The 57,671-nt window shown below is 27.2% G+C and carries 55 protein-coding genes (1 of these 55 only partly in view); 20 read left to right on the top strand and 35 right to left on the bottom strand.

The window, feature by feature from the left end; translation table 11 throughout:
* The 17 genes from KGF36_RS12070 to KGF36_RS11990 form a co-directional block, all read left to right on the top strand.
* Window positions 1-254: the final stretch of a DnaB-like helicase C-terminal domain-containing protein gene (locus KGF36_RS12070; protein WP_227828941.1), read on the top strand. 1,321 nt of this gene lie to the left of the window's left edge; only the last 254 of its 1,575 coding nucleotides appear in the window; its start codon lies off the left edge, out of view; its stop codon occupies window positions 252-254.
* Between the two features lie 9 nt (window positions 255-263).
* Entirely contained in the window at window positions 264-1,328 is a 1,065-nt protein-coding gene (locus tag KGF36_RS12065) for a CHC2 zinc finger domain-containing protein (protein ID WP_227825698.1), read from the top strand.
* On the top strand, window positions 1,325-2,095 hold the full coding sequence (locus KGF36_RS12060; protein ID WP_227850809.1) for a Rha family transcriptional regulator: 771 nt from the start codon (window positions 1,325-1,327) through the stop codon (window positions 2,093-2,095). The genes KGF36_RS12065 and KGF36_RS12060 overlap by 4 nt, the downstream gene beginning before the upstream one ends.
* A gap of 14 nt (window positions 2,096-2,109) precedes the next feature.
* Window positions 2,110-2,364 (top strand): hypothetical protein, encoded by a 255-nt coding sequence (locus KGF36_RS12055; RefSeq protein ID WP_227828943.1) that lies wholly within the window; start codon window positions 2,110-2,112, stop codon window positions 2,362-2,364.
* Window positions 2,348-2,614, top strand: coding sequence for a hypothetical protein (locus tag KGF36_RS12050; RefSeq protein ID WP_227828944.1), 267 nt, complete (start codon window positions 2,348-2,350; stop codon window positions 2,612-2,614). The genes KGF36_RS12055 and KGF36_RS12050 overlap by 17 nt, the downstream gene beginning before the upstream one ends.
* The gene (locus tag KGF36_RS12045; RefSeq protein ID WP_227854764.1) at window positions 2,614-3,456 is read left to right on the top strand and encodes a PD-(D/E)XK nuclease family protein; all 843 of its coding nucleotides are present in this window, start codon (window positions 2,614-2,616) and stop codon (window positions 3,454-3,456) included. The genes KGF36_RS12050 and KGF36_RS12045 overlap by 1 nt, the downstream gene beginning before the upstream one ends.
* A 34-nt stretch (window positions 3,457-3,490) precedes the next feature.
* Window positions 3,491-3,811, top strand: coding sequence for a hypothetical protein (locus KGF36_RS12040; protein ID WP_227828946.1), 321 nt, complete (start codon window positions 3,491-3,493; stop codon window positions 3,809-3,811).
* Entirely contained in the window at window positions 3,804-4,385 is a 582-nt protein-coding gene (locus KGF36_RS12035) for a guanylate kinase (RefSeq protein WP_227828947.1), read from the top strand. Before KGF36_RS12040 ends, KGF36_RS12035 begins: the two co-directional genes overlap by 8 nt.
* The gene (locus tag KGF36_RS12030) at window positions 4,376-4,870 is read left to right on the top strand and encodes a crossover junction endodeoxyribonuclease RuvC (RefSeq protein WP_227828948.1); all 495 of its coding nucleotides are present in this window, start codon (window positions 4,376-4,378) and stop codon (window positions 4,868-4,870) included. The genes KGF36_RS12035 and KGF36_RS12030 overlap by 10 nt, the downstream gene beginning before the upstream one ends.
* The gene (locus KGF36_RS12025) at window positions 4,871-6,094 is read left to right on the top strand and encodes a hypothetical protein (RefSeq protein WP_227828949.1); all 1,224 of its coding nucleotides are present in this window, start codon (window positions 4,871-4,873) and stop codon (window positions 6,092-6,094) included.
* Between the two features lie 212 nt (window positions 6,095-6,306).
* Window positions 6,307-6,816 carry a deoxyuridine 5'-triphosphate nucleotidohydrolase gene (locus KGF36_RS12020; RefSeq protein ID WP_227828950.1) on the top strand — a complete coding sequence of 170 codons (510 nt, stop codon included), beginning with the start codon at window positions 6,307-6,309 and terminating at the stop codon, window positions 6,814-6,816.
* A gap of 9 nt (window positions 6,817-6,825) precedes the next feature.
* Entirely contained in the window at window positions 6,826-7,482 is a 657-nt protein-coding gene (locus KGF36_RS12015; RefSeq protein ID WP_227854763.1) for a hypothetical protein, read from the top strand.
* Window positions 7,483-7,576: 94 nt separating this feature from the next.
* Window positions 7,577-8,992: a cell wall-binding repeat-containing protein gene (locus KGF36_RS20355; RefSeq protein ID WP_285892265.1), complete on the top strand. Its 1,416-nt coding sequence runs from the start codon at window positions 7,577-7,579 to the stop codon at window positions 8,990-8,992.
* A 132-nt stretch (window positions 8,993-9,124) separates the two neighbouring features.
* A complete protein-coding gene (locus KGF36_RS12005) occupies window positions 9,125-9,874 on the top strand; it encodes an NERD domain-containing protein (RefSeq protein ID WP_227854762.1) in 750 nt (249 codons plus the stop codon).
* A gap of 287 nt (window positions 9,875-10,161) precedes the next feature.
* Complete coding sequence (locus tag KGF36_RS12000; protein WP_227854761.1) at window positions 10,162-11,274, top strand: tyrosine-type recombinase/integrase; 1,113 nt, start codon at window positions 10,162-10,164, stop codon at window positions 11,272-11,274.
* Between the two features lie 26 nt (window positions 11,275-11,300).
* On the top strand, window positions 11,301-13,112 hold the full coding sequence (locus KGF36_RS11995) for a hypothetical protein (RefSeq protein ID WP_227828954.1): 1,812 nt from the start codon (window positions 11,301-11,303) through the stop codon (window positions 13,110-13,112).
* A 195-nt stretch (window positions 13,113-13,307) separates the two neighbouring features.
* Window positions 13,308-13,454: a hypothetical protein gene (locus KGF36_RS11990; RefSeq protein WP_155522588.1), complete on the top strand. Its 147-nt coding sequence runs from the start codon at window positions 13,308-13,310 to the stop codon at window positions 13,452-13,454.
* A 75-nt stretch (window positions 13,455-13,529) separates the two neighbouring features.
* Here KGF36_RS11990 and KGF36_RS11985 read toward each other — a convergent pair whose 3' ends face one another.
* Together KGF36_RS11985 and KGF36_RS11980 are read right to left on the bottom strand one after the other, a co-directional pair.
* The gene (locus KGF36_RS11985; protein ID WP_227828955.1) at window positions 13,530-14,015 is read right to left on the bottom strand and encodes a hypothetical protein; all 486 of its coding nucleotides are present in this window, start codon (window positions 14,013-14,015) and stop codon (window positions 13,530-13,532) included.
* 338 nt (window positions 14,016-14,353) lie between these two features.
* A complete protein-coding gene (locus tag KGF36_RS11980; RefSeq protein WP_227828956.1) occupies window positions 14,354-14,935 on the bottom strand; it encodes a hypothetical protein in 582 nt (193 codons plus the stop codon).
* Window positions 14,936-15,105: 170 nt separating this feature from the next.
* Between KGF36_RS11980 and KGF36_RS11975 the strand changes: the two genes are divergently transcribed.
* The gene (locus KGF36_RS11975) at window positions 15,106-15,246 is read left to right on the top strand and encodes a hypothetical protein (protein WP_021383152.1); all 141 of its coding nucleotides are present in this window, start codon (window positions 15,106-15,108) and stop codon (window positions 15,244-15,246) included.
* 102 nt (window positions 15,247-15,348) lie between these two features.
* Here KGF36_RS11975 and KGF36_RS11970 read toward each other — a convergent pair whose 3' ends face one another.
* The 16 genes from KGF36_RS11970 to KGF36_RS11895 all read right to left on the bottom strand — a co-directional run bounded on the left by KGF36_RS11970 (window position 15,349) and on the right by KGF36_RS11895 (window position 33,963).
* Window positions 15,349-15,570, bottom strand: coding sequence for a hypothetical protein (locus KGF36_RS11970; protein ID WP_227828957.1), 222 nt, complete (start codon window positions 15,568-15,570; stop codon window positions 15,349-15,351).
* A 267-nt stretch (window positions 15,571-15,837) separates the two neighbouring features.
* On the bottom strand, window positions 15,838-17,100 hold the full coding sequence (locus tag KGF36_RS11965) for a cell wall-binding repeat-containing protein (protein WP_227828958.1): 1,263 nt from the start codon (window positions 17,098-17,100) through the stop codon (window positions 15,838-15,840).
* A gap of 481 nt (window positions 17,101-17,581) precedes the next feature.
* The gene (locus tag KGF36_RS11960; protein WP_227854760.1) at window positions 17,582-18,526 is read right to left on the bottom strand and encodes a tyrosine-type recombinase/integrase; all 945 of its coding nucleotides are present in this window, start codon (window positions 18,524-18,526) and stop codon (window positions 17,582-17,584) included.
* Window positions 18,527-18,551: 25 nt separating this feature from the next.
* Window positions 18,552-18,863 carry a hypothetical protein gene (locus KGF36_RS11955; protein ID WP_227838739.1) on the bottom strand — a complete coding sequence of 104 codons (312 nt, stop codon included), beginning with the start codon at window positions 18,861-18,863 and terminating at the stop codon, window positions 18,552-18,554.
* Window positions 18,864-19,115: a phage holin family protein gene (locus KGF36_RS11950; RefSeq protein ID WP_009895116.1), complete on the bottom strand. Its 252-nt coding sequence runs from the start codon at window positions 19,113-19,115 to the stop codon at window positions 18,864-18,866. It lies immediately after the preceding gene.
* 11 nt (window positions 19,116-19,126) lie between these two features.
* Window positions 19,127-19,744, bottom strand: coding sequence for a glucosaminidase domain-containing protein (locus KGF36_RS11945; RefSeq protein ID WP_227854759.1), 618 nt, complete (start codon window positions 19,742-19,744; stop codon window positions 19,127-19,129).
* A gap of 10 nt (window positions 19,745-19,754) precedes the next feature.
* The gene (locus KGF36_RS11940) at window positions 19,755-20,579 is read right to left on the bottom strand and encodes an N-acetylmuramoyl-L-alanine amidase (protein WP_227854758.1); all 825 of its coding nucleotides are present in this window, start codon (window positions 20,577-20,579) and stop codon (window positions 19,755-19,757) included.
* A gap of 152 nt (window positions 20,580-20,731) precedes the next feature.
* The gene (locus tag KGF36_RS11935) at window positions 20,732-21,898 is read right to left on the bottom strand and encodes an InlB B-repeat-containing protein (protein WP_227854757.1); all 1,167 of its coding nucleotides are present in this window, start codon (window positions 21,896-21,898) and stop codon (window positions 20,732-20,734) included.
* A gap of 78 nt (window positions 21,899-21,976) precedes the next feature.
* Complete coding sequence (locus tag KGF36_RS11930; protein WP_227828964.1) at window positions 21,977-22,297, bottom strand: CD1375 family protein; 321 nt, start codon at window positions 22,295-22,297, stop codon at window positions 21,977-21,979.
* A gap of 11 nt (window positions 22,298-22,308) precedes the next feature.
* Window positions 22,309-27,090, bottom strand: a complete 4,782-nt coding sequence (locus KGF36_RS11925; protein ID WP_227828965.1) for a hypothetical protein — start codon at window positions 27,088-27,090, stop codon at window positions 22,309-22,311.
* A 14-nt stretch (window positions 27,091-27,104) separates the two neighbouring features.
* On the bottom strand, window positions 27,105-29,174 hold the full coding sequence (locus tag KGF36_RS11920; protein WP_227854756.1) for a BppU family phage baseplate upper protein: 2,070 nt from the start codon (window positions 29,172-29,174) through the stop codon (window positions 27,105-27,107).
* Window positions 29,175-29,185: 11 nt separating this feature from the next.
* The gene (locus KGF36_RS11915; RefSeq protein WP_227823297.1) at window positions 29,186-29,347 is read right to left on the bottom strand and encodes a hypothetical protein; all 162 of its coding nucleotides are present in this window, start codon (window positions 29,345-29,347) and stop codon (window positions 29,186-29,188) included.
* Between the two features lie 14 nt (window positions 29,348-29,361).
* Window positions 29,362-29,667: a hypothetical protein gene (locus KGF36_RS11910; RefSeq protein ID WP_227854755.1), complete on the bottom strand. Its 306-nt coding sequence runs from the start codon at window positions 29,665-29,667 to the stop codon at window positions 29,362-29,364.
* The gene (locus KGF36_RS11905; RefSeq protein ID WP_227854754.1) at window positions 29,648-31,573 is read right to left on the bottom strand and encodes a tail fiber domain-containing protein; all 1,926 of its coding nucleotides are present in this window, start codon (window positions 31,571-31,573) and stop codon (window positions 29,648-29,650) included. The genes KGF36_RS11910 and KGF36_RS11905 overlap by 20 nt, the downstream gene beginning before the upstream one ends.
* Window position 31,574: 1 nt before the next feature.
* Complete coding sequence (locus KGF36_RS11900; RefSeq protein ID WP_227854753.1) at window positions 31,575-33,290, bottom strand: hypothetical protein; 1,716 nt, start codon at window positions 33,288-33,290, stop codon at window positions 31,575-31,577.
* Window positions 33,291-33,807: 517 nt separating this feature from the next.
* Window positions 33,808-33,963, bottom strand: a complete 156-nt coding sequence (locus tag KGF36_RS11895; protein WP_227821730.1) for a hypothetical protein — start codon at window positions 33,961-33,963, stop codon at window positions 33,808-33,810.
* Window positions 33,964-34,221: 258 nt separating this feature from the next.
* On the opposite strand from KGF36_RS11895, the gene KGF36_RS11890 reads away from it, so the two are divergent.
* Window positions 34,222-34,383 (top strand): hypothetical protein, encoded by a 162-nt coding sequence (locus KGF36_RS11890; protein WP_018112694.1) that lies wholly within the window; start codon window positions 34,222-34,224, stop codon window positions 34,381-34,383.
* 220 nt (window positions 34,384-34,603) lie between these two features.
* On the opposite strand, the gene KGF36_RS11885 is transcribed toward KGF36_RS11890, so the two are convergent.
* The 11 genes from KGF36_RS11885 to KGF36_RS11835 form a co-directional block, all read right to left on the bottom strand.
* Window positions 34,604-35,599, bottom strand: a complete 996-nt coding sequence (locus tag KGF36_RS11885) for a type II toxin-antitoxin system antitoxin SocA domain-containing protein (RefSeq protein WP_227828969.1) — start codon at window positions 35,597-35,599, stop codon at window positions 34,604-34,606.
* Window positions 35,600-35,690: 91 nt separating this feature from the next.
* Window positions 35,691-36,107: a hypothetical protein gene (locus KGF36_RS11880; RefSeq protein WP_227850702.1), complete on the bottom strand. Its 417-nt coding sequence runs from the start codon at window positions 36,105-36,107 to the stop codon at window positions 35,691-35,693.
* Window positions 36,108-36,312: 205 nt separating this feature from the next.
* Window positions 36,313-41,925 (bottom strand): hypothetical protein, encoded by a 5,613-nt coding sequence (locus KGF36_RS11875; protein WP_227854752.1) that lies wholly within the window; start codon window positions 41,923-41,925, stop codon window positions 36,313-36,315.
* Between the two features lie 642 nt (window positions 41,926-42,567).
* On the bottom strand, window positions 42,568-42,801 hold the full coding sequence (locus tag KGF36_RS11870) for a hypothetical protein (protein ID WP_227854751.1): 234 nt from the start codon (window positions 42,799-42,801) through the stop codon (window positions 42,568-42,570).
* Window positions 42,802-43,862: 1,061 nt separating this feature from the next.
* Window positions 43,863-45,341, bottom strand: coding sequence for a hypothetical protein (locus tag KGF36_RS11865; RefSeq protein WP_227854750.1), 1,479 nt, complete (start codon window positions 45,339-45,341; stop codon window positions 43,863-43,865).
* A gap of 58 nt (window positions 45,342-45,399) precedes the next feature.
* Window positions 45,400-46,017 (bottom strand): hypothetical protein, encoded by a 618-nt coding sequence (locus KGF36_RS11860; RefSeq protein ID WP_022620739.1) that lies wholly within the window; start codon window positions 46,015-46,017, stop codon window positions 45,400-45,402.
* Between the two features lie 478 nt (window positions 46,018-46,495).
* On the bottom strand, window positions 46,496-47,269 hold the full coding sequence (locus KGF36_RS11855; RefSeq protein WP_227854749.1) for a hypothetical protein: 774 nt from the start codon (window positions 47,267-47,269) through the stop codon (window positions 46,496-46,498).
* Window positions 47,270-47,289: 20 nt separating this feature from the next.
* Window positions 47,290-48,477 carry an ATP-binding protein gene (locus tag KGF36_RS11850; protein WP_227854748.1) on the bottom strand — a complete coding sequence of 396 codons (1,188 nt, stop codon included), beginning with the start codon at window positions 48,475-48,477 and terminating at the stop codon, window positions 47,290-47,292.
* A 322-nt stretch (window positions 48,478-48,799) separates the two neighbouring features.
* Window positions 48,800-49,588, bottom strand: coding sequence for a BRO family protein (locus tag KGF36_RS11845; RefSeq protein WP_227854747.1), 789 nt, complete (start codon window positions 49,586-49,588; stop codon window positions 48,800-48,802).
* 123 nt (window positions 49,589-49,711) lie between these two features.
* A complete protein-coding gene (locus tag KGF36_RS11840) occupies window positions 49,712-49,882 on the bottom strand; it encodes a ribbon-helix-helix protein, CopG family (RefSeq protein ID WP_227854746.1) in 171 nt (56 codons plus the stop codon).
* A 208-nt stretch (window positions 49,883-50,090) separates the two neighbouring features.
* Window positions 50,091-50,921: a phage antirepressor KilAC domain-containing protein gene (locus KGF36_RS11835; RefSeq protein ID WP_227854745.1), complete on the bottom strand. Its 831-nt coding sequence runs from the start codon at window positions 50,919-50,921 to the stop codon at window positions 50,091-50,093.
* A 269-nt stretch (window positions 50,922-51,190) separates the two neighbouring features.
* Between KGF36_RS11835 and KGF36_RS11830 the strand changes: the two genes are divergently transcribed.
* Window positions 51,191-51,904 carry a helix-turn-helix transcriptional regulator gene (locus KGF36_RS11830; protein WP_227854744.1) on the top strand — a complete coding sequence of 238 codons (714 nt, stop codon included), beginning with the start codon at window positions 51,191-51,193 and terminating at the stop codon, window positions 51,902-51,904.
* A 238-nt stretch (window positions 51,905-52,142) separates the two neighbouring features.
* Here the strand turns inward: KGF36_RS11830 and KGF36_RS11825 are convergent, their stop codons facing one another.
* The 6 genes from KGF36_RS11825 to KGF36_RS11800 all read right to left on the bottom strand — a co-directional run bounded on the left by KGF36_RS11825 (window position 52,143) and on the right by KGF36_RS11800 (window position 57,590).
* Entirely contained in the window at window positions 52,143-52,382 is a 240-nt protein-coding gene (locus KGF36_RS11825; RefSeq protein WP_413926885.1) for a hypothetical protein, read from the bottom strand.
* A 159-nt stretch (window positions 52,383-52,541) separates the two neighbouring features.
* Window positions 52,542-54,284: a DUF2326 domain-containing protein gene (locus KGF36_RS11820; protein ID WP_227854743.1), complete on the bottom strand. Its 1,743-nt coding sequence runs from the start codon at window positions 54,282-54,284 to the stop codon at window positions 52,542-52,544.
* On the bottom strand, window positions 54,271-54,534 hold the full coding sequence (locus KGF36_RS11815; protein WP_227854742.1) for a hypothetical protein: 264 nt from the start codon (window positions 54,532-54,534) through the stop codon (window positions 54,271-54,273). Before KGF36_RS11815 ends, KGF36_RS11820 begins: the two co-directional genes overlap by 14 nt.
* Window positions 54,535-54,543: 9 nt before the next feature.
* Entirely contained in the window at window positions 54,544-55,923 is a 1,380-nt protein-coding gene (locus KGF36_RS11810) for a metallophosphoesterase (RefSeq protein ID WP_227854741.1), read from the bottom strand.
* Between the two features lie 747 nt (window positions 55,924-56,670).
* Window positions 56,671-56,832, bottom strand: coding sequence for a hypothetical protein (locus tag KGF36_RS11805; protein WP_227854740.1), 162 nt, complete (start codon window positions 56,830-56,832; stop codon window positions 56,671-56,673).
* Window positions 56,833-57,431: 599 nt separating this feature from the next.
* Window positions 57,432-57,590 (bottom strand): hypothetical protein, encoded by a 159-nt coding sequence (locus tag KGF36_RS11800; protein ID WP_227854739.1) that lies wholly within the window; start codon window positions 57,588-57,590, stop codon window positions 57,432-57,434.
* Window positions 57,591-57,671: the final 81 nt, after the last annotated feature.

The raw sequence follows: 57,671 nt of genomic DNA, 5'->3' as shown, positions 1-57,671 counted from the left end.
TAGATTCAACCAATAAAAAATTCTTTTTAAAACCATATAGGCTAAAATATAATAAGCTAAAAAAGACTACTGAAAGAGAGTATATCCAGTTTGATATAAAAGATTTACAAAAAGAATACAGATTATTATTTTTAAATAAGTCAAGAAGAGGTCAAGATGGAGATGTGATTCTACTAAGATTTTATGGTAAGACTGGTAGATTTGAAGAAATAGGAAGGTGTGAAAAAGTCTATAGAGGACAATTGTCATACTAGGTGATGACTATGGAAATAAAGGATTTAACTAATCAACAGGTGATAAATTTTATGGACTATTTAGGTTCGGACTTGTCTCCTAAAAGCAATGATAGACAGTTAATATTTAATACTTGTTTATGTCATAATGGAGATTCATATAAATTATTTTATTATACAGAAAGCAAAACATTTCATTGCTATAGTTCTTGTGGTCACATAGGGAGTTTAATAGATTTATTAATACATATAAATAAATATGAATTTAAAGATGCTGTTAATGAAATAAAAGATTTCTTTGGTATTTCAAATCAACCAATGCTAAGAAAAGGATTTAGAATAAAGAAAAAATTAAAACAAGATGATATTAAAGATATACAAATAGAATTACTTCCTACCCCTAAAAAGCCATATGTATATAAAACTTTTCAGCAAGTTCCAATTAAAGAGTGGGAAAAGGAAAACATCTCTTTTAAAGCTCTTAAAACATATCAAGTACATTATAATCCATATGAAAATCAAATAGTGATTCCACATTTCTGTTGGCATGACAAAGATAGACCTGTTGGTATTAGAGTGAGAAACTTAGATGAAGATAAAGCTAAAAGTTTTGGCAAATATATTCCATTATGGTATGACAATAGGTGTTATAATCATAGACTTAGTCTTAATTTATATGGATTAAATATCAATAAACAAGCCATAAAGAAATGCAAAAAAGTAATAGTATTTGAAGGTGAAAAATCAGTCTTACAAATGGCTACTATGTATAAAAATAATCCTTCTGTAGCTATATGTGGAAGCAATTTTAGTAGAGAGCAAAAGAAAATATTGATAGATTTAGGTATTGAAGAGTTAATTATAGCTTTTGATAGACAATTTAAAGTTAAAGCTGATGAAGAATATGTTGCATGGAAAAATAAAATATGTAAGCTAGTTCAAGATATTAGAGAAATAGTAAACATAAGTGTAATTTGGGATAAAGATAATTTGTTAGAGTACAAAGATAGTCCTAGTGACAAAGGGAAGAAAGTGTTTGAACAATTATTAAAAAATAGAATAAATATAATACAATTTGAAGGAGTGGTTAAATGAGTGAGGTTGCAAGACAGGTAGTAGATGAAATAGTTAGAATAAGTAGCTTAGAAGTTGCTAAGATGATGGGAATGACATCTAAAGATGGGCATAGAGATTTAATAAGAAAGATAGAAAAAATAAATATAGTTTTTGATTCGGAAAAAATTCCGAATGAAATATATTGGTTGGAGGGTGAATATGAGAATAGGGGAAAATTTTATAAAGAATATTTAGTATCTAAAAAAGGTTGTGAATTCCTTGCACATAAAACAACTGGAGAAAAAGGGGTATTGTTTACTGCTAAATACATGGAACGATTTGAAGAAATGGAAAGAATTATAAAAGGACAAAAGTTAGAGCTATCAGCAAGAGATAAAGGAATATTAGATATAGTTAATTCTAAGTCGGATATAGAGCAAGCAATAGCAATAAAAACTTTTGAAGAAGTTGTAACTGCACCTCTTATAGAAACAATAGAAGAACAAAAAACAGATGTTCAATTTGCAAATAGGATTAGGACAGATGGAAGAAAAGTCTATAGCATATCACAAGCTTCTAAATTGTTGAAACTTCCATATGGTAGAAATAAATTAATGGAAAATCTAAGAAATTTAAAAATACTTCAATCAAATAATGAGCTTTATCAAACATATATAGATAGAGATTATTTATTGGTAGAATTAAATGAAACTGGAAACAAATTAGTTATAACTCCTAGGATAACTGGTAAAGGAATGAAATGGTTAGAAAATAAATTAAGAGGTAAATTACTTGCGTTAGCATAATAGGAGGTGGATATATGATACAAGAAGTCAGACAAGAAGTGTTATTACAAAATGGAGACGTATTACATACAGGAGACATTATAAATGTAAAATATAAAACTATGGAAGATATAAAAGAACAATTTTGCAAGGGAAGATTAAAAAATGTAGATGAGCAATTTATTCAACTAGATATGAGTGAAAAATATAGTGCAGCAGAAAAAACAATCTATGCATGGGATTTAATAGATATAAAAAAGGTGAGTGATGAAAATGAAAAAGATAATTAATAGTAAGTATAGAGCATTGTATTTAATGATATTTTTCTTGATTTTTAACTTAGGGTACAGTTTATATTTTGGAAGGAATACAGATATAGGCTTTTATTCTAGCCCCTCTTGCATAACTGAATATATATTAGACATTATAACTTCTATAGGAATATTCTTCTCTATGATGTTAGCTGGATTTGATATGATAGAAAAACTTATAGAGAGATTGAATGATACTGTGAAGGAAATAGAAAATGAGGTGGATTAATGGAAAAAGAATTATATAGCTTTAGTAAATTAAATGCATTTCACATATGTCCATTTCAGTACTATCTTACATATATTAAAAATTTAAATCGAGAACAAAATTGCTATGGTTATTATGGTAATGAATTACATAGTTTACTAGAACAATTACAACAAAGAAAAATAACAAATCAAGAAGCTATTCAAAAGTATAATGAAGTTATAGAATATGCAAATCTAATGGATTACGACTTTCCTACACCAAATTCAAGAATTAATTATTTAGAATGTATTATGCATTACCTAGAGAACTTCACTCCAATTGAGTGTGATAAATACTACATAGAAGAATATTTTGAGTTTGATATTCAAGGTGTTACAATAAGGGGTTATATAGATTTATATTACATAATAAATAATAAAATCTATGTCATAGATTACAAATCAAGTAGCAAGTTTTCTAAGAAAGACTTATCTAAAAAAGCTATGCAGCTTATCTTATACGCAATATATCTTAAAAAAAAATATCCAGATAAAATAATTGAATATGTAGCATTCGATATGTGTAAGTATATGAAAAATAAAAAAGGAACTTTAATTGAAAGAAATAAGATTGAAAATATAAATAATTATGAAAGAGCTATAGTTAAAATTAGATATACTAAAGAGCTGGAACAACAGTTAATTAACTTTGTTGTTGATACAGTTAATCAAATAAAACAGCTAGATTTCAACGATAAGAGTGATTGGTGCAAGAATGATGACAAAAGTAATCAGTTCTTTTGTAAAACTCTATGCTCTCATTATGAGAAGAGTTGTAAACCTAAGGAAAATAAGGGGTTCAGAAATACTAAATCACAATAAAATGTGAATTTTAATAAGATTGGAGAGTGTTTTAATGAATATACCAAAAGAAGTAAAAGTTGGAGGATTGTTTTATAAAATAGAGGAAACAGAAGAACCTATTTTAGTAAATAATCAGTTGTGCTATGGATTAGCAGACTATGGAACTGAAACAATAAAGTTATCTAATAATTTGCAATCAGAAAGAGTAAAAGAAGCTACATTTTTACATGAGTTATTCCATTGTATATTTAGAGATAGATGTATAGAGAGTGAAGATGAGGAATATTTAGTAGATGTATTAAGCAAAGGACTTCATCAAGTGATTATTGATAATCCTAATATATTTGAACTTAAGGTGAATATAGATGGATAAATTAAAAAACATATTTGTATTTTTAGGATATTCAGGTTCAGGTAAAGATAGTATAGTGAGTGAAATCTCAAAGCAATTTAATATACCAATTCTAACATCTCATACAACAAGACCTCCCCGTAATTACCTAGAAATCATTAATAAAACATACCATTTTGTAGATAATAAATTCTTTAAGAAAGAAAAAAATAACTTTATAGAAATGAGAAAATATATAGTCCATGATGGAAGCACTTGGTTGTATGGCATACATAAATCTGAATTAGAGAATAAAAGATATGCTTTGTCTATAGTGGATGCAAGTGGGTATAAGGCATTAGAAAAATATTTTATAGGAACAAAAATTAGATTAGTACCATTTTTTATAAATGCAGATGAAGATACTATAAGGAAAAGATTAATAGATAGAGGTGATAATCCTAAAGAAATTGAAAGAAGATTAGCTGATGATAAGATTAAATTTAAAGAGTTTTTAAATAGTGAAAACTACATTGTAATAGCAAATAATTTAAGTATCACTAATGCAGTAGAGCAAGTTAAAATACATATGAAAGAGGGGATTCAATGGTCTTAGCCTTAGATGTATCTATGTCCAGTACTGGATGGGCAGTTATAAATAGTAATAAAGAAGTATTAGAATATGGAAAAATAGTAACTAAAAAAGATAAATTCAAGTCTGAAGATGAGCGAATGTGCCATATCTGTAATACAATTCAAGAGATAATTACAAGTCATAACATTAAAATAGTCTTAGTTGAAGACCAATTCACTTCACGCAACTCTAAAACAATTCTTAGTTTAAGAAAACTCTTAGGAGCAATAATGAGAACTGTTAAATTAAATAACATAGAGATTGAATATATGTATCCAGTTTCTATTAGAAAATATCTTATGAATAGTGGTAAGGCTAAAAAAGAAGAAGTAGCTGTTTATGTAAGAGAAAATATTATTGATATTGGAGAGTACATTGATAGGACTTGTAAGGCTAAAACAAGTGACATATATGATGCTATAGCACTTGGGATAGCTTATTTAAATAAAGTTGGTGATGCTAAGTAAATGAGTGTAACTATAGTTGATAGTATGTGTGGTACAGGTAAAACAAGTTGGGCAATACAAACAATGAATGAAAGTTTAGATAAAAGATATATTTACATAACACCTTATTTAGATGAAGTAAAAAGGGTTATAAAAGGTTGTTATATGAGGAAGTTTTATCAACCAGAATCAAAAAAAGGAAAAGGAAGTAAATTAACTCATTTTAATAATCTTCTCTCAAGAGGATGTAATATAGTTTCTACTCATGCTTTATTCAGAAATATTAATGAAGAGACTCTTAAGCTACTTAAAGATAAGAACTATACTCTGATTTTGGATGAAGTAATGAATATAATTGAACGTATTTCAATTGATAAAACTGATTTTAGGATGCTCTTTAATGATGGAGTTATAACGGTTGATGATAGTACAAAGAAAATGTATTGGAACTCTAGTGATAAGAATTACAATGGAGAGTTTATAGAATTAAAAAATGCAATAGTAAATGGAGATGTTTACTTTGTTAGAAATAGTCTTGCTATGTGGCATTTTCCAGTAACTATATTTAAGGAATTTCAAGAAATATACATAATGACATATTTATTCAAAGGTCAGATGCAGCGATACTATTATGATATGAATAACATAAGTTACAATTATAAATCAGTAAAAAATATAGATAATAGATATGAATTAATAGAATATAAAGATGCTAATAAAGATCCATATAAAAAATTAATTAATATTTGTAATAATGAAAAGCTAAATATGATTGGCCAAGAAGGCAAAAATTATCATCCTTTATCAAGCACATGGTTTGAAAAACAAGTAATAAATAAAACAGATGCTTTAGACGTATTAAAGAAAAATATTTATAATTATTTTACAAATGTATGTAAATCTAAAGCATCTGAAAATGCTTGGACAGTATATAAAGATTATTTACATAAATGTAAAGGTAAAAGATATACAAAAGGGTTTATAGCTTTTAATGCAAGAGCTACAAATGAATATAGAAATAAATCTGTGTTAGCCTATTGTATAAATTTATATATGAATCCTATTGAAAAAGGGTTTTTTATAGATAGGAAAATAAGTATCGATGAAGATTCATGGGCTTTGGCTGAAATGATTCAATGGATATGGAGAAGTAGAATAAGAGAAAATAAAAGTATAGATATTTATATACCTTCATCAAGAATGAGGAATTTGATGAAAAATTGGTTAAGCACTTTTGAAAAATAAAAAGTGCTAAAATCAAAAATTTTGCTCTTTTTAGCCTATAAATATAGGGTTTTAAAAATGAGGCCTTAAAAAAGATTATATAAAAGTGCTAATATTGAGATATATTATAGCGAAATCAACACATTTGGAGATAAAGGCGTGGAAGAGTGCTGTATTACACTAAGATATGCTTATGTCCTAAATGAGATTTTATAAAAAGGGAGATTAAATTAATGAGTATAAATGTTAAAATAAAAAAATTAAGTCCAAATGCAATAGTACCATCTTATGCAAAAGAAGGTGATAGCGGAATAGATTTATATACATTGGAAGATACAGTGATTCCAGCTAGGTCAGCAGTAGCAATTCCTACAGGTATAGCGTTAGAAATACCATATGGATATGAAATGCAAGTTAGACCTAGAAGTGGTATAAGTTTAAACGGTGTTAAAAAACTGTTTTTTGTTGAAAATAAAGCAACAGAACAAATTATTATGTGGCATGAAAGCAAGGATGGTAAAGTATATCCAACTGTAAGACTGGGTACAATAGATTCTGGGTATAGAGGTGAAATCAAAATAATTACATATAATGAAGAGGATTTTGAGATTGTTATTCCTGAGCATACTAAACTTGCACAAGGAGTATTTCAACAAGTTCCAAGAGCTATATTGAAAGTCGTAAATGAATTAACTAGCTCTGAGAGAGGAAATAATGGATTTGGAAGTACAGGGGTAAGATAGGAGGGGCGTATGTATACTGTTAAAGATGTAATAGATGTATTAAAATCTACTAGAAATTGTAATCTAAGGTGTAATAATTGTATATTAAATAAAAATATAATTATAGGTCAAATAGAAAAAACGTTATGTGAGTTGTTAGAAGAAACAAAAAAATCTCTTAAACTATCTTATTCAAGTGTTGACTTTGATAAGCAAATTGAAGTTCTAAAAGAAGTGGATGACATTATATTTAAATGTTATGACAAAACTTGTCATAAATGTGTATTTGGAGAAGAGGTAGGTAATTTATATAACTCTTGTGATATATTAGAAAAGATATGTACTGAATTGAACAAAAAGACATGTAGATTAATAGAAAAAATTAATTATTATTATGATACTTATGAAAAATTATATTGCTTAGAAAATATTGAAACTGGAGAGAAATTTGTTGTTGATGAAAATCAAATAAAGAGATATAATATCCTCAATACTAATTTTGGAGGTGCTAATATGTATAAATATGATGATTATGTTAATTTAACAAATAGTATAGAGTTACCAGAAGAAATTAGAAATAAATGTGTTAGAGTTGTAATGACATTAGGGAATATGCAAGATATTATGGTTGTTCATAAGTTTAAAACGTATATTGTTAATGAAAGATATATTGAAAAAGTAGCTTAAATGATTGAGTCATCTATTAATTTAGATGACTTTTTTGTATTTATGTATTACTATTTAGGTAAAGGTTAATTTAAACAAATGAGGGGGATACACAATGAAATTACCAAAAAAATTATTATCACTAGGGTTAGTTATAACAATGTTAATAGTTAGTTTTCCAAAACAATCTTATGCACTTAATTCAGTAGATGAGATTGAAGTATCTACAATATACGAAACAGCAGGACTTATAGCAGATAAGCAAAGTTATGATACTGCGATACTAGTTAATTTAAGTGATTCCATAGCAGATGGGTTAAGTGCTAGTGGATTATCAGGAACATTAAATGCACCAATGCTTTTATCTGAAAATAGTAGCATACCAAATGAGACAATGAAGAGATTAAGCAAAGTGAAAACAGTCTATTTGATAGGTGGGATAAAATCAATAAGTAAATCTGTAGAGAATACATTAATGTCAAAAGGATTCAATGTAAAGAGAATTGATGGGAACGATAGAATAAAAACTAGTTATAATGTTGCAAAAGAAATAAATTCTAAACAAAAAATTAATACTGTTATGTTAACAAATGCATATAAAGGAGAGCCAGATGCAATAAGTATAGCTTCTGTAGCAGCAAGAGATAAAGCAGCAATAATATTAACAGATGGAAAAAGTGTGCCATTTTCAACTAATGAAGTAAAATCATATGCAATTGGAGGCACAACTACAATGAATGATACATTAGTTAAAAATACAAACTCAACAAGATTGGGAGGCTCTGACAGATTTGATACAAATAAAAAAATAATAAATCAATTTTATAATGGGATAAAAGAATTTTATATAGCTGGTTCTAGAAACTTAACTAATGCACTTTTAGCATCTTCTTTAAAGAGTCCAGTTGTTTTAGTTGATAATAATAGTAATAAGTCAATATTAAAAAATGCCACTAAAATTACAACAGTTGGAGACATAACAGAGGAGTTACTAGAAGAATGTTTGAATGTCACTAATGGGATAGGAGATTCTAATACTGGAGTAATTAAAAAAACTAGACTTGAAGAAGCTAAAGAATTAGCTAAAGATTGGTATAATTGTTATGAAGTAGGGGATATAAACAATATACCATATGATGGAGTATACTTAGTTGATGATAATTATAAAAATGGAAGTAATTATTATTATGTTTTTAGTTATGTGTCTGCTGGACAGGAGTATTCTGAGCGTCTATGTATAAATAAAAATGACATATCAGATTATAAACTTTTATATGAAGATTTACGTATGGAAAAAGTGGTTTCATTCAAAAATGCTGAGGATTTAGTTAGAGACTTATTTATGAAAGAACATGGATTTTTACCAAATCATATAGAAGCTCAAAATATGGAAGATGATATGTATATATATGTTCGCCCATTTAATACATATGTAGATATGAATGGTATAGAGCATAATGCAGGTGGATATACACCATATTTAGTCAATATTTATACAGGAGAAATATCAAAATATACATATACTGAATAAAGCAATTAATCAACTACTTTAATAGGTAGTTGATTTTATTTTAAATAATAAATTTATTATAGTAAGGTTTAATCACTTAAGACATATATAGCTGTTATAATTAAAGTATATGTTGAAAGGTAGATGGTGAGGATGTTTAAGGAGATATTTGAAAAAGTATTTATGTCAGAAGAACTTAGTAGAACTGCAAAAGAAGTCAATACTATTGTAAAAGATACTAAAGTACAAGTAAAAGGTGGCTTTGGTGAACTGAGATTAGATTTTATACTTAGTAAATTAAATAAAGATTACATAATAATTAAAGATATCATTATACCAGGCTCAAATAAAACTACACAAATTGATAGTATTGTAATTTCTATATATGGAATATTTGTTATAGAATGCAAAAATTTTAGTGGCTATATTTATGGAAATGATAAAGATAAAGTATGGACTCAAATTGTAGGAAAAACTAAAAATACATTCTATAATCCAGTAAGGCAAAACTATGCTCATATTAAAGCAATAGAAAATGTAATAGGAGATAAATATAATATATATTCAATAATTGTTTTTTCAGACAAAGCTACTTTAAAAAATGTAACTATAAATGGCAATAATGTTATAGTCAGAAATGAAAATGAAATATTAAGTACAATAAGTGAATATAAGACTATAACTATTGATAAAGAGGAAATAAAAATTATCAGAGATAAAATTTTTGATTGTATGAAAACTACTAATCAAAATACTAGAGAGCATGTTAGAAATTTAAGAAATATTACTGAAGAGAATAAATGCCCTAGATGTCAAATTGGACATTTGATTAAAAGAAAAGGTCAGTATGGTGAATTTTGGGGATGTAGTCAGTATCCAAAATGTAAATACACTAGAAAATAAAAAATGACCTCTTAAATTCGATTTTAAGGCTTTGTAAAAATTAATGCTTATAATTAATCCTATTTAGAAATTTGATTGCTTAAAATAGAAAATATAAAAAAATAATAAAACGCTAGTATAAGGCATAGAATTATGTATTCTATGTCTTATTTCTTTATAATTAAGTAATTTCAATAATTATATAAATAAAAAAATTAAAAAAGTCAGTTGAAAGTCAGCCAAAATGACTATTTTTTGCTTCCTCTATATGTTATAATAAATATATGAATTTTGATAGGAGGGTAACTATGAACGCTTTTATAAGAAAAAGAAATAAAAACTATGTAGTGTACTTAGAATTTAGAGATGATGAATCAGGAAAAAGAAAACAAAAGAATATGGGAGCTTTTGATAAAAAGAGAGATGCTAATAAAAGATTGGCTGAAGTCAAAGACAGTATATATAAAGATAGTTTTCTTGTTCCAAATGAAATCACTCTAGCTGGATTCCTATTAGACTTCCTTGAAAAATATAAAGATAATATTTCGGCATCTACATATAAAAGCTATATTGCTATTTGTAAGAATCATATTAATCCTTCTATTGGAAAATATCGTCTTCAAGAGTTGAGAAATATTCATATACAAAATTATATAGATGATTTAGCTGGTAACTTAAATCCTCAAACTATTAAAGTACATATAAATGTATTGAGACTTGCTATAAAGAGAGCATATAGAATTAAGTTAATAAAAGAAAATATTATAGATGGTATAGAAAGTCCAAGAGTTAAAAAATTTAAGAATGAAATTTATGATAAAGAACAGATGCTAAAATTATTAGAATTGGCCAAGAATACGAACATGGAATTACCTATCAGTCTGGCTACAGGTCTAGGCTTGAGACTTTCAGAAGTTCTAGGATTAACTTGGGATAATATTGATTTTGATGAGAATACAATAACTATAAGTAAGATAACAAGCAGATTAGATGGCTCTGTTACACTTAAAGAGCCTAAGACAGAGAGTTCAATTAGAAAAATATTTGCACCAGTAGAGCTTATGAATTTATTGAAAGGTTATAGGTTGGAACAGAATAAAAAATTATTAAGAAGTATTATTAGAAATGAATACAATTTATTGTTCTTCGATAGAAAAGGAAATCCAATTGCTGAAGATGTAATGAGTAAGAAATTTAGAAAATTCTTAGAGAATAATGATTTACCTCATATTAGATTTCATGACTTAAGACATTCACATGTTACTTTACTTATAAATTCTAAAGTACCTATAAAAGTTATATCTGAAAGGGTAGGACATTCAAATATTAATACTACTCTTAATGTATATTCTCATGTACTTAAAGAGATGGATAAAGAAGCCTCTGATAGAATATCTGAAAATTTATTTAAAGTTAATTAATAATATACTATAAAGGAGGTGATTTTTTGAGTAGTAGATTACTTACAAATAAAGCAAAAGAAGATTTATCAATTTCAGAAATTAAAAAACTTTGTGTAATATCAGGTAATATTGAAGCAGAGATTGAATCTAATGACAAAACCCCATCATGGGATGGAGTACTATTTTTATACAAAAAAATTGAACTTGATGAAGATGTACTTCCTAATAATAAAAAAGAAAATTTATTAAAAAAAATAAATATACAACTTAAAGCAATTCAGGTAAAGAAATTTAGTGGCAAAAAAATAAAATTTTCAATGGATGTTAGTGATTTAAGAAATTATTATAATAATGAAGGAGTCATATTATTTGTTGTTGAGATTATAGATGTATATAAAATAAAAGTATATTATAGAAATTTATTACCTTTAGATTTAAAGGATATGCTAAATGAAATAGATAGAGAAAATATAAAAAGAAAGAAAAAGAAAAATTCCAATAATCAATTAACTAAAAGTGTTGAATTGTATGAACTATTACATGGGGAAAATACTTTTGAAAAGATAGTTGATTCGTTTTATAGAAATATAAATAAACAAACTAAAAATTTGGTAGATAAACAAATAAGATTAAATAAGAAAGCAAAAAAAATTTCGATTGACATTGGACATATAAACAATGAATATGATTTATTTGATAGAAGACCTTATGCTTATCAAGTAGAAACATTAAAAAATAGCAATACAGATATCGTAGTACCATGTATAGATAATCTAAAATTTGAAGAATTAAATAGTACAGATATAGTTGATATAATCATTAATAATAAAATTTATTCTAATAATAAATATACCTTAATTTTTAATAAAAATGGCTATAAAATAATTATAAATGAAGTACTTTATCTTTATTTGAAGGATGAAAAGTTTGAATTAAGTGACCCTACAGGAACAATAGATAGTTACTTAGAAGCTCTTAAAATGTTACTAGATATAATAAAATCTAAGAATGTAACCATGAAAATAGGTGGAACTTCTATTAAAGCAAAAATACATAATTTTGATTTAAAAGAGAAACAAATAACTAAAAGGATTTCCTTATTTACTAATCTAAAAAAATTATTTGAAATTCTTAAATTAAAACAAGAAGATTTTCTATTAGAAGTAATACCTAATGAAGACTATGATACTTTGGAAGAACTTATAAATATATTTGTCAAAAAGAAAAAAAATCTTAAACTAAATGGAGATAATTATTTAATATTTGTGAAGATAGATATAGGTAATAAAAAAATACTATTATATAAGTTAACATCAGGAGATAATGTAAACTTCTTTAATGTTTTTGATAATGAATGTAAAATTTTTATTGAACAAAAAAAAATAAATATGAAATATAGTCCATATGTTTTATTAAGAAGCGAAGATATGGAGTGTGTTAATTTTGACATGGACAAGGCTAACATTGATATTAAAAACTATGAAAAGACAATAGAATATATGAATTGTGTGATATTCTATATTTTAGAATTAATTAGATATTATGATAAAACACACAATGAAAAATGCTTAACTAAAGCATTAGAATTATTAGACTGGATAGGAGATACAGAACCATTCGACATAAATAAAATTAATAAACTTCAAATAATGAAAAGACTTAGAGATTTAAATATTGATGAAATCATTGAATTGGTGAACATAAAAAATAAAAATCCAGAAGATATTACAATTCAGTGTGCTGTAAATATATTACTTGAAAAGTTTGAAGAAGCTGAAGATAATATGAAGAATTTGAAGGAGGATATTTTAGAAGAATTTAAATCATATCCAATATATAATTTGATGAAAGTTTAATATTTTAACAATTGAAGGTATAAACATAAAAGGGGGGGGGTTTACAAAGCCTTAGAATGGCATATAGAGCGTCGGATTTCAGAAGATATTAGGATTATAACTTTATAAAAAATAAGTTATAATCCTAGCCAATATCTACTATCTTAATCTTTATACTAAGATTTTTTATTTGCAAAATATGATGCTATAAATAATATGATAGAAAGAAGAAATCCTAATAATACAATACCAGATATAATATTATTCTGCATCTTATTTATGTTTAAAATTGATAAGACTACATTTGAAAGCAACATGACTATATTAGCAGCTAAAAAAGTAGTTCCTTTTTTATTTGTATAACATATAATGTTCATTATACATATAATATACAAAACGATGCTTGTAATCAAGTATTATCAGCTCCTAATTTATATTTTATAAGACAAATGCTAGTAATGCTTTAGTAACCCACCATGCAACATCATTACTCATTCCAAGACTTTTACAACCTTTATATAATCCATCTTCAACTGTACCAGTGAATGTATTTAAAACACTAAGTATTCTACCATAAGCTGCATATCCTCCTATAGCAACTTTAACTTTTGTAGGAATTTTAGTCCAAGCAATTCTTAATATTTTTACAGCCCAACTTAACTTTCCTCTTGTAGTAGGTGTAGATTCTGCTTCTAATTTTACTTCTTTAATAGCATTGATATAATCTGCTTTCTCTTGTTCAGTAAAACCAAAATAAGCCGCAATTTCATCAATATCTTTTAGTTTTTGTTCGTCTAATATGTATGATTCTATTCCTGTTTGATGAGAGTTACTATCAGCAAAAGAAACCGATGGTAATAATGTAGTAAATAGAGTTGTACCAATTAGAGAAGTAGCTATGATTTTTTTGCATTTTTTGTTCATATATCAAACCTCCAAAGTATTTTAATTAGGTACCTATCTCAATTCTACTCTGATAGTATAGAATGTGCAAGAAATCATTCATTAATAATTCTTAAGCATTCATAAAGAAAAGTTAATTATTTATGAATATTTCTTAATTATATATATGAATATATAAGTATAAAGCTTAGAATAGCATATAGAGTGTCGTTTTTATAGCCTCACTCAAGTAATCTTATAATAAAATGAACGAGGTTATAAAAAGAATTGTTAAAGTATATTATTTGTTGAATCAAGTTGTTAAAATTTAGAGTCTAAATTTTTATCAACTTCAAAAGTTATACTATTTGTTTAAAAAGTCATTTAATTGGAGCGAAAATATTATTATAAGATTCTACAAGTGGCTCTAGTATATCTTTAACATTATCATATTCAAAATAACTATCAACTTTCTTTAAATCCTCACATAAAACATCAAGAATTATATTTATACTTTCATAAATAGTTATTAAAATTTGTTCAAAATTATCTGACTCATCTATATTAAGACAAACTACAGTATTTCTTAGTTTTACTAAATCAGTAAGTACTATTTGAATTCTTTTATCAACATCAATTATATTACAATAAGTAGTTATTAAGTTTGTAATTTCTTCTTTTTTTATTAAAACTTCGTATAATGATAGGGTGTTGTTATATGATTTTCTCATTTCAGTACCATCATTTAGTTTATTTTTAGATAAATCTTCGTGTATTAATAATCTATTTTCATTTATAAGTATTGATTTAAGTAGTAATTCAATAGAGTTATGTAAAAATATAATAGTCAGCTCTAAGTTCGTATTATCTTTCTTATGTTTATTGCCAGTAGTGTAGTCATAAAAATATTCTTTCACTAATTTAAGCGAATCAATTGCATTATCTATCATTTTTAATTTCATGCTGATTTTTCCTTTCTTTAATAGTATATTTATTTTCTATACTTATTATATTTATATATTTCCAATATTTATGATATAATAAACATAGTAAGGAATATATATTTGAAAATCTAAGAGTGGTATTTCCATAAAATCACCTTAACTTTCTTTTAGAGAGGAGGTGAAAACTTATGGTGAATCTAATGATGAATGTTATAGCAGGTTTAATAGCTTGTTGGATTTATGATAGATTAAAAAACCACTCAAAGTCGGCAGCTAAGAGTGGTTGGGAACTTAATATAAAGTTCCAGAAAAATAAATCTTCAAAATAATTTGTTGAAGGAAACATCACTCAAAGTTAAGTAAAATATATTTCCTTGCTTTTATTATACCACAAATTGAAAATATTAAAACAAAATTTCATGTAAATAATTTTAATCTATAACTTTTCTATTTTCAAAAAAACTAGCTAAGAGTTGAAATATAACAAATCCAACTGTTGAACCTAAAGCATTTATAGGTACTGATGTTATATTAGTAAAATTATTTAAAGCTGATATACCTAGCATTACAATAGAAACTATAGCTAAATAAGAAATAACTAAAAAAATTGGTATTGATATACTCATATTAATCTCTAATTCAGGCAATTTCATAATATCATTCCTTTCAACATTCTTATATTTAACCTTATTATACCATTAAATATAAGAAATCATAATGTACAAAATAACTTATTTTTAATTATATACTATGAAAGAGAGTACTTTTAATAGGTTCTATGTCTTATATATACTATTCCTTAAAAATCTATTTAAAGAGTAATTAAAATTCTAGTTTTAATATAATTTCTTTAATCAACTCTAACATACAAAAATAAGACTCTTTTCGATATTAACTGAAGAGTCTTATTTTATAATTGATTATATTTTAGTTAACTTTTGTGTATCAAAACTATACTCATATACTTCTAATGTTTCAGAATTTACAATTAGAGTTCCTACTGTTTTAATGCTATCTTCTTTATCAGTATAAGTATCAGAACCATCAGTGCTAGATTCATTTTGTTTAACATTTTTAACACTGATTATTTCAAACTCATAGTGTGGAAAATCTATATTTTCAGCTTTTTTATATCTTGAGTTACCATAATTATATGTATAACAATATTCATGTGCTTTTGAACCTTTTGCTTTATATATAGCATCTAAAGCTTTTGAGATGTCACTTCTTTCAGTATTACCAATTAGCATATAATCTGGAGTTAGGCATTGGTCTAAAATTTCATTTTTTATAGTACCTATTATTATTGGGAAATTAGCACTAGTAACTAATGATTTGTCATTAGTTTCATTTACTAAAAATACAGGATATTCTTTGTGTATTGTAGAAGATAATAGTGCAGCTATTAAATTATCAGAACTTACAATACATATTTGATTTGGATGTTTTAATTCATCTTTATAAAAATGCTTAATTATTTTTTCATTAGTGTCAAGTCTGTCAACACCACCAATTCTAGTTGCTTTCGTACTGTTCACTAAAGAGTCGTTTATTGATGCTGTTCCTCCAATAGCATATGTTTTTACCCCATCTGTTTTAAATGGTATATTCTTTCCATTTGTTAATATAACTGGATTTTTATATTTAGCAGCAACTGGAGATATACTTATAGAATCAGCTTCTCCTTGGTAAGCATTTGTAAGATATACTTCGTCAACCTTTTTTAGATTACTTATCTCTTTTGCAACATTATAACTTGTGTCTATTCTGTCTTTTCCTTCTATCCTAATAACCTTTATTTTTTTGTTTTTTAGTATGTTTTCTACATTTTTACTTATAGAATTAACTCCACCTATTAAATAGATTTTTTTAAATTTATCTAATCTTTTAAGAGTAGAATTTGGTATAGAATTTTGTTTAGTAAGTAATATTGGCGAGTTAGAAGCCCCAGCTAAACCACTAGCACTTAACCCATCTGCAAGACTTTTATCTGTGTTTATAATTATTGCTTGAGTATATTTTCTTCTGTCTGCTATTAAACCTGCTGTTTCATACTTATTTGCTCCTTGTATTCTATGAGCTGGAAGTCTAAATTTTAGTTCTTGAGCTGAAACTAATAATGTACTAGACATGACAATAGAAGATATTATAGCTAAGGTTAATACTTTTCTTTTGAATTTCATATTGTAAAATCCTCCCATCCTTTTATACTATAAATGGTAGTGTATATTGTTTTAGTTGTCAACTCTCTCCACATACTTTGTTATATTATAATTTATAAGTTGATATTTTGTAAAAATAAGGATATTATTTAAGTAGAATATAATTACTATTTTTACAGTGAGGTTGTGATTTGAGTAGGTATTCCCATCAAACAAAATATTTTGAAATAGCAGTTAAGTTGAAAAAAGTTAACACATTTTTGTTTTGGGTATTTTTTATTTTATCAATAATATTCACCTTTCAAAATAATAATAATTTAATAACTTGTTTTAGTATTATCTCTCTTATAATACTAAACATACTTGATATCTCTAATAGACAAAAAAATAAAGCCCTCTAAAGAAAACTCAATTAAGAGTAATCCCTAGAGGGCTTATTATCTATCTCTTTTTCTTACCTTTTTTACGGCCTTTACATGCCATTATATCACTTCCTTTCAATTTACATAAACTTATCATATTCCTCAGCTAATTTATTTTTATTTTCTATTGTGTAGTGATTTATAGTTACATCAACCCCACTGTGGCCAAGCAACTTTGATACTGTAGTTATTGGTACACCTCTATCTTTTAAAATATTAGACATACTATGTCTAAGGTCATGATTATATCCACCATCTATATCAATTAACTTAAAAGCCTTTTTAACCCATGAACTTAAGACATTTGAATTAACTTGATTATATTTACCTCCATATTTTGTAAAGAATATATATGGGTAATCTATGTCATGTTGAGATAAATAATCTTTCCATTTGATTAATAATTGTTGTACTTTTTCTGAAAATCTAAAATCTCTTGAGACACCACCTTTGGCTGTAATACCATGAATCCATCTGTTATCTAAATCTGTATTGTCCCATCTGAACTGACTTATCTCATTGCTTCTACCCATTGTTGCCAATCCTAAATTTATGTAGACTTCTAATTGTAGGCTATCCTGTTCTGAAAGTTTTTCTTTTAATTTAACTAGTTGATCCTCAGTTAAAAATGTTCTTTTCTGAACTTCCTCACCTGTTCCTGGTCTTTCTATCATTTCACACCAATTGTCAGTAATTTTTCTTTTTTTCTTTAAAAAAGATAGTAATGATGAAATGGAACTTATTCTACGTCTGATTCTTTTTTCATTATTCCCTTGCTCCATACAATAACCTATATAAGCTTCTATCTCTTCTTCACTTATATCAGTTAGTAATGCATCAAAACATTCTATATTTAAAAACTTAAAAAATTGCATTACATCACATTCATAGTTATATATTGTTTTTTCACTTTTCCCAGCTATTTGTTTTGCTCTTTTATATTGCTTCCATAATTTAATATTCTCTGGATTTGGTTCTCCAGTTATACTTATTCTCTTACTACGTTGTTTTGCCAAATATATCACTTCCTTATAAAAAAGACTAGAGAAATTAATCCCTAGTCTCTAATTTATCTTTAATTTTTGTTATATCTGTTTCGACCCTTTCAAGCCTACTATTATTAGTATTAAGAGCTTCAGCAAACTTATCTAATTTATCGTCAAATTTGTCTATCGTACTTCCAAATAAAACTCTTTGCTCTCTAATCTCTCTTGAAAAATATGCTCTTTCTTTTTTTCTATCATCTTGCTCTAGCTGTCTATTTTTTTCTAAATATTTTCCAAGCCATAACATCAGTACCATTAAAAGTATGGCTGTATATCCATATTGACTCAGTAGTTCAATCATTTCTTTTGATAACATCTACTTTTCCTTTCTATTTTGTACTTGTATTTGGTTTATTCCTATAGATGCTCCCCAGCACAAAATACCTTCAAAGACAGCTTCTATTGATAGCTCTTTCATAAATAAACAACTGCTTATCATTGCTATAACTAATAATATGAAAGGTATGTATTTATTTTTAATATTAGATTCTTTTATAAAAGTTCCTAATATGTAAAGTCCACCTATTAGCATTATTAAATTTTCAGGTATAAATTGCATTATATCCATATGACTTCCTCCTATCCAAGAATCTCATTTAATTCTTTTACTTTAGTTTTTAGTTGTTCTAGTTTTATATCATTATTTTCTACCTTCATTGAACTTATCTTGTTGCATATATTTATTATGTTTTGACCATAATTCACATCTGGACACCATTTGCCTGATAAACTTTCTACTGTTTTAGCTTCTCCATGTAAATATGGAAAGTGCCTAGGGTCTAATGTAGTCCCATTGACTTTATATTCAGTTTTACCAACTAATTCACTATATTTCGGATATTCTTTAGCTCCAGCATATAGTGCTAGATGGTCAATAAATGCTGATACTCCATCCTCCCAACAATTAAATCTTGTATGGGCTGTTGCGTCTAAATCTCCTCCACCTTTATTTCCTTTAAGTCCACATACATTGCAATAGGAAGGATTTAGAACTCTACCAAAATTAAAATATCCAGTTTCTACAAATGCTTGAGCAATTGCAATAACTGGATTCACACCTTTTTTCTCTGCTTCTTTATATATAATTGGTACTATAGCTCTGCATAAATAATGTGGTGGATTAGAGTTATTTTTTAATGTATCTAAATATGCAAAGACTTGCTCTAGTGTTGCTGTTGATTTATCTAATATATTCAATTTATACCTCCTACTTACCTATAAAATTCAATACTTTATGAAGTGTAGCCCATCTATCATCACCTTGTAATTTAGTAAATCTCTCACTAGTTTTGATTTTGCTGGATGCTCCACCTATTACATATAGATTTTCACAATGTCCAGGAATATAATTTTTCAACTCGCACACATAGACTTCATTAGCTTTATAATTCATGGCCATTAATTGGGCTATAACTTTATCTACTTCCCCATCATAAACTATTGCGTATTTCACTTTGTCCTCTTGTGGTTTACTAACTACAGACTTATTAAATATTCCTTCAAAAATATCTATGGCCATATCTTTGGCATTGTAATTTTTAGTGTCAGATGTATCTACAAAGCAACACTCAACTAAAATTGACTTTGACTTTGTTCTTCTTAAAAATGCTAGAGTTTTCCTTTCTTTAACTCCTCTATTTTTAAAGTCCTTATCACCTTTTGTACGATAAGTTTCAGTTATTTTTTTACATATTCTTGAAGCTATTTCAACTGTTTCTTTGTCATTAAGATTATATACTAAAACTTCTACTCCTCTACCTCCACCTGAGTTAAAATGTATACTTACATTTAAATCAGTATTATATGAATTACATTTAGTTATAATTTTATTCAATATGTCACTTTGAGAAGTTCCATTATTACATGTAGTATCATAAACTTTACATTCTTTTTGAGCTAAATGTATTAACTCTTTTAGTACATTTCTTGCTTCTGTAGATTCTTTTATATTTCCTACTGCTCCAGAACCTGTCTTGCCATCTGGATTATGTCCTGCATGGACTGTTAATGTTTTTATATTCAAAATTACCACTCCTTTTAAATAAATAATAAAAAGAGCCTATAAAACAAGGCTCTTATTCACTCGATTTCCAATTAAAATTATGATTCTTATACATTATATTTGGAAACATAAATATGCTGTAAATTGAATTCTCATTTTCTTTTTTAGATTTAAAAGTTATTTTAAAGTTTTCTCCAAAATGCCTGTAAGATAATATTACTCTTATCAATCATTATTCTATCTCCAAAATTTAGCATAGTTGACTCATCATTTTTTACAGTTGACCATCCTATGAGTTCATAACTACCTGCATTTAAATTTCCTGTATTAGATAACGTAACTGTACTTGCACCTGTTAAATATGAATATTGGTCAATTGGTGGGTGACCACTTACACCTGTTCCAGCTGGAAAATTTGAACCATATGCAATCCTATATTTTCCCCACATACCATATAATGTTATATCTTCTTTACCTATAACAATATTTTCTTCTACATCAGATTTTAATATAGGAATTTGAGCTTTTTCTATATTAGAAGTCCAACCTAAAAATTTGTCTTTATCTTCCTCTCCACCTAGTGGATTATTTTCACTATTTTTTAATACAGTAACTATATCACCTTCAACATATCTATTTACATCAACAGGTACTTCACCTGTTCTATTTAAAGGATATTCTTCTGGTGGGAAATTGGCACTATAAGTAACATATCTATATTTTTTCCAAACTGCATATAAATGTAAGCCATCTGATTGTACATGCTCATTTTCTATAGTAGCGTTTTCAATTACATCTCCACTTTCAGTTAATGACCAACCACAAAACTTATAATTATATTCTTTGTTATTTTCATCATAATTGTTTAATGGTAAAAGAGTAATTATATCCCCTAAAATATATTTATTACTATCAATAGGTATGGTTGGAATAGGAATGCCTTGAAAATCACTAGGAATATTCAGCTCATATATAACATTTATACATTTATACCAGATAGCATACAAAGTGATGTCATCTGTAGCTATGCATCTTTCAATCACATCTCCATTTTCAGCTAATGACCAACCTTTAAATCGATATTCATTTAAATCTGTATTACTTGGTAAATCTAATCTTGCTTCTGTATTAGCTAATACTGTCATGTCATCTGGTACTGTAACATCTTCGTTTGAATATCCTTCTGGCAAATTAATATTATAATTTATTGTGTATCTCTTACTATTTTCTAATAATTGTATTAATATGTTTAAATCTTCCTTACTCGCTTTCTTACTAAGTTCTAAGTTAATATTATCCTGCTCATTATTTAATTTATTAATATTTTTTACTATATCCTCATTTAACAATTTATCACCTTCTTTTTTATTTAGAGAGCTACATTAGTAACTCTCTATTTTGAACATAAAAAAAGAACTCTTACAGTTCTATGATAATGAAATCTCTAGTGCTTCACACATTTTTCTTACCTCTTCTCTATATTTCATAGGTACTTGGTTAATTGTTTTTAAACCTCTCTCTATTAATCCTACATAAATTGCTGCCATACTACTTCCTCCTTCAAATTTTATATTTTTTAATGACATGGTAGATGCTTGTTGACTGCCTAATACCATTTCGCATATCTCCGCAGTTGCTAACATTAAATCTGTAATGTCATTATCTTGCGTTTTTTGACTTGTATTTAAATTATTTAAAGCCTTTTTTTGTTTGAGCTTTTCAATTTTTTCTTCATTTAAATTTAGCATTTAATCACCTCTTAAAGTGTAGACTCATCTATAGAAAATATCATAGATGGTCTTTTTATTGCAGTCCAATCATCACCTTTTTCAACTATAATTTTAGGTTCTGCTTGTGTCATTCCTTTTTCTTCTAACTCATAAATTTCTTGATACCCTGTGTCAACTTTTTTCATTTCTAATAAATTCATATCTTTATGCATACCTGCGTTATTTGTTTTGATTTGAACCTTCAATTGATTTATAAGTTGATAAATTATATCTCCTATATTTACGCTATCTTCTAACGCTCTATCTAATGTTATTACAAGCTTACCATCAGCACTATTTGTTAAAGAATTTATGTTATACTTTTTATTCTTAATAAATAGATTAGCACCTTCTGAAACATTTATAGAGTTATTCTCTTTATTAATTGTTGCTCCTAAATACAGATTATCTCCAAACAGAGTATTAGCTTTAAAATATACATTATTTATGCCAAGATTTAGTTTTTCAAGTGGAATAGTGAACAGCACAAAATTATTGATAAATTCATCCTTTGAATGTATTAACTCATTGTTTAAATACATTTCAATTTTATCAATTTCATTATTTGAATCATTAACTTTTAACTTGATACCAGATATAGTCTTTTCAGCTAATTCTATGGATGGTTTTGTTGTAGGTGCTTGGTAAGTCATAAATAAAGTTTCATCTCTTCCAGCATCTAACCAAAGTAAGTCATTGTTAAATTCTTCTGGTATTTGAACTTTATTAAATATATATGGATTATTAGAGTTCATATTATAACAATCTCTTATCTTACCACATATCCAGAGTGATTTATCTAACTTTCTAAAAGATATATAATCTCCACCTATCTCTACATCTTCTACATCTACATCTAGTTTAGTAAATGTTTTTATTATTGTATTTGCAGAAGCTTCACCTAATCCAAAGTTACCAAATCTATTTAATCCTTGACCCCACACAGAGTTATCATTTAGTAATACTAAAGTAAATTTATCATCACACATTACTTTTTTTACATTGGATATATTTACTCTTTGTAATTCACTCACTTCATCGTTATGACCTAGCCCCAGCTGGTAATCGGAATTTAATCCTGCTGAATATAGAGTGCCATCATTTTTTAGAAAATATGAAAATCCAGCACCACATGAAGCTTGTCTTATATCTGCAAAGTCTAGTTTAGTGAAGCTTGTCAATAAAGTTGTTGTTCTTGGATTTAATAACTGACCATATGTATTATCACCACATCCAAATAACTCTCCGGAAGTGTTTACAATTAATGAATGAGTCTTTGACATCCAAAATTCTTTTATATTATCTTGTAATTCTATTCTGTCATTATCTATATCATAATTTTCTTTATATACAGAGCCTAGAACGCTTTTATAATTTATATCGCTTCGTGATGGTATTATATATTTGTTATTTATCAGATTAAAATTATTGTTTAATGTATAATTATTCAAAGTGTCAAATCTATAAAGGTAATGTCCTTCTATTTTGGTAAATATATTTCTATTAGCATTATCACCTAAACCTAACTCTCCATAGCCATTATAACCACACCCCCAGATACACCCATCATTCTTAATTATAGATACATGAGAAGTCCCACATGCAATATCTTTTACATTATCTATATTAACTTTAGTAAATACATTCCTATTAGTAGTATCACCTAATCCTAATTGACCCTCAATATTGTAACCACAAGACCATACACTTCCATCATTTTTAATTATAAATACATGATTATTTCCACAAAATATTTCTTTTACATTATCAATATCAACTTTTGTAAATGTATTTTTATTAACAGTATCTCCTAACCCTAATTGCCCGTATGTATTATAACCAGTTGAGTAAACTGTATTATCATTTTTTAATATAAATGTAGTTGTTCCACCACATGCAATATCTTTCACATTATCAATATTAACCTTTGTAAATACATTTCTATCAGTTACATCACCTAAACCTAACTGTCCATAATAATTATAACCACATGACCATATTGTATTATCATTCTTGATTATGTATGTGTGAAGTCCACCACATATAATATTTTTTACATTGTCTATATTAACTTTAGTAAATACATTTCTTTGATTTGTATCACCTAATCCTAATTGACCATAAGTATTACAACCACAAGTCCAAATAGTATTATCATATCTTATTATGAATGTGTAATCATATCCACATATGACTTTTTTTATATTATCAATATTAACCTTAGTAAATATATTTCTATTAGTTACATCACCTAAACCTAACTGTCCATAATTATTCAGACCACATGACCATATTGTATTATCATTTTTAATTATAAATGTATGATGTGTACCACATATAATTTCTTTTATATTATCAATATTAACTCTTGTAAGTGTATTTCTTTGTGTAGTATCACCTAATCCTAATTGACCATAAGTATTACAACCACATACCCATAATACATTGTTATTTTTTAATATATAAGAGCATCTTCCTGTTTTTATTTTATAATTATTTTTATATTCTGGTAAACTATTTTTAAGTTCAGTAGGCATTTCAGTAAATATATTTTTACTAGTTTTATCACCTAAACCTAATTGTCCATCTCCATTTAGTCCAGTACCCCATACAGTCCTATTATTTTTTAATAAAAATGTATTATAAAATCCATATATTATTTTTTTTACATTATCAATATTAACCTTTGTAAATACATTTCTATCAGTAGTATCACCTAAACCTAACTGTCCATAATAATTATAACCTGTAGCCCATACAGTATTGTCATTTTTTAATATAACCGTATGATGATATCCACATATGATATCTTTTACATTATCAATATCAACTTTAGTAAACACATTTCTTTGATTTGTATCACCTAAACCTAATTGCCCGTATGTGTTATCACCCACTGCCCATAAAGTTCCATCATTTTTTAATATAATTGAGAAACAATAACTATTTTTGATGTATTTTACATTATCTATATTTAATTTAGTGAATGAAGTTTTAGGAGTATTATTGCCTAACCCCAATTGATAACATGTATTACTTCCACAAACAAATATATCTCCATTATTTTTTATCGCTACTGTATTATCATATCCACATATCACGTCTTTCACATTATCAATATCAACTTTTGTAAATAAAAGTTTATCATTAGTATCACCTAAACCTAGTTGCCCACTACTATTCATCCCACATGAATATATTGCCCCATCATTTTTTAATATAAAAGAGTATGCTAGTCCACAACTAATTTTTTTCACGTTATTTATATCAACTTTTGTAAATACATTTCTTTGAGTTGTATTACCTAAACCTAATTGACCTCGATTAGTATTGCCTGTACCCCAAACTGTTCCATCATTCTTTAGTATAAAAACATGATTATTACCACATGCAATATCCTTTATATTATCAATGTCTATTTTAGTGAAAGTAGTAATATCATTATAGTTACCTAATCCTAATTGTCCATAGGCATTGTCTCCCGAACAATATAAGGCTCCATCTTTTTTTAATATAAAAACAGAGCTTCCATTACTTACTATTTTTTCATTTTTATTTATTATTAAATATTCACCATTTCCTTTTAATAAATATGTATCTCCATTTAAATTCATGCTTTTGCTAAATCCTATATAATCGTTATTTTTATATTTTGTAAAAGTTGTAAAATTATCTGTATTATTTATAAAGTGTTGGCATCCTAATTGCCCAAAATTATTAGAACCAGCAAATAATAATTTATTATCTTCTCTTATTATAAAAGTATGAGTATTACCACAATATAAGCTCTTTACGTTATCTACATCAACTTTAGTAAATATTTTTTTATCAACTTTATCTCCTAATCCTAATTGTCCAAAATAGTTATAACCAGTAGATAAAACTGAACCATCAGTTTTTATTATGAATGTATTTTGATATGAACATATGACATCTCTAACATTATCAATATTAACCTTTACTAACCCATTTCTATTAGTGTTATCTCCTAATCCTAATTGTCCTTTATTATTTTCTCCTACACACCATAAAGTATTATCGTTTTTTAATATGAATGTATTTGTCCCACCACAAGCAATATTTTTAACATTATCAACATCAACCTTAGTAAATACATTTCTATTAACCTTATCATTTAAACCTAGTTGTCCATAATTATTCAGCCCACATGCCCAAATTGTAGCATCATTTTTTATTATGAAAACATGTGCGGAACTACAATATATATTTTTTACATTATCTATATTAACCTTTGTAAACAATTCTCTATCAGTAGTGTCTCCTAACCCTAACTGCCCACTAGAATTGATACCACATGAATATACAGTTCCATCTTCTTTTAATATAAATGTATGAGTACTTCCACATTTTACATCTTTAACATTGTCTATATCAACTTTCGTGAATACAGTTTTATTAACTTTATCACCTAATCCTAACTGACCCTTACCATTATAACCACACGAATATAATGTACCATCATTTTTTAATATAAATGAATGACTAGAATAAGAAGAAACCTTTTTTACATTATCAATATCTAATCTTGTAAATAGTTTTACATAGTCGTTATGCCCCAATCCTAACTGTCCACTAGAATTTATTCCACATACATATATAGTTCTGTCATTCTTTATACCAAAAGTATAACCACTACTTGGACTTGCTACCAATTCTACAAAATCATAATTATCAAAATCTTTGTCAAACTCATTAAAATATATGTCTGTATCTAAATATCTTCCACGTTGTAAGATTTTATTTTCCTTCATTAAATCATTCCTTTCTATTTAACTTCATAAGAATACTTTTCAAGTTCTATAGTATTTGTTCCAACATCTGTACTAGTATTTGAAATAGTTTCTATAAAATTATCATCTAGTTCATGTACATATTTAACCTTATAACAAGAAAAAGGAATATCTATTTTATTAAAAATAACATTCCCTTCACTTCCAAATATTCTTTTTCTATCTGTATCTAATCTTAAACCTTCAATTGATAAGATACCTTTTGAATCAGTTAAATTGTCATACCATTGACCTACTTCATCTACTGCACCAGACTCCAATTCTAAATAAATTAATATATCTAAGACTTTATCAGATAGAGCATCATACTTGGCTTTTAAACTGTCTAATTGTTGACCTAAATTTCCACCCTCTTGTAACACCTTTACACTAGCATCTAATTCATTCACTGCATCTGATATATTTTTAGATACTGTACTTAATTCACTTAAACCAACTTTATTTTGTATTAAATTTATCTTCTCTAAGTTGGCAGCTATATTACTTTTATTTTCATTTATCTTAGTTAGACTCTCATCAAATTTTGCATCAATTTTTACACTAGAATAAGTACTATCTAGTGTTGTTATATTATCATTTATTGTAGCTTGTATAACTTCTTTATTTGTATTACCATTTACAACAGTTACTTTTACATCTATAGCTAATTCATTAAAAATATCTATCGTATTATTATCTACTACAGTATAAGAATTAGTCATACTTTTTTTAGTTGATTCATCGAGTATCGCAACGAATATATTTTCTGTAACAAGATTATGATTAACTGTAAGTTTAAAATATTCTCCATCAGCAATCCAATCAGATTCAACATAAGATTTACTGAAAGCTATATTAGTTGCGGCAGAAGTCATCTCGGCTATTTTTTCATTAACCTTTTCAAAATCATAAGTTAATCTATCCTTTAAAGTGTCCTTTACAGTTCCATCAATAGTTTCTCTAGCTTGCATTAACTCGCCTCTAGCATCAAGGCTTTCAAGTTCTTCAAATCTATTTTCAAATTCAGTAATCTTATTACTTACAGTAGTTGTCATATCTGTCTTAGCAGTATTTACTTCAACTATTTTGTCATCAACTTCTTTTATTTTTGTATCTAATTTTAAAGTACTTTCATCAATACAATCTTCAACATTAGATATAACCTGATTTACTTCGTCAAGTTTATAGTCAATCTGCTCTTGGTTATCTGTAAGCTTATCTTCAAATGTCTTATCATATAAATCAAAAGTGTCATTAGCTCTAGCATCTAAATCTTGAAATTTCTTATCTGTTTGAGCTTGCACATCAAGCATTTTGTCATTAACAATATTGTCTATTTCTTCAGACTTAGCATCTATCATTTCATCTAATTGTAATTGACAATCAGTAAGTTTGTCATCAACTTGGATTTGCATATTTTGAATTGATTTTTCACGATTAGATTCTTGATTTTGACGTGTTAATTCATTAAATTCTCTATCATCTTCCTGTATATTTCTTATATCTTCATTGTAAATCCTAATCTGCTCTGCTTTATCCCTAACTTCTTCATTTCCTAAGATAGTTATTTCAAGTTGCTCAACTCTTTTAGTTAATTCCTTATTATTCTTAATAATTTCTTCGGCTTGAGATATTAATACTAATAATACTCCATACTCATCCGTACTAGTCAAATCATCATCATTAATCATTCCTTCTTCAACACGATAGAATAAATTAGTAGTATTAATAAGAGTATTTCCCTTTACAAGAGATAATTGAAATGTATTTATACCAACAGAAGCCAATGCTTGTCGACTAAGTTCTATCTCTACAACACCATTTGTAGCATCTACAACTTCACATTCACCATTAACTTTTTGTCCGTCTGATTTTGTAATACTAACTAAAACTCTATCATATTCAGATAAATCTATTATTTCATCTTTATTTTTCAATATTGCTTCAATGTAAGCTGTTTTAACATCATTTTCATTATAAATAAAATAGTCTAGTAATCTTTTGTTTATCCTATAATTACTAAAATCTACTTCTATGGTATGATTCTTTATTTCATAATTTTTCAAAGTATCACATCCTATTGTTCTTTATTTTGTTTAGTTTCTACTTTTTCTTTTTTTAATTCATTTATCTCTTCTTGTAATTGTCCATTTAGTGCTTTATAAAGTATTAATTCATTTTGTAGTCCCCTTATTTCTTCTAAAGCTATTGTATATGCTCTTTGCATGTTTACTTCCATAATTATTATCCTCCTTATATATCCAAAGAATCTTTAAATTTTTCTATATTTTCTTTTAGGTAATTGTATCCTGATAACAAAGGATTTTTACCTGTTGCATCTAGTGTATTAATTCCAAAATAGCTATCAAAATTATCTTCTAAAACAGATATATTATCATACTCAACAGCATCCAACCCTTCTCTTCTTGCATCTTCTGAAATATATCCTGCTACTTTAATCTGAGCCATCTTATTACTATAAGAAATATTTACAGTTGATATCCTCCAATAGTAAACTTGTTGACCTGTTGCTAATAATTTACTCTTTCCAATCGCCATGTTGTTCTTCACCACCCATTATTTTATAATATGTATGTTCATATCCTATTCTTTTCCCTATTACTCTAAAATCACATTTACCTGTATATCCAACTACTTTAAAATAATCCTCACCTTTTTCAACAACCCTACAATTAGAATTAGAACTAAATACTGCAAAGTTTAATATACTTTTAGCAAAGATATTATTTAATTTTATTATTGTGCCAGTTTCTTCTACTTCTATATCAAATAAAACGTCTTCAATTAGAAATTTAGGACTGTCAATTGGAGACATGCCAAATGTTGTACCATTTAGTTCTATACTTCCAGCAGATTTAGAACCATTTCTAGCAAATTGTTGTCTCTCTTCTCCATTTATCATAAATGAAATAGCTCCTCTTTTCCAGATTACTATCCCATTATCATCATCCCAATCTTCAGAGGTGTAAAGGCGAAAATTTCCTCCTGTCAAATCCATTCTTGTATATCCATCATCTCCAACATCTATTTTATTTGCTCCAAATTTAGCATTATTTGAACCAAATATATAATTCTCATATGCATTTACATATATAGCAGCCTTGCCACTTTCAACGAAAAAATAATTACTACTATTATATTTAAAACGAAACGCAGAACGTCTTCCATATCCATCACTTGGTCTTGCATCTATAGCAAATGAGTTTTTACTGTCACTAAAGAAACTTATAATTGCATTATCATCATCTACAGATGTTATTGCATTACATGCCAGACTTCCTCTATTAACTATCAAACCACTTCTGTTTATTACAACATAATCAGATATATCATTAAACCCAAACTGGATTTTGTCTGATTGAATTCCAACAATTGAGCCAGAACCATTTCTTGTAACCATCATTGTTATATCATCTTTGGTTAACTTAATTTCAGCAGCATTAGTTTTAGTTACCCCATCAACTCTAGCTACTTCTAATTTTATTTCTTTAGCTGTAGCGTTTATTTGTGCAAATTCCTCTGATATACTTCCACCCATACCTGTTATATAAATTTTATCTACTGTATTTTTAAGTTCATTTATTTTTAAGTTGTATTGAGCAGTTGCATTTATAGCTAAAATTCTATCTGAAGGTGTAATTATACCATCTGAAATAACTGAATTGATTATAGATTTTAGATTGGTACTTGATGCATCCAATGCTGATTTTGAAGTGTTTATTGCTACCAAGTCTACACCAGTAGTTCTATCAATAAGTTTTTGTAACTCTGTATATAAACTTGCTTTGTCTGTATCTAACAGATTAAGTTCAATATCAATCTTTTCTTTTTCTTCATCTGTAATCTCATTATCGTTAAAATAATTAGACATATTAGAACTAAATGTTCCTAAGTCTGTATTTAACTTAATTATAGCCTTATTTATGTTTTCTCTTAATGTTATATTTTCTTGTGAGCCACCAAAATTTTTAGTAACTTCTTTTACTAATATATTTACATTTTCAGCTCTTTGGTCTATAAGAGACATATTTTCTTTTATATGAGATGCATCTTCTTGCACTTCTAAAACTGTTTGATGTATTCCATCTATGTCTTTTTCAATAACTACAAATTTTTCATTATGTTTTTCATCAGTTTCATATAATCCCCAAATCTGTTCTTCAGTATTTTTTCTTGAATTTCCATCAAAAGATATATCAAATATTGGTGAGTTTATAGGAACTTCTGTATGTTTTCCATTATCATTTACAACTACTAAAAATTGTGTGTTTCCTTCTGGTAATCTTACATTAGAAACTTTTAATGTTCCTGGATTATCAACATCCCAATATATATATTTTTTATTTGTTTCCTTATCTACTACTTGATAAAGTGTGTTGTTATAGGTTACAATTACTCCAGTAATTCTTATCCAGCTATCTGCTGGTGAATTATCTAATATCAATTTACATCAACTCCTTTTGTATATTTTTCCTAGGAATATATTCATCTGGTAGGTTAATTCTTTTCTTCTGTTGCTGAATAAATAAATGTCTTTTAGAGTTTAATGTTCTTGTTGCATGTTCAGCTTTAGTCAAATAATCAGCTATAGTCCTTTTATCATCTTCTTTTATTTTTTTGTTACTTAATGTTAATTCTAAAGTATCCAATTTACCATTTTTCAAATTCTGAGTAAAAGATGTAAAGTATACTAATTCTTCTTCTCCAGATTCTTTGCTATGTAACACTATAATATCTCCTAAGCTTAAATCACCCTTCCAATGCTGTCTAAAATTAATATCTATTATTCTGTCTAAAAAGTTTATAACATCTAGTGTCCATTCTTTAGTTGGGATACATTTTAAACTCAATTGTCTTTTACCTTCTGCTATTAAATCTTCAACTTTTAAAAAAGCATCATTTGTATAAGTATCATAATAGAGAAATTCGTTTAATTCATCTAATAGAGCTTCATTGAATATTAAATATCCATCCTCATCAGTTGAAGTTTCTCTCTTACAAAGAATATTTATATCTTTTATACTTTCATCTAACTTTGCTATTTCTTCTTCTAAATGTTTTATTTGAACATCTAATATGACCTTTTCATCTTCTAGCTTACTTATTTCTGCTGCTAACTTAGCTGATTCTATTTCATTTTTATGTTCAGGATTATCATATGTTTTCTTTATATCCTTCTTAGCTTTTATAGTCTCTATTACATGTAGCCATTCATTGCTTTTGCTGTCACGTTCTCTTTGTTTCTTAAGCTTTGTATCTATTAATTCTCGCCAAATTGGCTCTCTTATTTCATTCATTTCCTGGTATTTCTTTATAGCTCTACTAAGTTCTTCGCTCATTTCTTTATTATCTAAGAAATAAGAATAATTCTCAATGTAATTATATCCTGTAACTGTAGCTCCTATTATATCCATGTCTTCACTGCCTTCAAGCTTCAGTCTAGTTACTATATCATCACTATTTGTAGTTCTTTCAAGTGATTTTATGTAGTTATCATGAGATAAATATAATTGAATATTATCTCCAAAACTATCTATATGATATAAATTAACTAAATTATTATAAGTGTCAAAATCAGCTATACACTCAAATTGTTCTTTTAGTTCATTATTGAAATAATCTAACCAGTTAGAGTTAATACTTTCTTGCCATCTTACTTTCTCTCTCTTATTGCCTTCACTATCAGTTTCATAAGCAATTGAATCATCTACATGACCAAGTTTCCAGCCCGTTTCTTGTTTTAAATAATCATTAAGAGATATAATAGATGCTTCTTCATCCTTGGTGAACATCTGTAATCCATAATCCTCAATATTTACGTCAATCTTTCCTAATTTAACCTCTTTTGATTTAGCTGTTACTACCTTTAATTTATCATCTGTGGTTACAACATTCTTAACCACAAAGTATTCTTTGTTATTAAGACAAATAAGACGTTCTTCTTTCATTTCTTCAAATAGAGGATTTATTACTTTAGAGAATTGAAAACGTTCTGTAATATATTTTGTAATGGTAAGTTGTATTTCATCTACTCCACCAAGCTCACGCTTTATAGAATTTAGAAAATTGATTGGAATTTGACCTAGAAATGACTTGTTCATTTTGTGAATGGTTAATGTGTAATCAGATTTTATCTGTTTAAGATTCACATTAAAATGCATATTTTATCACCTTCTTTGTATTAGAAAAGCCCATGAATTAAGATGAGCTAAAATATTTTATTAATTGTAAAATTATGGTATAATCTAGTATAGTAAGGAATTTTAAATCGAAAGTGCTAAGAGTGGTTGTTTCTGTATTTAGCCTACTTCTTCAAAGGAAGGAGGTGAGCCTCGCTTTATTTTTTTTATAGGGAGGTGAATTTATGGAAACAGTAGTGTTTAATATTTGCCTAAATATTGCAACAAGTTTAATAGCTTGTTACATATATGATAAAGCAAAAAACCACTCAAACGCCAATAAGAGTGGTCTCAAAAGATAAATTGATTTTTAATTAACTTTAAGGAAACAATCACTCTTTGTATTAAGTAGATTGAATTCCTTACTTTTATTATACCACAGATACGTTTTTTGTAAAACAGATTCGTTTACAGTTAATAAATAAAAAATCACTAGATAAAGACGATTACTGATACCAATTAATACATACTTAAAATAGGTATATTATAAATCATTTCATTATTCAAAATTTACTTCAATATCTTCAAGGTCTTTTTCATTAATGTTTAGGTCTTTCAGAATCTCCCTTTGAGATATTAGTTCTTTTTCATCTATATCTTTCATTCTTATTTCTGTCTCAATAAGAAGCTTACAATCTTCTATATTATTTATCATTTGCAACACCTCCTTAAATATATACCAGAATAGAAAAAGAGCCACTGTTTAAGGTGGCATAGATAGGTAGTAATTCTTATGTAAAATTTTTAAATTTTCTGTTATCTGTATTATATCTTTATTCTACTCCTGTCGTCAATATAATATTAAATTTAACATTATGGAAAATTATGGTATAATATTTTTAGAGACTACAGTTTAGACTATTAGGGTGATGGCTCTTTAGTTAAAATCCCCAGTAAGAAAGGGGGTGAGGCTATGGAGTACTTAGTTTTGTTTTTAATAATGATAATTATGATTACAAGAATAATCAATCATTTGACAAAGCTAATAGATGCAATCTTAAACTTGAAAGCATCTATTAGAAAGCTAAAGAATCACCAGACTGGCGGGTCTAGTGATTCTGAAAGTAATACATAAATCTATTCTTTTTATTGTTAACTTTAAGAACTACACCCTACAGCAAATAGTTTGTAGTCTCTTTTTTATGTCTTTATAATATAAATTTATATCATTTATATTACTATTATACTCTAATATTGTCATAATAGTCAATGTTGTTATAATTGACAATGCAGAGAAATAAAAATCATTCTAACTATAGAATGTTTTCTCATTGATATTTATATTATGTCTAACATTAACTTTGAATCTTTTTAAATAAATCAGAACTATAGTCATTTATATCAGATATATTTATTATACTATACTTAGATTTTATATTATTAAAGTATTCGTTAATAACCTCTTTTTCTATAACATTACTAGAAGATTCATATTTGCCTAAGCCTTGTCTATTAATAACCCAAGGTTTTTCCTCATGTGTCATTCTTTCTAACATTTTTCCACTATAGCATCCAAAGTATTTAATCACAGCATCAACAATCTTTTCTTCCATATCATTATCTAATGAAATTATATTGTTTTCATACTCTATTTGATTTCTTCCAAAATCTCTATATTTCTCATATACATTTCTGTATACAGGGCCATGAACCCATGCTTCACAATCATCATCAAATAAATTATTCTTAGTAAATAATCTAGTAAATGCTTGTGAATAGTATAATAGTTTTTGTAAAGCTAGAGGTGTTATCTCTTCACATTTTGATATTATATATTCAGCCACAGCTCCTATTTTATCATTCTTTAAAAATAATTCTCTTTCTTCTATTTCCAAGATGGACTCTCTACATTTTCTATATGCTACTTTAGTTATATTTTCTTTATTTGACTCTAATATATCTTTCATTTCAGTCGAATTGTTGAGTATTGACTTTAACTTGTCAGAATATGATTTTGTAGGAATATCTCCTTCTAAGTATCTAGTTATTGTAACCTCACCCCATCCTAACAACAATGAAAGTGGTTTTTTACCAATATTATATTTTTCTAATATGTCTCCAATTTCTTCTTTGCTGATTATGTTATCCATTTCAGCAATCTTAGAATATAAAGATTTTAAATTTTCATCATTAATTTCACTTACATAAACCATTTCTCCACATTCTTCACAGAACGCTTCTTTCTTTTGGTATTTAACTTCTTTTCCTCTAACTTTTTTTATTTCCTCTTTTGACTTAACAGTGTAAGTAACATCATATAAGCAAAATTCACAGAATGTTTTTTCTCTCATAGTGTGCTTGCCTCCTATTTAACTTAGAAATATAAATCTATATACCTCTAAATTCCCCTTATTATAAGTATTGACCTCTTTTATGGTTTTCTCATTCTTTTTTATACATATAATTAATTTTATCATTAGCCTTATGAAAAGATATTACGATAACAAATTTACCTTCGCTCTTCATATTTTCTTCTATACAAAATTTTATATACGTTTCAACATCTTCTACTTCATTATTTAAACAAGTCAATCTATATGTTTTACCAAAAAAATAGATAAGTTTATTTCTATCTTTTACATGGAAATCTTTTTTTGAGAAGTCTTCAATAGTTAAACTCTTTAACATTTCTAGTTGAGTGTTTTCATTCAAATTGTAATTTTCTATAAAATCATCATTCTCTTTTCTTTTGAGACCTCTAGATATTATAAAACATCTTTTTTCTAGACATGTTTTAAATTCATTTAAAATTTTTTCAACATGTTCTTTTTCAAAATTTAATTGTATGTTTTTTTCCAATACGCTTTTTTCCTTAAGTTTATTTACACTTAATTCATACAGTCAACTGTTCCCCTTAATTTATTCAATCTACATATAGCAATAAAGATTAAAATCTCATACAATTATATTATAATACTTTTTTTAAATAAAATCAAGTTATATAGTATAAATAGTATCATTTATTATAATTTTATTTTGATATTACATAAAATAGTATCATTTATTATGATTTAATATTTTCTACTATTTTTCTATATACTCTATTCTCTAAATCTCTACCAAACTTCTCTAAGTCTTTCATTGAATCTTTAGTTACATTTCCTTGCACAACAAAGAACGGTGAGTTAAAGTTGACTGATGATGTTGGAGAAGCACTTCTTGAACGAGAATTTGAAGGAGGATTATAATTAGGCATAGCAAATTTACTTAAATCCAACTCATCCAATATGTCATTAATATCTTCTAATGTCTCCTTACCTTCTTTTAACCTATCAAGCCATTCCTGCTTAGTGACAGAACCCATTGCCAACATACCATCTTCATATTTATTTATGTATTCGATTATAGCATCTTGAAGTTTCTTAACTTCTCCATCTAAACCTACAAACTTACCACTTGAAATTGCTTCATTAATTAAATCAACTAAGTTTTCATCTGAATATTTCTTCTCTAATTCTTCTTTTAATTTATCTGCTTCTTCTTGTAGTCTGTCAGATTCCTTGTCATACATATCATTGACTTGGTCGTCCACATGGTCTTGTACTAAATCCTGTAATTTCTTCTGTTCTTCTTTTAATTGTTTTTGTAAATCTTTAAGTTTTTTCTGACCACTTAAAGAACTATCTCTTTCAGCTATTGCTATTTGTTTTTCTAAATCACTTATTACATCTTGTTGTTCTTCATAATCATCTTGATATTTGGCTTCTTTTCTTGAATCATTGTAAGCATCTTGTTGCTTTTTAAGAGAATCAATTTTAGCTTTAGTTTCTTTATCTATTTCTTTAAGTCTCTCTTCAAGCTCTTTTTTATACATGTCTCTAATTTTCTCTTGTACGTTTTGAGCTTCTTTAAGCTGGTCTTTATAAGCATCTTGAATCTCTTTATTTAATGCTTCAATTTCTTCCTTAGATTCAGCAATTTCCTTATTGGCATCAGGTATTTTATTTATCAATAAATCCAAATATCCCTCTGCTGCCTCTTCCATTCTCTTAAATTCTTCATCAGTCATATTCTTTTTAAGTTGATTTTTATGTTGAATGAAGTTAGTTATATCACCATTATCTCTAAATGTAAATCCGTAGCCTTGTAGTTTTTGTTGTAGCTCTTTTTGTGTTTCTTGAAGATATGCTGTTGTTTCAGATAATTCTTTAGCCTTCTTGGCCATTAACTCTTTTTTCTTTTCTAACAACTCTATCTGCTCATCACCTGTAGCATTTTTAAGTAATACATCTATCATTGCTATTTCATTATTTACTTGCTCTACATCTTTATACATAGAAGTCCATGTGGAATTCTTATTAAGTTTCCACATTTCTTCTTGTGCTTTCCTTAATTCCTCATTGTGTTCTTTAATTTTATTATTGTATTCTTCCCATTCTTGCTCACATTTAGGTAGCTCTGTAAATGTAACTTTAATATATTCTTCAAGGACTTTCTTAGTTTCTTCTAACTCTTTTTTTCTGGATTCATCTTTTTTATTTTCTTTATCTCCAGACTTTGAATTTAATTTGTCTAATTCTTTTTCTATTGATATTAACTTTTCTTCATAGTTAGTTAGATTTCCAGTATCATCAAACTTAAAGCCCATTTTCTTTTCTTTTAATCTATTTTTAAGTCTGTTACTTTCAGCTTTATATCCATCTTGTTGTTGTTTTATTAAATCTTTTTGTTGAGCAAATAATTTATTTTGCTCTTGTAAGTATTTAATATTCTCATCACCTGTAGCATGTTCCATTTTTTTGTCTAATAGAGCTATTTCATTTGTTACTGCTGATATAGCATTTTCTAACTCTTTAAATAACTCTATACTATATTTTACAGATGAGTCTATTGTGTCATTATTTATTGTAACTTTAGGTTTGATTACTTTGAAAGCTGATGTGGCTCTTGATACTGCTCTTGAGAATAAGGATGGCTTTGTTACAGGAGTTTCGTCACTTATTGGTGCTGGTTCTGATGTTCTAGGTTGGGCTGATAGATTTGTTGGAATTGGAGTTCCATTAGTAACAGAGGTACGTTCAGTTTTATTGGTCTTATCTGAACTATTTCCTCCACCTCCACCAGAAGAACTATTAGTCACTTTATTAGTTACAAACGTAGTAGTGAATGTTTTTCCTGCATAATTTGATTTAAATGACTCTATTTTCCTAATAAGTCCTGATATGTTTTTTGCAGCGGTTGAAGTTAAGGCACTAAATGTAGTTCTTATAGTCTTACCACCATATCTGCTAACATAATTTTGTACTTTAGCTAATAATCCTGATACATTCTTTGCCCCTTGTGCGGTTTCAGTTCTAAATACAAGTGTAGATACTTTTAAAGCTAAGAATTGTTTTACTCTAGCTATAAGACCTGATATATTTTTTGCACCTTGTTCAGTTGAAGTACTAACATTTATATGATAATTACCTTGCCCGATTTCTTGTGCTTTTTGTGATAATTGATTTAACTGTTCAGATGCTTGTTCTGCACCTGTAGCTTCAATAGTAGGAGTGGCTTTTTCATTATTAAGTTCATCTAACTTTTGTTTTGTATTGTCGATTTCCTCTTTCCCAGAGTTGTTTATGGATAACTCAATAACCTTAGTTGGATTTGTATTTTCTATAAAGTTGGTTGCCTGTTCAACCTCAGTTTCTCCTTCTGTTTTTATTTGTACAGTTGGAGTTACAGTTTTATTATCTAACTCATCCATTTTTTGTTTAGTACTGTTAAGTCCTTCTTCATTGATAACTTGAGGACTTACAATTGGAATATAAGATTCATTTCCATATTCATCTAATATTCTCATACATTGAACAACTTTTTCACTATTATTAACTTGAGGATTTAAATTAGGAGTGTATGTTTTATTACCATTCTTATCTAATGTTTCTATACATTCAACTACTTGTGATTCTCCATTTACTTCTGCATTTACTAAAAGGTCAGCTTTAGTTCCATCTGCATCTTGAACTGTATTAACAGTTTTCTCTGCATTTTCTCCTCCTTCAACTTCTATTCCGAGTTGTTTTTTTATCTCTATAGGTAAACTATCAACTAAAGATTTCCAATCATCAAACTGCTTAAGTGCCTCTGGATTTTTTATTAAAAAATTAGTTATTACATCTTTATGGTCAGGATACTCACTATATAAATCTTGAAGGATATTTAATTTATCAGCATTATTTACTATAATATTTAGAACTTGATTTTTTTGTTCTTCTTGTGTGGAATTATATAATGATGCTGCCATTTCTAATTCATCTGTATGCTCAATCGCAAAATTAATAACAGCCTTCTTTTTACCATCAGGAGCATTATTATATATATCTTGAAATGCTTTTGCTTTATCTGGATTTTTGATTATAACTTCAGCAAATATTTTTTTTTCTTTTTCACCTAAATTATTGTATTCTTCTTTTAATTTATCAAAATTATCTAATCCATTTATATTAATATCATAATCCATTGCTTTCATTGAATTATCTCTAAGCCACTGTACAACAGATTGATAATCCTTTAGATTCTTTAATTCTTTTACATTGTTTATTATAAATTTGTTAGTAATATCTTCATTGGCTGGTAGATTAGCTATTATATCAGAGAACACCTTGACTTGTTCTACATTATCAAGTTCTGCCTCTAACTTTACTTTTACTTTCTCTCTAGCATTAATATTTTTAAAACTTTCTATTTTAGCTTTTATTTTTTCTTTTGCATCATCTGCATTAACATCATAATCAGCTTTTATTTTTATATTTCCTAGGTCTACTTTTTTATCAATACCCTGTTTTTTTAGCTCAGCATTTATTTCATTTTCAACTTCATCTAACATTTGTTTTCCTTCTTGAGTATCTCCAAGTTGGAAAGCAAAAGACATTTTTAATATCATATCTGTATCTTTTTCACTTAAACCATCTTTACTTAATCCTTCAATCATTTCTTTTATTTCTTTTGGAATATTATCCTTATTTAAGATATTGGTTACAACTTCAGGATCATATTCTATTTTTCCATCAACTTTAATAAAGTTGTTCTCATTTGAAAAAGAATCTGATAAATCTTGAAAAGCTTCATATTTAGCAATCAAATCTCTTGTTTCAGAGTCAAATTGTTGCATTTGACTTCTTTTACCAAAAGTTTGTAGATATGCATCCATAGCATCAGTTGCAGATTTTACAGAAGGAGGTACTTTTGTCATACTTCTTGCTGTGTTTTCATTCACATTCCATAATTTAGCTAATTCAGGAATTATACCTTCTATAGAGTTTTCATATTTTTCATATTGACCTGTTTTTTCTAATTCCATTCTTAACTCTTGATATTTTGTTAAACAAGAATCTATTTCATTATCTGATAAAGCTTTCTTCATACCAGCAGTATATTTTTCAACATCAACATCACTTAATCCAGAAAAATCTATTGAAGAGGTTATTTCATAAGCAGACTGTTTTAGAGATTCATTTAGTGCTTTAAATTGTTTATCTTTATTTAAAGAACCTATAACTCCTTGTCTTACAGATTCTAATTTCTTATCTATTTCCATTGATGCTTCTTGAACTTTATTATTCTCTGTAATTATGGTATCTTTATATTCTTGTGATTTTTCTTTATATGTCTTTATATTTTCTTTAAATTTTTCACCTGTAGATGTTTCTAATTTTTTTAAGGAATAAATTATCTTTGATTCTGCATCATTAATACTTAAGCTTGCATTTTCTAAAGCCGTATCATCAGATAAATGGAACTCTTTGTTCCAATTTGGGTCAAAGGGATTTAAAACAACTTTATTTAATTCATCTAATGAAGATTTTCCTAGTGCAATATTTTCGTCAGAAATTAATTCCTGTTTTTTTTCAATAGCTTTATCTAAAGAGTTAATTAAATCTTTACAACTACCATTCATTTTTAATATTGGGTCACCATTTTCGTCATACCCAATAACTAGTTCTGGCATATTATCTGCTATTTGCTGTTTAAGTTCAGAAAAGCGATTCCACTCATCAATGCTTTTACCACTTTTATTTGCTAGATTATCATACTCTTCTGCTAATTCTGAAAGTGTAGATTTCTGGTTCTTATAAGTTGAAAGTTCTGATTCTAATGTTGCTATATTTTCTCTATGTTTATTAGATGCTATTTCATACCTTCTATTATATTCATCTAATTTTCTTATCACCATAGAAATTGCAGATATAATAGCTCCTATTGCAAATCCACTAATAAGAGAAGCTCCTACATTCTTTGCAAAGCCCTTAAAACTATTCCCTATTTGTCTACCTACATTTGCCACTTCTCTACCCGCTGCTTTAAATTTATTCATAGCACCAGTGGCATTATTAGTTTCTTGCTTTATTTTACCCATGAATCTTATTAATGGATGTTGATTTCTGGATCCACCAGAATCACCTTGGTTACCTGTAGTAATACTTGTTAGACTTATTCCTTTAAATAAACTTTTTAGCATAGTAAATGATGTAATCATAGCTGGAAGTGTCATCTTCATTCTATCTAGTGATTTAACAACTGTATTTATTCCATTAGACACAGATATTAAACCATCTAAAAATCCATACGTCATATCTGAGTTGAATAAAGTTTGGAATATATCCGCCCATATTGTTTTTAACTCATTCAAACGTCCTGCAAGGCTATCTAAGTATTGTTTGTTCTCAGTTTCAGCACTACCAAATTGTAACCCTTGTGAAAATTCACTTCTTATTTCTTTAAAAGTCTCATAATTCTTTCATACCCTCTGTTTCCAGATATTTAAAAGGGAATAGACTATACCACTATCTTTATATAAGATACCTATTGGTAGTCGTTGCGACCTTTCCTTATTCATAAGAACTTAGGACTATGTCTCAGGATTACCCAATCTTTAATCTTGTTACCATATCATTGTGATTAGCAATGCCACATTTTGATTTCTCTAATGCTTGGTAATTAAAGCTCTAAGGGTTTTCCCTGATATTCTAGGTTTTCTTTATATATCACTATATAAAGGGGCTATTATGTTAACCCATTAAGGATTGGAATATAGCTGCCTGTTGCTTCACATTGTTATCGTAGAGGCTTTTTATCCTCTACTTCTTATAGTTTCCTATAAGGTCAGCATATATTTTCTACTTAAAGTTAAGTAGTCGAACACTCTTGGGAATATTATTGTTTCCTTCTATCACTCAATTCCTATGCGTTACGGTTCTAGGTGGTATTCCTAGTTACCTCGGTATCAACATATCTAAGACTTAGTCTTCACCGATTTTGCTCGATAATAATTCTAAATATCACTACTTAGAACGGCAAATAATTTACCTGCTATTGCTTCAGCTAATCCCTTCTGTTCATCTTCTCTAAGCTCATTCCATTTATTTTTGACCTCATCTAATACTTCAACCATATTCTTTAATTCGCCAGTATCTTTGTTTTTATATATTGTAATACCAGCTATTTCTTTCAATCCCATAGCAGTTTTATTTAATTCGAGATTTCCGTCTCGTGCATTTATTTTCATTCCTGCTAAATTTATTGCAACACTTTTTAAGCCATTCGATTGTTATTAACCAGTAGCTTTTTATCTACTGCTCTGGAGGTTTCCCTCATTTTCATCGACTTGTCATTTCAAGTCCAGTCTAGCATATCTTTTTTACTTATAATTAAATCATAAAGTAAATGGGAACTCTTGGAGATATTATATTCTATTTCTAGTTTCAATCTCTATGCGTTGCGTGTGACTAATCTTTTAAAATTAGCCTTCCACTCGGATTAGCATTTTAAAGCTTTCCCGTTTCTTTCCCATTAATAATCCTAATTCTTCTATGATTGTTGAACTAAGACGGCAATTTAAATTTACCTACTTTTTCTGGATTTTGTATAGCCTCATTTGTTGCTGTTATCATACCCACTGTGTCACCTAAACTGACACCATACTCATGAAGCACACTACCTCCACGTTTCCGTTTATCTTCAATTAAGTTCGCTACACTTAATCCGTTCTCTTATGAACTGCTATATGTTTCCATACAGACGAGACTATATCTTCATCCTTTAGGGATGCTCCCCATTTCCATATCCAATAGCTTGATATGTACGGTTTATAACCTAGTCGTTGAACCTTACTCTATTTGAGTCTTGGCTGCTGATTGTCCCTATCTTTTAGATTGTTACACTTGGTACTAAAAGCCTAACAGGAGTTTCCAGCAGTTAAAGGAGTTTATCATTATATATTACTATATAAGGCGACTAAAATTAATCGCTTCAGCAACACCTGCTGTTCCAATTGCATAGTTATTTCCTGCATAGTTTCAAATTGTTATCCTACAAGCTTTTTATCTTGTAGTTCTTACATTTCTTATTCATGTAAGTTCAGCATATATTTTCATCTTCAGCACTATCTGTTAAGATGGAGGACACTCGTGGGAAAATTATATTCTATGCTATTTTAAACATAAAAATAGCATAGGTTCATTTCCTATGCGTTACGGTGATTAAAGTTTTTTAATTCTTTAATTTACCTCGGTGGTAACATCTCAGCCTTCACCGATTTTGCCCCCTTATAATATTAGATATTTCTATCTAACACGCCAAACAATTTAGCATATCCATTGCAGCAGTTAATTCTGTTGTTTTCTTTGTAGTATTTCCAACCTGCACTTGCATTTCTTTTAAAGGTTCGATTCTAAATCCATTTATTATTGTGTTTACTGCTGAAGAAGCACCTTCAACATCCATGTCCCCTACATTAGCAAGTATCATTGATTGTCTTGCAGCAGCAATACTTTCTTGCATACCTCCAATTCCTGCCTGTAAAGAAGATGCTATTGATTCTTGAACTTGTGATGCACTCATACCTACATCTTTAGCTGTTTGTATTGCTTTTTCTCTTATCTTATCCAATTCAGATACACTATCAATATCTGTTGGTTCTGCAACCTTTTTAAGGTCAGTCATAGAGCTATCAAGCTCTAATATAACATCTTTCATAGACCTAATTCCGTCAGTTAAAGCGTCGCCCAACATATCTCCAATAGAATAAGATGCTATGGATGAATAGAAATCATTAAAAAATCCTCCACCTTTTGAAACTGTATTATTCAATCTTTCAGCTTCTTGTCTAGCATCTCTCATTTCTCTTGTTAATCTATCAAATATATTGTTAAAATCACCATTTAGATTACCAGCCGAACCTTGAAGTTGTTCTAAAGAACGTCTAAACGCTTCAACTCTTTCATTTCCAAATGCTTGTCTAATAGAATCTTCTATTCTGCTGAAATTAGACCTTAAACTATCAACTCTTTCTAAATTTCTAACTTCTTGATTTATCTCTTGTATTCTATTAACTATATTACCTACATCAAGATTTAATTCAATATTTCTACTAGCTATCTGTTTTAATTCTTGCAACTCATTCCTAAGTCTATTTACTCTATCAGTATCTATATTGTCTCCCAATCCATTAAGTCTAGCAGATGCCTGTGTTGCCATATCTTCTATTCTTGAAAGATTTCTATTCATATCAGCTAAATCTCTTGTTGCTCTTGAAGCATCAAACATATCCATTCTAGCTTGAGACGATGAATTCATTTGTGCATACACTGAATCTAATTGTCTTTTTAATCTTTCAATTTGTTCTGTTGTTCTCTCAATTGAACTATCACCTAGACCTGTCCTCATCTGATTTTGAAGTCTAGACACAACATTTGAAATTTCTTTATATTGTCTTATTAAATCTTGTTGTTCATTATTTATATTTCCTGTGTTTCCAGACCCACCACCAAGTAAACTATCCTGACTTCTTCTACTCAGTTTATTTATTTCTTTCATAGTAGATTCAATTTGCTTTAAGTTGCTCAAAGCAGTATTATCAATCTTAAAAGCTTTATTGAATATACCTTTTAGTTGTTCTGCTTGATGTGATAACTTATCTAATTCACCTATTTTCAAATTTAATTTAATAGGCTTATCTTGGCCACTATTTTTTAATTTTTCTAGTTTTTCTCTTGCTTCTTTATCATCAAGTTCAATGCTAGTCTTAATTTTAAACTCTTCAGCCATTCACTCAGCTCCTTTTATATACAAAAAAAGACAATTCATTAGAATTGCCTAAATTATATTAGTTTAAATTATTCAATGTATTTTCTCCATATTTTTCTGTCAACTTGTAAGTAATTTCAGTAGAAATATTCTTTAAATGATTTTCTTGTTGTTCAATTTCATCTACTAAAGAATCTTGTTGTTTTTCTAAATCATCAAGTTGTTGTTCTTCTTCTTTTGAAAGTTTTTCTTTTTTATTTATTTCATTCTCTTTCAACCCAATATTGATAATGTCAGTATACTTGTTATAAATATCACTTGATACTTCAATTATCTTGTCATGTAATTTATCTATATTTTCATCATCAGGTTTGAACTTAGTAATTCCTTCTATCAAATCTTTATATCTCTCTTTATTGTCTCCATAAATGTACTCATTTGAATTATAGTCATCTTTTGATGAATGTTCTTTTTCATATTCTTTTTCGTACTTATCATATTTATTATCTTCCTCATAATTATAAATAGTATCTTGAACAACTTTTCCTAGCCTGGTTATATATTCTGTACAAACTACTTCTTCTGCATTTTCCTTTGGTGTAATATTTAACTTTTCTTTTTTATTACTATCACTACATCCTACAACTCCAAATCCTAATATACCAATCATTAAAATCAACAATATCTTCTTAAACATAACATCTCCCCCTATTCTGATACTTCAATTATATCAAGTCTAAAGGAAAATTTATACTACAAACACATAATAAAACCAAACTATCTGCTCAATTAAATCACACTCCTTATAAATCAATATAATAAAAAATCCCCTATTATTAAAATAGAAGGATTTTCTATAATATTGATTTTTGAATTTCCACTTAGTTAATATAAAACATTTTATTCTAGCTAATTCATTGGCTTTTTTATCCATATTTACATACCACTTAGTTAATATAAAACCCCAAATCACAACCTGTATTATCAATACTTAAATATAATCAATCATAATTTAGAGAGAAACTAACACATAGATTTTTATATCCACTTACATATATTATAACATGTTTACTTTAAGATTGGATTATTTAGAACTTTATCTATTTGAATATTCATTTGTAGTTTCTTTTATGTAGTCTATCATGCAGATTCAAATGAAATTATCACAAATTACTTTATAAATTTATAGGTTGAATAACTATTGTTTCAATATTTTTATTTTCACTACATCTAGTATATGTATTAACAAATGCTACTTTATTTTTTATAACTCTATTTTTATCATATATAAAGAAAAATATATTCTTATAGTTATAGTGAAATCCATCTGAACCTATTTCTTCTGTTAGCTTCTTTTCAGTCATAGATTCTCTAGAACACTTAACTTCTATAACTAAGTCATATTGTTCTATAAATATATCATATCTAATGGACGCATTTCCTGTATCATCACTGACCTCTACTCTTGAGTCTGGAAAAATAGGTTTTATAATTGAATATAAAATCCTTTGAACATCATATTCATTTCCTATTTTTATATCATTTAATTTATCTTTAGTTATATGTGCCTTCCCATGAGTATTAGCTTCATACATTTCATATATATGCATATAGAAATTACTCAGCACATTTCTTATAATCATTTTAGCGACATCTTCAGTAAATACACCCATATTACTTAAATTAGTTTTATTTTCAATTTTATTTAACAATGACCTTAAGTAAGTTGTTAACCTAGACTTAGCAGATAAGATACTTTTTCTAGTAGCCATATTAGAAAAATCATTTTCTTGATACATCAATAATCTATCAATATCAGATTTTTCAGTTTGGCTAAAAGGAATATTTAAACTATCTATATTGTCTATATACTCTTTAATTAGTCTTATATCACTCATTGCTTCTAATTCATTAAGCAAGTTTGAAATTAATTCTACTTTTTGACTCAATTTAATTTACCCCATTCTAATTAATATGTTCCCCATCTCAGATAAAATAAAAATAATGGGTCTAAAATATGAACTACATTATCTTTCCATTCTAGTACTTTATAAATACCATCCTTTTCAGTTATAATGTTTTGTATTTTATTAAGTGATTCTCTAATGGTTTTTTTATCTGGCTTTTTTATATCACATATAATTAAATCATCTATTCTTCTTTTAAGTTCATCTAATGTTAATCCAACTAAAGGAGGATTTTTCCTTATAGATTCTACTATTAATCCATATATATCTAGTTCTTTATCTATATTAGTTTTATACAACTTTCTCTTATTTCCTCTTGGATTAGGGCCTTCCTTTAGTATTTTTACAACATCATTATAATTTAAATTTATAGTTGTAAACTTATATGCTATTTCCAAAACATCTTCTGGTACTTCTTTAATATTTCCCGCATCTGAATCTATTAATGTGCATATGCTTAAACATATATACTGCATTAATTGAGGAGAGGTTAAACTTTCTATAGATATCTTTCTCGATATATCGCTTTTTATATTTATACCCAGTTCTCGAAATCCTTTTATTGCAATTTGTTCTAGCTCTGATTCTTTCCAAGGTTCTATGTTTATTGAATTAATCCTACCTGTCAAGTCTGCATTTTTTCTTATAGCATCATCTGCTCTATGAGGAAGTGATATTACTATTGCTTTAAACTCTTTTCTTATAGCATCTTTCAATTGCTGAGCTATATGTATTTGAACATCTTCTGAAGCATAATGAAAATCATCAAGTACTAACACTAATCCATTATCTTTAAAATATTCGATTACTCTGTCTTTATTTAATACAAATTTTTCAGATTTATTAATTTCTTTTTTTGATTCCATATTTCCCTTTAGATTTACCTCTCCAAATTCTCCACTAACAGATAAACCCACTTTCACTCCTATAATGTTCCAAAAATCTTCGCTATCTTTAAAATCTACTCCCGACATTTCTATAAGATTTTCTAAAGCTATAACTTTTTCACATAAAACAGTCTTACCCATCTTAGATGGGCCAATTATAGAAGTCAAATAACCAGAAACCTTTAAGGCTTGTCTTAGTCTAAGTTCATAGTCTATACCCAAATCAGTTGATTTTCTTGATACATATGTATATTCTGGAAAAGCACCTGGCTTAAAAACTTGTTCTGCCAATAATCTATTCATTTTATCACTTCCATTCATTAAACATTTATTATAATATATAAAAAACAATTTATTCTTTATTTTATATATTAACATATTTAAGTTGTCTTATACATATTTAAGTGTATTTTAAGTATGTTAAAGTACTCATTTATAGATAAAAGTACTTTAACATATATAATACATACTATTTCACCATATATTTAACTAAATCTAGTTCTATTCTAAATCACCTTCCACATAATTACTTAAAAAATACAGATACAAAAGAATACACTATACCTACAAAACCATCATCCAACAAATCAATTAACCTTTTTAGTTCATCTCTCATATTACCCTCCTAATGAGTCCAAGTATATACATCTTCCATACTCTCAATTCCATCTATCATAGCATGAACCTCATTAAATTTAGTGACTGGTATATCTTCCCACTTAGTCACATTATATTTTGAAAATAATCTTGTAACTGCTGTTCTATATGTATAGTTATAAGCATTAATATTGTGGTCTTCTATTTCTGATAACTTTGCTTTTAGTAATTTAGATAACATCATAGTATTTTTAGTCTTAAAGCCTATCATTTCTTTAATCTCTTGGAATTGCTTATCTTGTTTTTTATATTTTTTATCTAATTTAGTTTCTATCTTATTAAATCTACTATCTATTTTTTTATCATTTTCTATTGCAACTTGTTTAATTCCAGCAAGTATACCATTGAATATCATTGGAGCAACTGTTTTTTCTAAATTATTTATATTCATATCATATGAACCAGTTTTTCTTATAGTATCTACAACATCCCATACCCAGTCCATAAAATCATCAGCTTTGGGTTGTCTGCTATATCTGCATATCTCCATTACTCCTTTTGTATTATAAACTATAGTATCTCTTAGTACTTCTCTATTCCCCTCAACTGTAACCAACTTGACTACAGTTGAAAATTTATCAAGTCTATCTTTATTACGTTCATGTATTTTGCTTATTGCTATTCTTGGTTCTGAATATTCTAAAGCCATTCCTATTTGCTCTCTAGTCATTAATATGTCTTTAGTATCATTTTCATAAAAATTACACTGTACTCTTCCAAAGTTTTCTGATTTAACTAATTCTAAATTATTCATCATACAAAATCCTCCACAAATTGATTGTAAGAAGTACCTCTCTATGATAGAATATTTCATAGAGAATAACTTCTTGTATAAAGTAGTCCATCTGCTTTGGTCGGTGTGTGGGCTACTTTTTTTATTTTATTTTTGTAACAGTAAATGGATTCCCCGACGTATAGCCTCTGCCTTTGTAAGGTTATTTTTTTTACAGTACTCTTCTAACTTTTCATGAGTTTCATTATCCACTCTAACCTTAATATCATTCACTTTAGGGCTTCCAACAACAGGTCTTCCCATTTTTTTAGGACTCATATCATCACCTCACTTTTGAGTTCCATAATTGGATTATATAATTTTGGAACTCAAAAGTCAATATATTATCCATATTTTTCTAATTTTTTTAAATTAATCAATCTGAGAAAAGTCAGTCTGATTAATAATTTTCATTTGGCTAACTTCATGAATTACTACTTCAGATATATCATCTAACAAATCAATCAACCTTTTCAGTTCCATTCACCTAACAAACTTCTTCAAGTTCTATAGTAGGTAATACTCCAATAGACTTTAATTTCTTATATATCATCAATCTTCCTTTTTGAGTCCACTTAGTATTCATTTTAATGTCAGGAGTTCCATCAGCCTTTACAATATTTATTGTTTCAGAATGAGTATACCCTTTACTCTGATAATCACTATATAATAGCCATTGTCCACTCTGCTTGAATTGAATTCCTAACTCATGTAGTTTCTTATTCATAGCTTTACCACTCATGCCATAATCTTTAGCTATTTGAGTAATAGTCACTAATCCTTTGTTCCTAAGTATTAAGTCTGTATAATCTGCCTTTGGTTTAAGTTCACCTATGATTTGTTGTTGCTTATTATTTGTTAGCTCTAAAGCTTTTCTCTTTTCTTTCTCTTCTTTTAGGTCTGTGGCCAGTCTTATGATTGTGTCTGGATTAGATAGTATTTCTTCTATCTTTATGTCAGTTAGATATGCTCCATGTTTACGGATAGTTGGTATTACATCTGTAGCTAACCATTTTTGAAATTTTAATGCTGCTTCATTTTTAGCTTTCATTCCTAACATGTAAAACAATGATTCTGGTATGTAATCATCTTTCGCCCACAAGTGGTCGAAACCAAACTCCTTAGAAAAATCATTCATTCTTTTCCATCTTACTGATTTATATTCTTTTTCACCTTTTCTCTCTACCTTGCACCATCCAAAACCTATTGCTGTGTCTTCAGCATTAATACCTATACTTCCATCTTCGAAGTTTATCGTTCTAACACTTGTACCCAATTGTTCATTTGTGAACACTTCATTTCTTTTTTCATTACTCATACACACATCTCCCTTTTTATTTGTTTTTTTACTGAGAGACTGATATAATCAAATTAGTTTTGTTGGTGATTATATCAACTCTTTAAAAGGTTCTACCACTCGCCAAAGTCTGTAGAGCCTTTTTATATTAATCATACATAATCATACATTCGTTGTATTATTGTATGATTATATTATAATACCATTTTTTACTATTTTCAACCTTTTTGTAGGAATAACTTTTACAAACGTAGGATTTTGTTGTATAATTAATAAAAGGAGTGATTTAGTTGGAAGATAACAATATTGGGAAAAATATAAAGAAATATAGACTTTTAAAAGGTTGGACACAAAAAAAACTAGCAAATGAATCTGGTCTTTCAAAAAATGCTATATATAATTATGAAAATGAAAAAAGAATTCCAAACATAAATAATTTAAGTAAAATCTCAGAAGCATTAGAAGTGGACTATAAAACAATTATAAAATCTGATTATGATGATTTAAAAAATAAAAGACTCAGTTATTCAGAAATACTCTTTAAAGAATTAGTTCTCCCTAAACTAGAGGAATCAATATCTATAGAAACAAACGAGGCGAAAAAAAATTGTCTTCTAGGTTTTAAGTATGGTGAGCTTAGAGAATATGAAAAATCTGCTAAATATTATGAAAAAGCTATTGAAATAGATGAAGAGTATATAGAAGCCTATCTAAGATTAGGAGAATTATTTTGCATAACTAAAGAATATGAAAAAGCTATTCAATATTATGAAAAAGCTATTGAAATAGATGAAGATTGTGTAGATGCTTATGTTAGTAGAGACAATACAATTAATTTATTAAAATATCATCAATTAATCAATAAAGATATAATGATAACCTCTAAATTTTCTGAATTAAACTTATCTCTTCATGACAAAATAAACCTACTAAATGATGATTGCCTAGACCTAATCTCGAATCTAGTAGATAAACTAATACAAGATAAAAACAACCTAAAATAAGTATCTCAACAACTAGAGGTACTTATTTTTTATTTGTAATACATTGCAATTATCACTGTCATACCTCTGTCATCATTGATATTACTAATGTATAGTATTCATCTTCTAACTCTATTCTAATTTCTCCACTAAATCAATACAATAAAAAATCCCCTATTATTAAAATAGAAGGATTCTCTATAATCTCTACATTATGTAGTCTATCATGCAGATTCAAATGAAATTATCACAAATTACTTTATAAATTTATAGGTTGAATAACTATTGTTTCAATATTTTTATTTTCACTACATCTAGTATATGTATTAACAAATGCTACTTTATTTTTTATAACTCTATTTTTATCATATATAAAGAAAAATATATTCTTATAGTTATAGTGAAATCCATCCCAGCCTATTTCTTCTGTTAGCTTCTTCTCAGTCATAGACTCTCTAGAACGCTTAACTTCTATAACTAAGTCATATTGCTCTTGAATATATCATATCTAATAGATGCATTTCCTGTATCATCACTGACCTCTACTCTTGAGTCTGGAAAAATAGGCTTTATAAAATAATGATGAATTGAAAGCAATTATTAATATTTTTAATAAATCAAAAGAAGAGGATAAATAGGACTCTTCTTTTGTTTATATCTAATATTTAAAACCAAAGAAACGAGATTTATCTTTTTGATCTCTATCAAATTCAGCTATCACTATATCTTTACTTTTAAATTCATTTAAATCTTTTTGATCTATTTCTGATTTATTTATTGTAACGAAATATTGTCCTGAATTGCATTTTTTTAAATATTCATCTATATAATTAATTACATTAGCTTTAGCTATTGGATTTGGTTTGCAGTATGATCCATCATGAATCAATAATTTACAACCAGCATTTTTATTAATTCTATTTAAAAATAATGCTAAGTCAAACATATTGATTTTCATATATAACCTTCCATGAGAATTCTCATCCGCTATTTGGCATGTTATTTTAATACGTCCTGTTTTTGAAATTTTTTTTACCTCATTTTCATAACAATATGATAATTCTCCAACTTCATTATAAGCTACTTGAACTAACTTTTTAAAATGAGATTCTATATTATCAATAATATCAGAATATTGATTATAGTCAATCTCATATTCCATAGTCTTCTCCAAAATTTCTCCCTTTTTTTTATTGCATTCTTTTGTTAGATTATTAATTTCATTATATTTATCTATTTTTATCTTTACATTAGCTAGTTTTTCATATTCCTCATTTAACTGTTCATTTATATTATGTATATCATCCACAATTTTTGTATTTTGAAAAATTTTTGTACTAATCATAATAATTTTTTGCAAATTTTCCTTTTCTTCTTTTAATTTGTCGGCTTCTTGATTTAATTTTTTAATTCTATTTTTAAAATAATCTCCTCTATTCTCTAACATGTAACTAAAAAAATTTTCCATTTCTTCATAGTTTCTAGACAAATCTTCTGGAAAATACTTAAGAAGTTGTGAATAGTATTCTTGCAAATTAACAAGTTCCTTCATTTTTTTATGTTTTTGATCCAAGTCTTCAATATTTTGCTCAAATTGCTTTCTAATAAATTCATTTTTAAAAATTGAAGTTTCAATTTTTTTAAGTTCCCGTTTTACTTGTATATATTTTTCTTCATCATAATCTATCTTATCACTTATATTTATAGAATCTAGCATACTTTTCATTTTAGTAACTTCAGACTCTATTTTTATCTTATCATTTGTCAATTTTTTAATATCTTTTGCTATAGTTTTAATTACTTTAATGTCTGCCTCTAAATTTTCTTGTTCAATTTTCAATTTATTTATATCTATTTCATAATTAGTTGGTAGTAAAGAAAGAAAATTTAGACATTGACTAATCTTTAGAGCATTTCTTTTTGGTAACTTAATATCATTAAATCCTTGCTTTTCATCTCTTACAAGATACTCTCTAATTGATTGAAGTGATGGAATATTTTTCCCTACCATATCTTGGAATATATAATCTTGTACTTTTTCTCTATATTCTGATATAGAATAAGTTTCCCAACATTGAATATCCATTACTATATTGTCAGATATATATCCATTTTTATCATCAATAATTTGACGTCCTAAATATTTATACATACTGTCAATTTCTACTTTCATTACAATCATAATGTCTTTTTTAGATAATTCTTCTTTTCCTTGAAAGTCATTTGCTATTTTCTCCCCCAATATCATTCTAATAGCATCAACCATAGCTGTTTTTCCAACACCATTTGAATCTGTCTTAGCAACACCCAAAATAATATTAACTCCAACCCTATTAAACATATATTTTTTTAATATCTCTTTATCCTTTAAACTCAGTATGTATATTTCATTTAAAATCAATCTTTTCCACATCCAATCTTATCTTTTTATTCTTCAAATTTATTTTTCCTGTTTCAAACAAAAAAAGTATTGCCAAATAAATATTTGTTTCCATGTTCAAGCTTAAATCAGATGAATATTTTCGCTGATAATTTTCAATAATTTTCTCAAGACTCTTGTTACCACTACTTAAAATTTCTAAAATATTACTTGAAATATATAATATATTTTCATCTATTGATGAGTATTTATTTACCTTAAAATAATCCAATTTTCTCACCTACAATTCATCATTAAAAATGTCACATTCATAAATAGACCAATAAACTAAAATCTTAAAATATATTTTCAACTTTGTATTTGAATATTGCAAGCTATTAGAATACTCCTTGAAAATATTTTCTACAATTCTTTCTATAATCTCATTTCCATTTGATAAATTACTAATAAGTTTGTTATATTCTGAAATAACAACATTAGGAATACTTTCCTTCTCTATCTGGGACAACAATGAACTATTCATAATTTCATTTATGACCTGAAAATACCTACAAAAAGAATCATATTGCTTAGAGATACTTTTATTACATTTCATATTTCTAAATTTATCAAATACATCTTTAGGATCAATATTTACATCTTCTAAGTTTTCCTTTTCTAATTTTTCATGAAATTGCATAATAAACCGTCTAAATTCGTCTTCATTTATATCTATTTCCGTATAAGATTCACAATCATGATTTTTAAATCTATCTAAAATTAAATCTATTTCACCTGAAATAGCACGTCTTCCTCTTACTCCACCTTTAGACCAACATTCTTCTTCTTCTAACCATTTATAATAAGTTAATTTCCCAGTTTTTTTATTAACATTTAAATCAGCTATTACAAATGTAACTGTTGCATAATTGTCTACCATTCCGCCACCACATTTATAGCTTTCAATAGTTCTTTCATCGGGTAAATCATACTTATATCCTCCTTTATGTTCATGCCCACACAGATATAAATCTATATTATAATCACTGAAATTATTAAAAATTTTACTTTGATCACTAGGTGTAAAATATGAAATCGGATGATGTCCTAATACTATATTCACACAATCTTCCTTATCTTTTAAATTTTTAATTGTATCATAAAACTGTTCCTTCTCAATTATTAACTTTTCATTATCATCATCTGTCCCAGCTGCAAGTGCTGTATTCATTAGCATTATGTTGATTTTTTCACGATTTATAATTGAATAAATATAATCACAATCTTTATTTTTTAATTCCTTATAAAATAAATTGTATTTATCAAAACCTTTTAGTAAGTCATCTATAGTTTCAGATTCTAAGGAAGTATCCTTTTCTCTTATTCCTTTAATAATAAAGTTTCTTGTCTGACTCCTTTTTAAGTCATGATTTCCTGGTATCATATATAAATCATCTATAGATACTTCTACTGTAGATGCTATTTTTTTTATAAAATCTTTTAATAAGTTATCATAACTAGATCCTTGATATACTAAATCCCCAGTTATAAAAATCATATTGATATTTTTTTCTGATACAATTTCTTTCAACTTATCAATCAATTTATCCCTCATTTTTCTAGTTTCATATTTTTCATTTCCTTGAAAATGTATATCTGACAAATGTAACCATCTTAACATACCCATTTTTACCTCCACTGCATAGTATTATATGTTCATTATAGTATGAATTTGTCTCCTTGAGTATAAATTTTCATCATAAATTACTTTTTTAGCTCAATAGTTAAGTTTATAACTGATAAGATTTCACCTATTACCTTAAAATTAAAATCTTTTATTGAAGTGAAGTTTAAACATAAGTTTTTTCAGAAATATACTTCCAAAAATGTCTTCAGAAGAATTCTCAGAATCATTGGATATAAAAACTGAAGATATTGATTTAATAGAAAGGGGAAAGTTAATTCCGAAAGAGAATTAATTAATAAAATTTGTGAAGTATATATGTTTGAAAAGTCTTGATTAAAAAACAATGATATCATGCCATTTACTTTTCAGAAATTATGTCTATACTTGAACCTATAAATGAAAAAATGATGAAAATATTTGCACAATTATCATATGAAGATAAAGAAACAATAAAGAAAGTTATGTAAGCTTTAGCATCTCATGAAAAAGATAAGCAATAATCTAAAATAAATATCTCAACAACTAGGGATACTTGTTTTTTATTTCTAATATATAAATATAATTATACTTGTCATACTGATGTCATCATTGAAACAACTATAATTCAATCAAAACAACAGAAGGTTATCTCTCTAAAATCCCCAACGCTTGAAATTATTCACTATTTTTAATTAAATATCTGACACTGTAAGGAAATTTTCACCAACGTTATTTAATTTTCGGATGTCCTTATCTTGGACATTAGAATGCTTGCTTACTATTTATTTTAGATAAATGGTTTCTTGTAGCACTATCACTTAATACTAAGCATTTTACTACATGTTTAGTATTAAATAAAACTTTAACTTCATATTCAAATATTTCTACTTCTTTTCCTTTAAAAATTATTAAATTATTCATCATATAAAATTAACCTTAATTTTAATTATAAAAACAAACACACTCCCTCTCTGTTCTTATTATATCTACATAATACCAGAAAACTTCTCTGTTCTCAATATTTTTTTTAAAACTTTTATCATTAGTATACTTCAAGGCTATATCTTCCTCTATTTATATTTAAAATGGAACATTTCAGATATATTTGTTAATACATAATCTTTCAGAGATTATATTTATAAGTTGTTCAAATTTAATTACTATATAACACTATTGAATTATGATATAAAACAGAAAGAACCACTTTTTAATTATATAAAAACTTTTAATATTTTTAAATTTTAAACTTAAGGCTAGTTAGGAGCTACTGAATTTAATTCACATGATAAACCATTCCAGCAAATCATCTACTATAAGTAATAGCTCCTCAATCCTTCATCACACTCAAAGTAGTGACCACTTATACATCAAAATAAGCTCTCAGGGGTAGCTAAACACCAAACAAAATGTTCCTCTCAGGAACACTTGTTGAAATTCCAATACTTTCAGTTATAAAAAACAACCTCTTATGTTCGATTCTAAACAATAAAGGCATAAACACAAGTAATCATTTTTACAAAGCCTTAGAGAAGCTTATATGAGGTTATAACTTTTAAAAGACGTTCATTTCTCTCTATTTCTTTTTGACTTGGTTTACTGAATACCTGCCTTATAAATAATTCAGCGTCTTTACCTGATAATTCAGGTGTTGCCTGTATTGGCTTTATTTTATGTTGACTCATATTATCACCTCCACAATTAATAAAAGAAAATTATACTTTTCAAAATCGCCAATAGTAACGACTATTTATTATTTTTAATAA

The sequence above is a fragment of the Clostridioides sp. ZZV14-6009 genome (assembly GCF_020658095.1).
Classification (GTDB): Bacteria; Bacillota; Clostridia; order Peptostreptococcales; family Peptostreptococcaceae; genus Clostridioides.
Note: the sequence above shows the minus strand (reverse complement) of the source record. Positions and strands in the feature narration are given on the sequence as shown.

Excerpts from the sequence above, each read along its gene's own strand:
- KGF36_RS20355 (WP_285892265.1), top strand. The coding sequence starts at position 7,577 with ATGAAATTACCAAAAAAATTATTATCACTAGGGTTAGTTATAACAATG.
- KGF36_RS11990 (WP_155522588.1), top strand. The coding sequence starts at position 13,308 with ATGATAGAAAGAAGAAATCCTAATAATACAATACCAGATATAATATTA.
- KGF36_RS11930 (WP_227828964.1), bottom strand. The coding sequence starts at position 22,297 with ATGCTAAATTTAAATGAAGAAAAAATTGAAAAGCTCAAACAAAAAAAG.
- KGF36_RS12000 (WP_227854761.1), top strand. The coding sequence starts at position 10,162 with ATGAACGCTTTTATAAGAAAAAGAAATAAAAACTATGTAGTGTACTTA.
- KGF36_RS12060 (WP_227850809.1), top strand. The coding sequence starts at position 1,325 with ATGAGTGAGGTTGCAAGACAGGTAGTAGATGAAATAGTTAGAATAAGT.
- KGF36_RS12045 (WP_227854764.1), top strand. The coding sequence starts at position 2,614 with ATGGAAAAAGAATTATATAGCTTTAGTAAATTAAATGCATTTCACATA.
- KGF36_RS12035 (WP_227828947.1), top strand. The coding sequence starts at position 3,804 with ATGGATAAATTAAAAAACATATTTGTATTTTTAGGATATTCAGGTTCA.
- KGF36_RS11965 (WP_227828958.1), bottom strand. The coding sequence starts at position 17,100 with ATGAAATTCAAAAGAAAAGTATTAACCTTAGCTATAATATCTTCTATT.
- KGF36_RS12005 (WP_227854762.1), top strand. The coding sequence starts at position 9,125 with ATGTTTAAGGAGATATTTGAAAAAGTATTTATGTCAGAAGAACTTAGT.
- KGF36_RS11885 (WP_227828969.1), bottom strand. The coding sequence starts at position 35,599 with ATGAGAGAAAAAACATTCTGTGAATTTTGCTTATATGATGTTACTTAC.
- KGF36_RS11985 (WP_227828955.1), bottom strand. The coding sequence starts at position 14,015 with ATGAACAAAAAATGCAAAAAAATCATAGCTACTTCTCTAATTGGTACA.
- KGF36_RS11850 (WP_227854748.1), bottom strand. The coding sequence starts at position 48,477 with ATGAATAGATTATTGGCAGAACAAGTTTTTAAGCCAGGTGCTTTTCCA.
- KGF36_RS11860 (WP_022620739.1), bottom strand. The coding sequence starts at position 46,017 with ATGTTTAAGAAGATATTGTTGATTTTAATGATTGGTATATTAGGATTT.
- KGF36_RS11840 (WP_227854746.1), bottom strand. The coding sequence starts at position 49,882 with ATGAGTCCTAAAAAAATGGGAAGACCTGTTGTTGGAAGCCCTAAAGTG.
- KGF36_RS11915 (WP_227823297.1), bottom strand. The coding sequence starts at position 29,347 with ATGGAAGTAAACATGCAAAGAGCATATACAATAGCTTTAGAAGAAATA.
- KGF36_RS11865 (WP_227854750.1), bottom strand. The coding sequence starts at position 45,341 with ATGGCTGAAGAGTTTAAAATTAAGACTAGCATTGAACTTGATGATAAA.
- KGF36_RS12015 (WP_227854763.1), top strand. The coding sequence starts at position 6,826 with ATGTATACTGTTAAAGATGTAATAGATGTATTAAAATCTACTAGAAAT.
- KGF36_RS12025 (WP_227828949.1), top strand. The coding sequence starts at position 4,871 with ATGAGTGTAACTATAGTTGATAGTATGTGTGGTACAGGTAAAACAAGT.
- KGF36_RS11970 (WP_227828957.1), bottom strand. The coding sequence starts at position 15,570 with ATGAAATTGCCTGAATTAGAGATTAATATGAGTATATCAATACCAATT.
- KGF36_RS11800 (WP_227854739.1), bottom strand. The coding sequence starts at position 57,590 with ATGAGTCAACATAAAATAAAGCCAATACAGGCAACACCTGAATTATCA.
- KGF36_RS11835 (WP_227854745.1), bottom strand. The coding sequence starts at position 50,921 with ATGAGTAATGAAAAAAGAAATGAAGTGTTCACAAATGAACAATTGGGT.
- KGF36_RS11910 (WP_227854755.1), bottom strand. The coding sequence starts at position 29,667 with ATGGCGATTGGAAAGAGTAAATTATTAGCAACAGGTCAACAAGTTTAC.
- KGF36_RS12020 (WP_227828950.1), top strand. The coding sequence starts at position 6,307 with ATGAGTATAAATGTTAAAATAAAAAAATTAAGTCCAAATGCAATAGTA.
- KGF36_RS11925 (WP_227828965.1), bottom strand. The coding sequence starts at position 27,090 with ATGAAGGAAAATAAAATCTTACAACGTGGAAGATATTTAGATACAGAC.
- KGF36_RS11870 (WP_227854751.1), bottom strand. The coding sequence starts at position 42,801 with ATGAAAATAAATGCACGAGACGGAAATCTCGAATTAAATAAAACTGCT.
- KGF36_RS11810 (WP_227854741.1), bottom strand. The coding sequence starts at position 55,923 with ATGTTAAGATGGTTACATTTGTCAGATATACATTTTCAAGGAAATGAA.
- KGF36_RS11980 (WP_227828956.1), bottom strand. The coding sequence starts at position 14,935 with ATGAAATTAAAAATGATAGATAATGCAATTGATTCGCTTAAATTAGTG.
- KGF36_RS12050 (WP_227828944.1), top strand. The coding sequence starts at position 2,348 with ATGAAAAAGATAATTAATAGTAAGTATAGAGCATTGTATTTAATGATA.
- KGF36_RS11975 (WP_021383152.1), top strand. The coding sequence starts at position 15,106 with ATGGTGAATCTAATGATGAATGTTATAGCAGGTTTAATAGCTTGTTGG.
- KGF36_RS11845 (WP_227854747.1), bottom strand. The coding sequence starts at position 49,588 with ATGATGAATAATTTAGAATTAGTTAAATCAGAAAACTTTGGAAGAGTA.
- KGF36_RS11950 (WP_009895116.1), bottom strand. The coding sequence starts at position 19,115 with ATGGATATAATGCAATTTATACCTGAAAATTTAATAATGCTAATAGGT.
- KGF36_RS11895 (WP_227821730.1), bottom strand. The coding sequence starts at position 33,963 with ATGATAAATAATATAGAAGATTGTAAGCTTCTTATTGAGACAGAAATA.
- KGF36_RS12065 (WP_227825698.1), top strand. The coding sequence starts at position 264 with ATGGAAATAAAGGATTTAACTAATCAACAGGTGATAAATTTTATGGAC.
- KGF36_RS12040 (WP_227828946.1), top strand. The coding sequence starts at position 3,491 with ATGAATATACCAAAAGAAGTAAAAGTTGGAGGATTGTTTTATAAAATA.
- KGF36_RS11805 (WP_227854740.1), bottom strand. The coding sequence starts at position 56,832 with ATGATGAATAATTTAATAATTTTTAAAGGAAAAGAAGTAGAAATATTT.
- KGF36_RS11890 (WP_018112694.1), top strand. The coding sequence starts at position 34,222 with ATGGAGTACTTAGTTTTGTTTTTAATAATGATAATTATGATTACAAGA.
- KGF36_RS11900 (WP_227854753.1), bottom strand. The coding sequence starts at position 33,290 with ATGCATTTTAATGTGAATCTTAAACAGATAAAATCTGATTACACATTA.
- KGF36_RS11955 (WP_227838739.1), bottom strand. The coding sequence starts at position 18,863 with ATGTTATCAAAAGAAATGATTGAACTACTGAGTCAATATGGATATACA.
- KGF36_RS12055 (WP_227828943.1), top strand. The coding sequence starts at position 2,110 with ATGATACAAGAAGTCAGACAAGAAGTGTTATTACAAAATGGAGACGTA.
- KGF36_RS12030 (WP_227828948.1), top strand. The coding sequence starts at position 4,376 with ATGGTCTTAGCCTTAGATGTATCTATGTCCAGTACTGGATGGGCAGTT.